The following is a 57,254-nucleotide window of genomic DNA, read 5'->3' on the forward strand; positions in this document are numbered from 1 at the left end:
TGCCTTCCTGCCGGTTCACTTCCGCATTCGCGTAGAAGAACAGCTTGTCCTGGATCAGCGGGCCGCTGACGTAGGCGCCCACGGTAGAGGTCCAGTACTGCGCGCGATTGCGGTTCAGGTACAGCGTGCCGTCGGTGTGGTCCTTGGCCAGCGGGCTGGGATTGGAATTGCCGTAGAAGCCGGTGTTGGCGAAGTCGATGTTGTGCGGGTCGGAACGCAGCGCCTGCGGTGCCCACGTGCTGTAGACGCCGGCCTTCCATTCGTTGCTGCCGCGCTTGGTCACGATGTTGATCACGCCACCGGTGGAGCGGCCGAATTCGGCGCCGTAGCCGCCGGTCAGCACCTGCTCCTGGTCGATGGCGTCGAACGGCAGGACCGAGAGACCGATCGAGGTCAGCGGATTGGTGACCGCGTAGCCGTTGATGTAGTAGGCGTTCTCGGAAGCCGCCGAACCGCCGAAGCTCGGGGCGTTGTAGCTCGAGCCCTGGATGACGCCGGGCGCCAGCAAGGCCGCCGCCAACACATCCCGCGCCAGCGGCAGCTTCTGCATCTGCTCCGCCGTCAGCACGGTGCGGGTATCCACCGACGACACGTCGATGGCCGGCAGCGAGGAGGCCGTGACCGAAACCGCTCCCAGCTCGGTGGTCTGTCCCGGCGAGGCGAACGATACTTCCGAACCGCCCGAGATCACCACCGAGATGTTGTCACGACTGCTGACCGTGGTCCCGTGGTTCTGCAGCGTGACCTTGTACTTGCCGACCGGCAGCGACGAAAAGCGGTAGCGGCCGCTGGTGTCCACCGTGGTCGAGCGGCTGAAGCCGGTGTCCGCGTTCTGGATCAGTACCGTGTCGCCCTGCTTCGCACCAACCTGGCCGAAGATCGAGCCCGTGATGTTGGACTGCGCCAGCGCGGTGCCGGCCAAGGACATGCCCAGCGCTACCGATAGTGCGGAAAGGCGCAGCAAGGGCCGCGCATTACTCTGAGACTGGTTCATCATTTTCCCCCATGAAAAATTGCGAATGGCGATCGTTAACGCGAAAATTTTTGCGAATTACAGGCAAAAAAAGCCCTTGCCGGATGCGGCAAACTTACGGACGAAGCCCGAGAAATGGCCCGCTGCGTCCCCCAAGCAGCTGGACTGGCACAGGAAATCCTCTCCAAGGATCAAATTCTCGACCCTGGAATTTGATAACAAGAAAATACGAATGTGTCAACGATTTCGTAACAAACTGCGCAGCCATGTCCCCTAGGCCGAGGGACTCCGGCACGCCATCCTTCCTTACATCGACCGTCTTTCGGCCACGCCCAAACGAAAAGGCGCCCGCAGGCGCCTTTTCACGATGCCGCGGCGGCGGCGTTCAGCGGTTCAGGAAATTGCTGCTGAAGTTCTGCGAGTCGCGGGTTTCCTCCAGCTCCACGCCGTCCAGCCCCTGCGACAAGGTGTGCGCGTCGCCACCCTGCGCCAGCTTGATGCGCAGGCGCACCTCGTTGGAGCTGTCGGCGTAACGCAGTGCGTCCTCGTAGCTGATCTCGCCGGCGTGGTACAGCTCGACCAGGCTCTGATCGAAGGTCTTCATGCCGAGCAGGGTGGATTCCTTCATCACTTCCTTCAGCTTGTGGATCTCGCCCTGACGGATGTAATCCTGCACCAGCGGCGTGCCCAGCAGGATCTCCACCGCCACCCGGCGCGCCTTGCCGTCGGGGGTGGGGATCAGCATCTGCGCCACGATGCCTTTCAGGTTCAGCGACAGGTCCATCAGCAGCTGCTGGCGACGGTCTTCCGGGAAGAAGTGGAGGATGCGGTCCATCGCCTGGTTCGCGTTGTTCGCGTGCAGCGTGCACAGCACCAGATGGCCGGTTTCGGCGAAGGCGATCGCGTGGTCCATGCCCTCGCGCGTGCGCACCTCGCCGATCATGATCACGTCGGGCGCCTGGCGCAGGGTGTTCTTCAGCGCGTTGTCCCAGCTGTCGGTGTCGATGCCGACCTCGCGCTGGGTGATGATGCAGCCCTCGTGCTTGTGCACGTATTCGATCGGATCCTCGATCGTGATGATGTGACCGGTCGAGTTCTGGTTGCGGTAGCCGATCATCGCCGCCAGCGAGGTCGATTTGCCCGAACCGGTGGCGCCGACGAAAACGATGATGCCGCGCTTGGTCATCGCCAGCTGCTTGAGCACCGGCGGCAGCGTCAACTCCTCGATCGTGGGGATCTTCGACTCGATCCGGCGCAGCACCATGCCGACGCAATTGCGCTGGTAGAAGCACGATACGCGGAAGCGGCCCACGCCTTGCGCGGAGATGGCGAACTGGCACTCGTGGGTCTTCTCGAACTCCTCGCGCTGGCCCGGCGTCATGACGTTGAGCACCATGTCGCGCGCCTGCTGGATGCTGAGCGGGCTCTGCGTGATCGGCACGACCCGGCCCTGCACCTTCATCGACGGCGCCACGCCGGCGGTGATGAACAGGTCGGACGCCTTCTTGTGCACCATCAGTTTCAGGAAGGAGGTGAAATCGAAGTCGCTCATGGCGTTTGTCCCCGGGATTCGAGATTCGGGATTCGGGATCCCTCAAAGTTGCCGACCCGCGCAGTGCGCTCCCGGCCAACCACCTGCCCGTTCGTGCAAGCGTGGGAATATCGAGTCGCGACGCGATCCCGGCTTTCGCCGGTCCCGATTCCCGAATCTCGAATCCCGACACTCATTTGAAGGCGTCCTTGTTCTTGGCGTAGCTGGAAGCCTCCTGCCGGGTCACCAGGCCACGCTTGACCAGGTCCTGCAGGCACTGGTCAAGCGTCTGCATGCCGAACTGCTGGCCAGTCTGGATCGACGAATACATCTGCGCCACCTTGTCCTCGCGGATCAGGTTGCGGATGGCCGGGATGCCGACCATGATTTCGTGCGCCGCAATGCGCCCGCCGCCCACCTTCTTCAGCAGCGACTGCGAAATCACCGCGCGCAACGACTCGGACAGCATCGAGCGGACCATCGGCTTCTCGCCGGCGGGGAACACGTCGATGATGCGGTCGATGGTCTTCGCCGCCGAGCTGGTGTGGACGGTGGCGAAGACCAGGTGGCCGGTTTCCGCGGCGGTCAGCGCCAGGCGGATGGTTTCCAGGTCGCGCAACTCGCCGACCAGGATGAAGTCCGGATCCTCGCGCAACGCCGAGCGCAGCGCCTCGTTGAAGCCGTGCGTGTCGCGGTGCACCTCGCGCTGGTTGACCAGGCACTTCTGCGAGGTGTGCACGAACTCGATCGGATCCTCGATCGTGAGCATGTGCCCGTACTCGCTCTTGTTGATGTGGTCGACCATCGCCGCCAGCGTGGTCGACTTGCCCGAGCCGGTCGGCCCGGTCACCAGGATCAGGCCCTGCGGCTGCTCGATCAGTTCCTTGAACACGCGCGGCGCGCCGAGGTCCTCCAGGGTCAGCACCTCGGAGGGAATGGTGCGGAACACCGCGCCGGCACCGCGGTTCTGGGTGAATGCGTTGACGCGAAAACGCGCCAGGCCGGGAATCTCGAACGAGAAGTCGGTCTCAAGGAACTCCTCGTAGTCGCGCCGCTGCTTGTCCGACATGATGTCGTAGACCAGCGAGTGCACCTGTTTGTGCTCGAGCGCGGGGATGTTGATGCGGCGCACGTCGCCGTCAACACGGATCATCGGCGGCAGTCCGGCGGAGAGGTGCAGGTCCGAGGCCTTGTTCTTCACCGAGAAAGCAAGCAGTTCGGCAATGTCCATCTGTCGTTTCCTTCAATCCGATCGTCTGGATGGCGTGAATTCGCGCACCACACCGGGGTTTCGATAACTTTCGCGGGCGTGGTGTGCCGCAGCGCATGGCGCAGGCACCACCGAACCACCTGGACGAACGGCCCGAATCCCCCTGTAGCCGCGTCGATACTACTCGCGCGAGCGGCCGTGCGACCAGTCTTGACCGGTGCGGTGATGGAAACTGTCGACCCGGTTTGCGGAGCGAGTCGGGAAAACGTCGTCCGGCGGCCTGTCGAAGCGCACCGGCCGGCAAAAACCCTCACCGCGACGCCGGCTCCGGTAAGGTAAGCGACCTGGATGGGACGAGGAGCCCTGCATGACACGACTAGCCTTCATCGGCGGCGGCAACATGGCGCGCAGCCTGATCGGCGGCCTGCTGAAAACCGGCGTGGCGCCGGCCACCCTCAGCGTGGCCGAGCCGCTGGCCGAGGCGCGCCAGGCGCTGGGCCGCGAATTCGGCATCGCCTGCTACGCCGAAAACCGGCTGGCCGTGGCGGACGCCGAGGTCATCCTGCTGGCGGTGAAGCCGCAGGTGATGCCGGCGATCCACGCCGACCTGCGCGACATCCTGCAGCGCAACCGGCCGCTGCTGATCTCGATCGCCGCCGGCGTGCGGCTGGACCAGTTGGAGCGCTGGTTCGGCAACGGCCTGCCCATCGTGCGCTGCATGCCGAACACGCCGGCGCTGATCGGCGCCGGCGCCACCGGCCTGTGCGCGAACAGCCGGGTCAGCCCCGCGCAGAAGGCACAGGCGCAGCACATTCTGGATGCCGCCGGGATCACCCGCTGGATCGACGACGAGGCACTGATGGATACGGTCACCGCGCTGTCCGGCTCCGGCCCGGCGTACTTCTTCGCCCTGGTCGAAGCCCTGGAAGCCGCCGCGGTGGCGCAGGGCCTGCCGCGCGACACCGCCCGCGCACTCGCCGCGCAGACCTGTTTCGGCGCCGGCCGCATGCTGGTCGAAGGCGGCGAGGACCCGGCGGTGTTGCGCCAGCGCGTCACCTCGCCCAACGGCACCACCCAGGCCGCGCTGGAGAGCTTCGGCGCCGACGGCCTGCCGCACATCGTCGCCCGCGCCGTCGCCGCCGCCACCCGGCGCGGTGTGGAACTCGCCGCCGAACTGGACAAACTGCCGTGAGCTACCTGTTGAATGCGCTGTCCATGCTGATCGACCTGGCGTTCGACGCCGTCGTCACCCTGCTGCTGCTGCGCGTGGCCGCCGAAGCCTGCCGCGCCGATTTTCACAACCCGCTGAGCCAGTTCGTCTACCGCACCACCAACCCGGTGCTGGCACCGATCCGTCGCGTGCTGCCGAACTGGCGCCGGATCAACCTGGCCGCCCTGCTGCTGGCATGGCTGGCGATGCTGCTCAAGCGCCTGCTGCTGTTCGCCCTGCTCGGCGCGGTGCCGCACCCGTTCGGCCTGATCGTGCTGGCGCTGGCCGAGCTGCTCGACTTCGTGCTGCTGTTCTACCTGGTGCTGATCTTCGGCTGGTCGCTGCTGAGCATGTTCGCGGTGGACCGCCGCCATCCCCTGCTGCAGCTCGCCGGCAGCATCGTCGCCCCGCTGCTGCGCCCGCTGCACGGCAGGCTGATCGTCGGCCAGATGGACTTCGCTCCGATGGCGGTGATGATCGCACTGCTGCTTGCCCGTTTGCTGGTGGCGGCGCCGTTGCTGGATCTGGGGGCGCGGTTGGCGCTAGGCACTTGAGTTTTCTCTCTCTCGTGGTGGCGCTTGATCGTTCGTGAAGCAAGAGCTCTGAAGCAAAAGCTTTCGTCCTCCTTCGGAGGGCGAGTCACTTTCTCTCGCTTGCCCGAGAGAAAGTAACCAAAGAGAGGGGCACCCCGCTTCCGCGCTTTCCGGGCATCGGGCAACTGCTCCTGCGTGGCCTCAACTCGGGCATCCATGCCCTCGCCTGCCCGGAAAGTCCGCGTGCGGGCTACGGGGTTTGTCGACAGGGCATCCTGCCCTGACGACAAACTGGCCGGCATCCATGCCGTCCACCCTGCGGGCTTTCCTTCGCCCGCCCGCCGCTGCAGAGGGGACCCCGGATAGAGCAGCGCGCATCCTGCGCGCACTTTTCAGAAGAGCCAGATCAAGAGCGAGAGCAGAAGCCGCGGCAAAGCGATGCTTTGCCGCGGCTTCTGCTCTTCAGCTTCATCACCGAGTGCGGGCCAGGAGGGCCCGCAGCTTTACCCGGGGCCCCTGTGCGGCGGTGAGTCGGGGGCGACAGGCCGCGCAGCGGGCGTTGCCAAGGATGGCAACGCCTTTTCGCGCGGGCAGGAGCCCGCTCGAAAAGCCCGGCCCCGACTCACGGACTTGCCGCCCATGGATGGGCGGCAAGCGCCAAGCGGGGTGCTCTTTCTCTTTGGTTACTTTCTCTTTGAGCACGCAAAGAGAAAGTAACTCGCGCGCCGAAGGCGCACGAAAGCTCTTGCCTGCTTTTCGCTCTGAATGCGGCAAGAGCAAGAGCATCGCGCACGACCGAAGGAAGTCCCTTGCGGACAGGGTGCGCTCCTGCCACAACCGGAAAGCGGGAAAGCTCAGCGCAGCGCCCACGCGGCGATGATCCGATGGATCTCGTCCAACCCGTCGAACAGCGCCGCCGGCCCCGGCTGCAGGATGATCGGTGACTTGATCTCGTGCAGCTCGCCGTCGCGCACCGCGGGGATCGCTGCCCAACCGGGGCGGGCCGCCACTTTCTCCGGGCGAAAACGCTTGCCGCACCAGGAGCCGAGGATGATATCCGGCGCGCGCCGCACCACCTCGTCGCCGTTCGGCAGGATGCGCTGCTTCGCCAGCGGCTCGCGCGCGAGTTCGGGGAAGCAGTCGTCGCCGCCGGCGATACCGATGATCTCGGCGACCCAGCGGATGCCGGTGATGATCGGCTCGTCCCATTCCTCGAAGTACACCTTGGGCCGCTGCGGCAACTGCGCGGCGGCGGCGCGCACCGCCGCGAGGTGCCGCTCCGCGCGCTGCGCATACGCCTCGGCCTGCTCATGCGCGCCGACCATCGCGCCGAGCCGGCGGATGTAGGCGAGGATTCCGTCGACGCTGCGGTGGTTGCTGATCCACACCTCGACGCCGGCCTTGACCAGCTCGCGCGCGATGTCGGCCTGGATGTCGGAGAAGCCGATCGCCAGGTCCGGTTCAAGTTTCAGGATCTCGCCGATCTTCGCGCTGGTGAAGGCGGAGACCTTCGGCTTCTCCCTGCGCGCGCGCGGCGGCCGCACGGTGAAGCCGGAGATGCCGACGATGCGCCGCTCCTCGCCGAGCGCATACAGCACCTCGGTCGGCTCCTCGGTGAGGCAGACGATGCGTTGCGGGAAATGGTCAGGCCGGGCGGAGGGAGGCCGGTCGCGATCGGTCACCCGTTCAGCTCCCCAGCACCGTCACCACCACCTTGCGCTGATGCGCGTCGAGGCGGTGTTCCCACAGATAGATGCCCTGCCAGGTGCCCAGCATCGGCTTGCCCCCATGCACCGGCACGGTGAGGCTGACCCCGGTGAGGATCGAGCGGACGTGCGCCGGCATGTCGTCCGGACCTTCCGCATCGTGCTGGAAGATCGCGTCGCCGTCCGGCACGGCACGGCCGAACCAGCGTTCGAGATCGTTGCGCACGGCGGGGTCCGCATTCTCGCTGATCAGCAGCGAGCAACTGGTGTGCGCGGTGAACACCTGCGCGATACCGGTCTGCACGTGGCTGGCCGCCACCGCGTCGCCGACCTGCGCGGTGATCTCGCTGAAACCGCGCCCGCGCGTGTGCACGGTGAAGCCGCCCTGCGCCACATGCTCCGCGGGCAGCGCCCTGGTCACGGGTAGAGCAACCGGCTGGTCCAGGTCTGGCCGTGCCGGTCCCAACGCACGCGCTCGTGCAGGCGGAACTCGGCGCCGTACCAGAATTCGACCATGTCCGGCTCGACCACGTAGCCACCCCAGTGCGGCGGCCGGGTCACCTCGTGGCCCTCGAACTGCTGCTCGTAGCGCGCCACGCGCTGCTCGAAGGTGGTGCGGTCCGGCAGGGTCTGCGACTGCAGCGAGGCCCAGGCGCCGATCTGGCTCGGGCGCGGACGACTGGCGAAGTAGGCATCCGACTCCTCCGCCAGCAGCTTGCGCGCCACGCCCTCGGCACGCACCTGCACGCCCTCGCGCAGCTGCTTCCAGTGGAAGCACAATGCCACCTGCGGATGCGCCTCGAGCTGGCCGCCCTTGTCGCTCTCGTAATTGGTGTAGAAGCGGAAACCGCGCTCGTCGGCTTCCTTCAGCAGCACGATGCGCGAGGCGACCCGGCCGGAACCGTCCACGGTGGCCAGGTTCATCGCCGTTGGCTCGCGGTCACCGCTGGCCCTGGCCTCGTCCAGCAGCTTGAGGAAAGTATCGAGGATCTCGGATTTGAGCATGGCGTCTGAAACTTTCCTTTTGCATCGCGGCTGACACGCGCGATCATGGTGCGGATGAATCCGCCCAATGATAGTGCAATGCACCACCGATCCAGTACCACGAAGGCGCGGACGACGACGCCATCTTCCACCATCACGCGTGAAGGCGGCCGTGACGCCCCGGTTTGCGGGATACTCCCCCGCCACGGTCTGCCGATGGCCGACACCCCTTCCGGAACCATGGTGTCTTGCGGATGACGTCCCACGCCGACATGCAGAACGAGGCCCTCGCCGGCCATCTTCTCGACCAGTACGCCGGGCGCATCGCCCGTTCGCGCCGCCCCTACATCCTCGGATTGTCCGGCCTGCAGGGCAGCGGCAAGAGCACCCTGGCGCGGGTGATGAAGGCCGCGGCCGAGGCCCGCGGCTGGCCCGCCGAAGTGCTTTCGCTGGACGACTTCTACTACGCCCGCAGCGACCGCGAGGCGCTGGCCCGCGACGTGCATCCGCTGCTGCGCAGCCGCGGCGTGCCCGGCACCCACGAGATCGAGCTGCTGATGTCGGTGCTGGCCGCCCTGCCGCACGCCTCGGACAAGCTGCCGGTGTCGCACCCGCGCTTCGACAAGGGCCGCGACACCCGCTTCCCGCCGTCGCGCTGGCCGCGCACCACGCGGCCGCCGAAGCTGGTGATCGTGGAAGGCTGGGCACTGGGCATCCGCCCACAGCTGCAGTCCGCGCTGACGCGGCCGGTGAACGAACTGGAACGTATCGAGGACCCTGACGGCAGCTGGCGGCACTGGGTCAACAAGCAGCTACGCGGCTACCAGCCGCTATGGCGCAAGTTCGACGCGCTGATCGTGCTGCAGGCACCAGGCTGGGAGATCGTGCGCCGCTGGCGCGGCGAGCAGGAACAGGAGCTGCAGGCCCGGCATGCGCCACTGGCGATGGACGAAGCCGCGCTGCAGCGCTTCCTGGCGCACTTCGAACGGCTCAGCCGGCATGCGCTGGCGACCCTGCCGGCGCTGGCCGATACCGTGGTGGAATACGACGACGAACGCCACGTGACCGGGCTCAGCCACGGTTGAATCAGGAGTCGGGGAAGCATGGCGCCGCCCCGACCCGGATTCCGGCATGCGCAGCTCAATCGACCACGAAGTTGACCTTCATGTTGACGCGCCACTCGGCGACCGTGCCGTCGTCCTTCGTCACCACCTTGATCTCGTTGACCCAGGCGCCCTTGATGTTCTTCACCGACTCGGCCGCCTTCTTCAGGCCGTGCTTCACGGCATCCTCCATGCCCTTGCTGGACGAGGCGTTGATTTCGATGACCTTGGCTACCGACATGGCGTCAATCTCCCGTGGAATCGTGCGTGCGGCACGCTGCGCTCCCCCGCCTGAAGCCCGAGTCTGGTCCGTGGCGGCGGCCGCGGACAAGCCGCACTGCAAAATCACCTCACGTTGACGTTTCCACCTGCACCGCCGTGCCATAGGCCAGCACTTCGGTAACGCCCTGGGCCACGTCGTTCGCGTCGTAGCGCATCGCCACCACGCCGTTCGCGCCCATCGCGGCGGCATGCTGCAGCATCAGCTCGAACGCTTCCTCGCGCGCCTTCTCGCACAGCTCGGTGTAGATCGAGATGTTGCCGCCGACGATGGTCTGCAACGCCGCGCCGAGATTGCCGACCACGCTGCGCGAACGCACCGTGATGCCGCGCACGATGCCGAACGAGCGCACGATGCGACAGCCGGGGATGTCGTTGCCGGTGCTCACCTGGTGATGGGGAATGGTGCGGGCCATGGCGGTTCTCCGTGAGGGACGATTCAGTTGTCGAGCAGGGCGGCGTAGCCTTCGCGCGCATCGGGCCACTGCGGTACCCAGCCGCTGGCGCGCAAGCGGGCATTGCTGAGCCTCTTGCTGCCCACGCCGGCTGGCGCGGCGCCTTCCGCAGGCAGCGGCGCGTCGACCAGTCCGGCGAGAAAATCGTACAACTCGTCGAGTGGCATCGGCGTGTCGTCGACGCCGAGGTACAGCGGCTGCGGCGACTTCAGTCCCAGCAGGTGCACGATCGCCGCGGCGGCGTCGTCGACATGGATCCGGTTGGCCCAGTGCGGCGTCTCGCGGGGCACCCGCAGCTGCCCGGCGCGCAGGCGCTCGACCAGCTGCAGCCGGCCCGGGCCGTACAGCCCGGCCAGCCGCAGCACGGTCGACGGCAACGGCTGCTGCGCCAGCCATTGCTCGGCCTCGAGCAGCACCGCACCATTGAACCCCGGCGGGTCGGTCGGGGTGGCCTCGTCGACCCAGTCGCCATCGTGCTCGCCGTGCACGGCGCTGGAGGAGACGAACAGCAGCCGCGCCAACGTGCGGGTATCGAGTGCATCGAGCAGATGGCGCAGGCCATCGACGAAGATCGCGCGGTACGCCGCCTTGTCGCGCGTCGCCGGCGCCGGCAGGTAGACCAGCCGGGTGATGCCCGCCGGCAGTGCCGGCAGGCTGGCCGGATCGGTCAGGTCGCCACGCAACCAGTGGATGCCATGGCTGCCGTGCGCCGGCGGCTGGCGCCGCAGCGCCCACACCTCGTCGCCGCGCGCGCGCAGGCGCTGCGCCACGCGTTCGCCCAGGTCACCGCACCCGGCCAGCAGGATACGTTCGCTCACGACTGCCCTCCCGTTGCCCTGCCCGGGCCGATCCGCCCTGATAGCATTTGCCCATGAACCCGTCGCACAACCTGTTCCTCATCGGCCCCACGGGTGCCGGCAAGACCTCGATCGGGCGACGGCTTGCCGCACATTATGGCCTGAGCTTCGTCGATCTCGACCAGGAGATCGAACACCATTGCGGCGTGGATGTGAACACGGTGTTCGCGATCGAGGGCGAGGCCGGTTTCCGCCAGCGCGAAAGCGCGCTGCTGGACGAATGCAGCCGTCGTCCCGGCGTGCTGCTGGCCACCGGCGCCGGGGCAGTGCTGGCCGAGCCCAACCGTCGGCACCTGGCCGGCCGCGGCTACGTGGTGTGGCTGCAGACTACCATCGAGCAGCAACTGGAACGGCTGGAGCGCGACCACCGCCGTCCGCTGCTGGCCGGAGCCGACCGTCCTGAACGGCTGCAGGCGATGGCGCAGGTGCGCGAACCGATCTACCGCGAACTCGCCGACCTCGCGGTGCCCGGCGAACACGGCGGCGTCGTCGCCGCCAGCGAGCGCTGCATCGCGCTGATCGACCATCATTGGCAGCGCCCCTACGCATGACCCAGGCAGACCGCATGAACGACCCCGCATTCCAGACGATCACCGTTGCCCTCGGCTCACGCAGCTATCCGGTCTGGATCGGCGCCGGCCTGCTCGGCGAGCAGGCACGCTGGCGCGCCATGCTGCGCGGCCGGCACGCGCTGGTGGTCAGCAATACCACGGTGGCGCCGCTGTACCTGCCATGCATCGAGGCAGGCCTGGACGGACTGCGCTGGTCGACGTTCCTTCTCGACGACGGCGAGGCGCACAAGAGCTTCGCCAACGTCGGCCGCGCGCTGGAAGCGCTGGGCGAACTCGGCGCCACCCGCGACGCCTGTGTGATCGCGCTGGGCGGTGGCGTGGTCGGTGACCTGGCCGGCTTCAGCGCGGCCTGCTGGATGCGCGGCATCGACTTCATCCAGATGCCGACCACCCTGCTGGCGATGGTCGATTCCTCGGTCGGCGGCAAGACTGGCGTCAACCTGCCGGTCGGCAAGAACCTCGCCGGCGCGTTCCACCAGCCGCGTGCGGTGGTGGCCGACGTCGACACCCTGGCCACCCTGCCCGGTCGCGAATTCCACGCCGGCCTGGCCGAGGTGATCAAGGGTGCCGCGATTGGCGACGAACCGTTTTTCGCCTGGCTGGAACAGCATGCCGCCGCGCTCGCCGCGCGTGATCCCGCCACCGTGATGGAAGCGATCGCGCGCAAGGTTCGGTACAAGGCCGGCGTAGTCGCCCGCGACGAGACCGAACAGGGCGAACGCGCCCTGCTCAACCTGGGTCACACCTTCGGCCACGCGCTGGAAACCGCCGGCCACTACACCACCCTGCTGCATGGCGAGGGCGTGGCGATCGGCATGCTGCTGGCCGCCCGGCTGTCCGAGCGGCTGGACATGAGCGACGCGGCCGCCACCACCCGCCTGCAGCGCCTGCTGGAAACCCTCGGCCTGCCGGTGGCGATCCCGTCCGGGATGGATCCGCAGCAGCTGCTGGCGCTGATGCGGCTGGACAAGAAGAACATCGCCGGCACGCTGCGGCTGATCCTGTGGCGCGGCATCGGCCGCGCGGAAATCGTCGCCGGCGTGAACGAGGCCGACGTGCTGGCCGTGCTGACCGAAGCCACCTCAGCGCCGTAGGGCGGGCACGGGCCGCCGCACTTGCCGGAACATGGCGGCGAATCGAAACCCGGCGGACAGTGTCCGCTCTACAAAAGCCGTTCATAGCGCGCACCGCCGTGGCGTGTGACGACGTGCCCCGCCCGTGCAACGGGTGCAATCGTGCAAATCCTATAAACTGTGGCGTCCGGCTACGCGCCTGTTCGTGCGGCATCCCTGGAATCCATGCGCCTCTACCTGCAAACCGTGCCCGGCGCCGCCGAAGCACCCCGCTACGTCCAGATCACGCTGGAGCAGGACCTGCTCGGCGGCTGGACGCTGTACCGCGAATCCGGCATCCAGGGCGGCCGCGCCACCATGAAGCGCGAGCAGTTCCTGGAGCGCGACGAGGCGGTCGCCGCCTTCGAGAAAGCCCGCGATGCCCAGCTCAAGCGCGGCTTCCGCCTGATGTTTGCCCAGGGGCTGGAAGGCCCGTACGGACGCTGATCGAAATGACCGATGTGTTGAAGAACGACCGCTTCCTGCGTGCACTTCGCCGCGAACCCACCGACACCACGCCGATCTGGGTGATGCGCCAGGCCGGCCGCTACCTGCCGGAGTACCGTGCCACCCGCGAGCGCGCCGGCAGCTTCATGGGCCTGGCACAGAACCCCGGGTTCGCCTGCGAGGTGACCCTGCAGCCGCTGGAGCGCTTCGATCTCGACGCGGCGATCCTGTTCTCCGACATCCTCACCATCCCCGACGCGATGGGCCTGGGCCTGTCGTTCGCCCACGGCGAGGGCCCGCAGTTCGCCCGCCCGCTACGCACGGCGGCCGACATCGCGAAACTCGCCGTGCCCGACATGGACGGCGAGCTGCGCTACGTGATGGACGCGGTGCGCCTGATCCGCCGGGAACTGCATGGCCGCGTGCCGCTGATCGGCTTCTCCGGCAGCCCGTGGACGCTGGCCTGCTACATGGTCGAGGGCACCGGCTCGCGCGACTTCGCCACGCTGAAGGCGATGTGCTGGAACGAGCCGAAGCTCGCCCACCAGCTGCTCGACACGCTGGCCCGCGCCGTCGCCGCCTACCTGGTCGCCCAGGCCGAAGCCGGCGCGCAGGCGCTGATGATCTTCGACACCTGGGGCGGCCTGCTCGGTCCCGCGCCATTCCGCGAGTTCTCGCTGCGCTACTTGGTGCAGATCGTGGCCGCTCTGAAAGCCAATGCCGCTTCGCGCGAGCTGCCGGTGATCCTGTTCTCCAAGGGCGCCGGCATGCACCTGGCCGAGATGGCCGACAGCGGCTGCGCCGCGCTCGGCGTCGACTGGACGATGGACCTCGCCGACGCCCGCCGCGCCGTCGCCGGCAAGGTTGCCCTGCAGGGCAACCTCGACCCCGCCGTGATGCGCGCCAGCCCGGAAGTGATCCGCCGCGAGGCCCGCGCCGTGCTGGCCAGCTACGGCAACCACCCCGGCCACGTGTTCAACCTCGGCCACGGCATCACGCCGGAAGTGGATCCGGAGCATGTGAAGGTGCTGGTCGACGAGGTGCATGCGTACGGTCGTACCCTGCGCGGCAGTTGAGCAATGCGCGAAGGAGTGAACCGATGGGATGGCTCGTCACCAAATACCTGGTCACCGCGGCCGTCGTCGTGCTCGTCTCCGAAGTCGCCAAGCGCAGTGATCGCCTCGGAGGCCTGATCGCCGCGCTGCCGCTGGTCACCGTGCTTGCGCTGATCTGGCTGTACGTGGAGCGCCAGCCGCAGGTGAAGATCGCCAACCACGCCTGGTACACGTTCTGGTACGTGGTGCCGACGCTGCCCATGTTCCTGGCCTTCCCCGTACTGCTGCCGCGCCTCGGCTTCTGGCCGACCCTGCTCGCCTGCGCGCTGATCACCGTAGCGTGCTTCTGGCTGTTTGCGCTGCTGGTGCGACGGTTCGGGATCGACTTGCTGTAACGCTCTTGTCCATTGCCCTGCCGGGGTGAACGGCGGCCGCTTGGGCCATCCGGCCTGCGCCCGTACAATGGCTGCTTTACACCATATGCGCGCGCCCTGCAGTGCGCCATCGCGAGTCCCCATGGAAAAGAGTTTCGAACCCGCCCAGATCGAGTCGAAGTGGTACGAGCGCTGGGAAGCCAGCGGCGCGTTCCAGCCGTCGGGCAAGGGCGAGCCGTATTGCATCCTGCTGCCGCCGCCGAACGTCACCGGCACGCTGCACATGGGGCATGCGTTCCAGCAAACGGTGATGGACATGCTGGTGCGCTATCACCGCATGCGCGGCTTCAACACGCTGTGGCAGGTCGGTACCGACCATGCCGGCATCGCCACCCAGAAGATCGTCGAGAACCAGCTCGCGGTCGAGGAGAAGACCAGGCACGACCTGGGCCGCGATGCGTTCATCGAACGCGTGTGGACGTGGAAGGAGGAATCCGGCTCCACCATCACCAACCAGATGCGCCGCATCGGCGCCGCGGCGGACTGGTCGCGCGAGCGCTTCACCATGGATGAGGGACTCTCGGCCGCGGTGCGCAAGGTGTTCATCGACTGGTATCGCGCCGGGTTGATCTACCGCGGCAACCGGCTGGTGAACTGGGACCCGCTGCTGGGCACTGCCGTCTCCGATCTCGAGGTGAACAACGTCGAGCGCGACGGCCACATGTGGTCGATCCGCTACCCGGTCGCGGGCAGCGACGAAAGCCTGGTGGTCGCCACCACCCGCCCCGAGACCATGCTGGGCGACGTCGCCGTGGCGGTGCATCCGGAAGACGAGCGCTACGCGCACCTGGTCGGCAAGACGCTGAGGCTGCCCCTGACCGGTCGCGAGATTCCGGTGATCGCCGACGACTACGTCGACAAGGACTTCGGCACCGGTTGCGTGAAGATCACCCCGGCGCACGACTTCAACGACTACGCGATCGGCCAGCGGCACAAATTGCCGCCGATCACCATCTTCACGCTGGGCGCGAAGGTCAACGACAACGCACCGGAGAAATACCGCGGCCTCGACCGCTACGACGCGCGCAAGGCCGTGCTGGTCGATCTCGAAGCACTCGGCCTGCTGGTCGAGACCAAGCCGCACAAGCTGCAGGTGCCGGTGAGCCAGCGTTCGGACGCGGTGATCGAGCCGATGCTGACCGACCAGTGGTTCGTCGACCTGACTTCGGACGTGCAGACGGATGGACGTCCCGGCGGCCGCAAGGCAATCACCGAGCCGGCGCTGGACGCGGTGCGCAGCGGCGAAATCAAGTTCGTGCCGGAGAACTGGAGCACCACCTACACGCAGTGGCTGGACAACATCCAGGACTGGTGCATCAGCCGCCAGCTGTGGTGGGGCCATCGCATCCCGGCCTGGTATGACGAGGCCGGCAACATCTTCGTGGGCGAAGACGAAGCCGACGCACGCGCCAGCGCCAGCGTCGCCCCGGTCGGCACGCTGCGCCAGGACGACGACGTGCTGGACACCTGGTTCAGTTCGGCGCTGTGGCCGTTCTCCACGCTAGGCTGGCCGGCCGACGGCCCGGTGCAGAACGAGCGCGGCGAGGTCGTGGCGAACTGGGAGCAGGACAAGATCTTCCTGCCGAGCGCGGTGCTGGTCACCGGCTTCGACATCATCTTTTTCTGGGTCGCGCGGATGGTAATGGCGACCAAATACTTCACCGGCCAGATTCCGTTCCGCGAGGTCTACATCAACGCCATCGTGCGCGATGCGGAAGGCCAGAAGATGTCCAAGTCCAAGGGCAACACGCTGGACCCGCTGGACCTGATCGACGGCATCGCGCTGGAACCGCTGGTGGAGAAATCCACCAGGTCGCTGCTGATCCCGCAGGTGCGCGCCAAGGTCGAGAAGCGCATCCGCAAGGATTACCCCGACGGCATTCCAGCGATCGGCACCGATGCACTGCGCTTCACCTTCGCCGCGCTGGCCAGCTATAGCCGCACCATCAACTTCGACATCAAGCGCGCCGAGGGCTACAAGGCGTTCTGCAACAAGCTGTGGAACGCGGCGCGGTTCGTGCTGATGAACCTGCCCGAAGGCGAAATTGCAGCACCCGTAGATGGTCCGGTCACCGAAGCCGAACGCTGGATCATCACGCGCCTCAAGTACACGCTCGATTACGTCGAGCAGCACTTCGTCAGCTACCGTTTCGATCAACTGGCGCAGGCGCTGTACGAGTTCGTGTGGAACGAATACTGCGACTGGTTCCTCGAGCTGTCGAAACCGGCACTCAATGGTGATGACGCCGCGGCCGCTGCATCGACACGCCATACGCTGCTGGTCGTGCTAGAAAGCGTGCTGCGCGCGTTGCACCCGGTGATTCCGTTCATCACCGAAGAAATCTGGCGGGAGTTGCCTGTGCGCTCCTCCCTGAGCGCAAAGAACAGACCGGCGTCCATGCCGGACTCTTCGAAAGAGCCGCTCATCCTTGAATGCAACTACCCGCGCCCGAACGATTACGTGGCCGACGACACGGCCACCGCCGAGATCGAGTGGTTCAAGGCCGTGCTATCCGGCATCCGCCGGATCCGCTCGGAAATGAACATCCCACCCGGCAAGGCGATCCCGCTGCTGCTCGCCGACGGCGACAGCGGCGATCGTACGCGGGTGGCGAAGTTCGCCACGCAGATCGCCTTCCTCGCCCGCACCGAAGCGCCGCAGTGGATCGGGGCCGGTGCCGACGAACCCGCCGCGGCCGCCGCCGTGGTCGGCACGCTGCGCGTGCTGATCCCGCTGGCCGGGTTGATCGACCTCGCCGCCGAGAAGGCGCGCCTGGCCAAGGAAATCGGCCGCATCGAAGTCGAGATCAAGAAGTGCGAGGGCAAGCTCGGCAACGCCAGCTTCGTCGCCAACGCACCGGCCGAGGTGGTGGCGCAGGAACGTCAGCGCATCAACGACTGGAACACCACGCTGGGCGCGCTGCGCGAGCAGGCGCAGAAGCTGGGCTGAGCAGGCAACCGGCCGCGTTGCTGCCGCTTGGTAACGCGCAGGCGGTGCAACGGATTGTTTCCAGCCGCCAGCCCGGACCTCAGGTATCGTGGCCGACCTGCCCCGGCGAGAAGTCGCGCGTCTTGCGCACGGCCAGCTGGTTGCTGATGCCCAGCAACTCGTAATAGCCGTCAAGCGTGGTCAGCAATCCGTCCACGCCGAGCTTGGGCGTTTCGGTCTTGACGCTCTCGATCTGCTTCTTCAGTGCCTCGGTCCGCCACTGGCGACCCGACCAGCGCAGCCACTTGCGCGCCAACCAGCCTGGGCGCGGTGGCGGCCCCAGCTTCGGCGGCACCCACAGGTAGTCGTCGAAGATCATCACGCCACCGACCTTCAGCAGCGGCCACGCCATGACGCCGTCAGCGAGTGCGCCGAAGGCAGAGTGCCACCCGTCGATGTAGACGATGTCGTAGGGGCCTTCGACACGCCGCAGTGAATCAAAGCTTGGTCCCGGAAACTCCCGGATCCGCTCGCGCCAAGCCGCCGTGTTGGCACGAAAGCGCGCGTGGTAGTCGCCATAGACCGGATCAACCTGGAAGAAATCCACGCAATCGATCGAGCTGTCCGCGGCAGTCAGTATGTTCTCGCACAGCCAGACGGTCGAACGCCCCTCGAAGCTGCCGATCTCCAGCGCACGCAAGCCGGACTTGCCGCGCAGCGAAGCGAGCCACCGCTCCCAATGCGGAATGTTGTGGTGAAACCAATCGGTCGAAAACTGCCCTTGCACTGGCTGGAACCCTTCGCCTGAACGAGGCGGCATGCTAACACCCGTCGAAGCCTCATCCGCGCGAACGGCGTGACAGCATCCGAGCCATGCCCGGGTCAGCCCACCGGTGGCTCCAGTGCCATGACGATCGCATCCTCGCGACCATGGCGCGCGGGGTAATACCGCGGCCGGCGGCCGATCTCATGGAAACCCACCGACTCGTACAGCGCTTTCGCCAGCGGGTTCGACGGGCGCACCTCGAGGAAGATCCGCTCGGCGCCGTTCCAACGCGCGATATCCAGCAGCCGGCCCAGCAGATGCCGGCCCAGGCCGCGGCCGCGCCAGTCCGGCCCGACGCAGAGGTTCAGCACGTGCGCCTCGCCGGCGCCCATCGAGAGGATGCCATAGCCCGCAACCGCCCCGTCCACGCACAGTACCCAGCATGGATGCCCGGCCTTCACGCAATCGCCGAAGATGCCCGGCGACCATGGAAATTCGTAGGAGGCTTTCTCCAGCGCGCTGACCGTATCGAGGTCTTCCATGCGCATGGCGCGCACCTGGATCACCGGCTTGATCACCGCGACCACGGCTCAGTTCCCCGTTGCGGCCAACGCGCGACGCAGGCTGCGCAACGCGTTCCACAGCCGCCGCTTGGCCTCGGCGCTGGCCAGCACCAGGGCCGGTTCGTCGGCCAGCACGATCTGCGCGTCGCGCATCACCTCCGCCGGCAGCGCGCGCCCCAGCGCATGCGCCTGCGTTTCGCCGAACACCAGGTAGGCACGCGCCATCGGAACCTCGCCGACGAGTTGCCCGCCGCTCACCGTGACCCGCGCGGCGCGCGCCAGAACGGCCCCGCATGCGCCGAGGGCACGGCCGACCAGATCGAGTTCGCGCGTGCCGCAGCCCTGCGGCAACACCACCACGCAGGCTGCGACTCCCGCCGTCGCGACCGGCTCGTCATGCCCGGGGGCGACCGCCAGCGATGGCGCACGCCGCACCCACGGCATCACGCCCAGCGCGCGCAGCACGCGGGCACGGCGGCCGGTGCCAGCATGCCGGGGCGAAGGCGTGCTCATGTCGCGCTGCGCCGCGCCCGGCGCCGGTGCGTGGCCAGGCGCCAGATCGTCCACACCGGGCCGGACAGCAGGTAGATCGTGAACCCGGCGAACAAAACCCGCGGCGTGTCCAGGATCAGCAGCGCCAGCAGCAGCACCGCGGCCACCATCCACACGAACGGCACGCGCTGGCGGTCGCCCAGCGGCAGCGACTTGAAGCTGAAATAGCGGAAGCGGCTGACCATCAGCAGGCCGACCACGATGGCGAGCGCCGGCGTGATGAAGCAGAAGTCGGCACCGGTCAAGCCGAACTTCTCCACGCTCCACACGAACGACATGCACACCGCTGCGGCCGCCGGGCTGGCCAAGCCCTGGAAATAGCGCTTGTCGGCCACGCCGACCTGGGTATTGAAGCGCGCCAGCCGCAAGGCGGCGCAGGCGGTATAGATGAAGGCCGCCGCCCAACCCAGCTTGCCCCACAGCGGGCCGAAGTCGCGCAGCGTCGACAGCGACCAAGTGTACATCACCAGCGACGGCGCCAGCCCGAAGCTGACCAGGTCCGACAGCGAGTCGTACTGCACGCCGAACTCGCTCTGGGTGCCGGTCATCCGCGCCACCCGCCCGTCCATGCCGTCCAGCACCGCGGCAATGAACACCGCCACCGCGGCCTCGGCATAGCGCCCGCCGATGCTGGCGATGATCGCGAAGAAGCCGGCAAACATCGCCCCGGTGGTGAACAGGTTCGGCAACAGGTAGATACCCCGGTGCCGGGGCGGGCGAACGGGCATGGTTTCGCTCATGAATCAGGACCGTGACAGGATGCGCGCAGTGTAAACCATCGGCCGCTTGAGTCCGGGTCGGCGGAGTGTTAACAAGGTAGCCAGAACTTTCCCGCGAAATGGAGAACGCCATGCATCGCTCGCTGATCGTCCTGGCACTGTTGCTGCTGGCCCCGCTGGCCACCGCCCAGGTCTACAAATGGACAGACGCCAGTGGCACCGTGCATTACTCGGAAGCCCCGCCGGCGCCGGGCACGAAGTTCTCTAGGGTGACCACCACGGGTACTGTGGAGCCGCTGGCGGCTGCCGCAACCGGCCAGCCCGCGGATCACCATGAAACCCAGGGCGGCCCGGCCAAGCCGGTGGCCGACACGCCGGAAAACCGCGGCAAACTGTGCGCGTCGCTGAAAACCAACCTCGCCGCGCTGCAGGGCGGCGGCCCGGTGGTGATGCAGCAGGACGGCAAATCCGTGGCGCTGGACGGCGACGAGCGCAAGCAGAAGACCGTTTCGACCCAGGCGCAATACGACCAGTACTGCAGGAACTGATCGCCACCACGCCGTGGCGCGGCGGCGGTCGGACCGGAGCCGGCGACGCCCGTCCGGCAACGGCTGGCCGCTACAATAGGCGTCTTTAATCCGCCGGAACCGCCCGCATGCGCCTCAGCCAATTCCACCTGGCCACCGTCAAGGAAGTCCCCGCCGACGCCGAAATCGCCAGCCACCGGCTGATGCTGCGCGCCGGCATGATCCGCAAGCTCGCCTCCGGCCTTTACACCTGGAGCCCGCTGGGTCTGCGCGTGCTGCGCAAGGTGGAAAACATCGTGCGCGAGGAAATGGACCGCGCCGGCGCAATCGAAATGCTGATGCCGTCGGTGCAGCCGAGGGAATTGTGGGAAGAAACCGGCCGCTGGGAGAAATTCGGCGGTCAGTTGCTGAAAATCAAGGATCGCAAGGGCCAGGAATTCTGCTATGGCCCGACCCACGAGGAAGTGGTTACCGACTTTGCCCGCAACGAGCTGAAAAGCTACAAGCAACTGCCGGTCAACTTCTACCAGATCCAGACCAAGTTCCGCGACGAGATCCGCCCGCGTTTCGGCGTGATGCGCGCGCGCGAATTCCTGATGAAGGATGCTTATTCGTTTCACCTGGGCCAGGATTCGCTGGCCGAAACCTACGCCGCGATGTACCAGGCTTATGTGCGCATTTTCACCCGCCTGGGGTTGACCTTCCGCGCGGTGCAGGCCGATACCGGCGCCATCGGCGGCAATGCCAGCCACGAATTCCAGGTGCTGGCCGATTCCGGCGAGGATGCCATCGCGTTTTCCGACGGCTCCGATTACGCCGCGAATCTCGAAAAGGCCGAGGCGCTGGCGCCGGCCGTCGAACGCCCCGCCCCCGCTGCGGCCCTGCAGCGGGTCGACACGCCCACCCAGAAAACCATCGGCGACGTCGCCGGTTTCCTGAAGGTCAGTCCGCAGCAATGCGTGAAGACCCTGCTGGTGCGCGGCCGCGACGGCCTGGTCGCGCTGTGCCTGCGCGGCGACCACGAGGTCAACGAGGTCAAGGCCGGCAAGCTGGCCGAACTGCCGGGCGAATCGGTGCTCGCCAGCGAGGAGGAAATCCTCGCCGCCACCGGCACGCGCCCCGGTTTCATCGGCCCGGTCGGCCTGCCGGCGTCGATCCCCGTGATCGTCGACCGCGACGCCGCCGTGCTCGCCGACTTCGTCTGCGGCGGCAATGCCGACCGTACGCACTTCACCGGCGCGAACTGGGAACGCGACGCGTGCATCACCCGCGTCGCCGACCTGCGCAACGTGGTCGAGGGCGACCTCTCGCCCGACGGCAGCGGGGTGCTGCACATCGCCCGCGGCATCGAGGTCGGCCACGTGTTCCAGCTGGGCACCAAGTACGCCGAGGCGCTCGGCGCCACCGTGGTGGACGAAACCGGCACGCCTCAGGTGATGACCATGGGCTGCTACGGCATCGGCGTCAGCCGCATCGTCGCCGCCGCGATCGAGCAGCGCCACGACGAGGCCGGCATCGTCTGGCCGGAAGCGATGGCGCCCTGGCGCGTGGCGGTGTGCGTGATCAACCCGAAGAACTCGCCTGCCGTCAGTGCGGCCGGCGAAGCGCTCTACCAGGCGCTGCTCCAGCACGGCGTCGAGACCGTGCTGGACGACCGCGGCCTGCGCGCGGGCAGCATGTTCGCCGACATGGAGCTGATCGGCATACCGCATCGCGTGGTGGTCAGCGAGCGTGGCCTGGCCGCCGGCACGCTGGAATATCGCGCACGCGAGGAAAGCGAAAACCGCCCGCTCAGCCAGGACGAGCTGTTCGCCCTGCTCGGCTGAATCGGCGCCATGGCAATTACCAAAAACGGCCGCCCGGTGCGGCCGTTTTCCCGTTCGGCACGGACCGGCCGGGCCGCCGCCAATTCAAAAGCACGTCACATTATTAATCACCCTTAATGTGAAACGTATTTCACATGATGCGTTCCGCTTTACAAATATTCGGCAAATCAGCGAGAATCCCCGGCACTGCGAGTTTTTGCTCGCCTGGCATTGGCCCACATAATGGCCGGATTTAATGCCGATACTTACCGGGAGTCCATCATGGCCGTCGATATCAAGAACCTCAATCACAACCAGCTCAATGACCTGATCAGCAAGGCCCAGGTCCGCCAGAATGAATTGCGCAAGGAAAAAGTCGCCAAGCTGCGCGAGAAGGTGCACGCCCTGATCAAGGCCGAGGGTTATGCCTTCGAGGACATCTTCGGCAGCGCGCGCGGCAAGGCCAAGCGCAGCACCGGGACGGTTGCGCCGAAGTACCGCAATCCGGCCAATCCCGCACAGACCTGGTCCGGCCGCGGCAAGCGCCCGCACTGGTTCAATGACGCGCTGAAGGCCGGCAAGAAGGAAAAGGACCTGGCGATCTGATCGCTGCCGTCCGAACAAAAAGCGCCGGCCTCGCGCCGGCGTTTTTTTTATTGGTTTGAGGCAAGGCCACATCCGTTTGATGCGGGCCGGTACATACTCGGCTCCTCCCCCTGCAAGGCAGGGGGAGGTCAGGAGGGGGTAGCTTTTGCTCTTCGCCTTAGCCAAGAGCAACCCCTCCCAACCCTCCCCTGCTTTGCAGGGGAGGGGGCGAACGTGCCATGCAGTTTCGTCGTCTGACGGATAGAGTTAACGAGTGGGGACGCGTCTTCGGCCGCTTTTGTTTATAAAGAGCGGCGCGGCGAAACCAGCAAATCGCCGAACATCAGCCCGGCCACCAGCGACACCAGCAGGGTGATCAGCAGCAGGCCGGTGTCCATGCTCAGGGTGGTATCCCGCTCGAGCAGGAACGACACGCTGCGGAAACCAACGCTGCCCGGCACCAGCAGCAGGATGCCGGGTTCCCGGACCACCGCTCCCGGCCGGTGCACGAAGCGCGCGAAGACGTTCGCCAGCGCAGCCAGCAGCAGGCCGCCCAGGAAGACGCCCACCGGCGCGGCGGGCAATGCGCCGGCGATCGCGCCGCCCCAGCGTGTGGCGAGATAGCCCACCACGACCGCCACGATCACCACCGGCCAGTCGCGACGGGCCGCGCGGAACAGGATCGCGAACGCGATCGCGGCCACCAGCAGGGCCGGGTAATCCGTCCAGGCCGGCAGTGCCGGCAGCGCGAAGTCGCGCGCGGTGATGCCCACCGCCGCGCACAGCTGGGTCGCGGCGATCGTGCCGAAGGTGAGCTTGAGCAGCGTCGACATCGCCCCGGCCATGCGCGCCATGCCGGATACCAGGTGCTGGCTGGAAATTTCGCGTACCGCAGTGGTCAGCGACATGCCCGGCACCAGGATGATCAGGCTGGCCAGCACCACCGACTTGATCGCCAGCGGCACCACGAACGCGCTGACCACGATCGCTACCGTGGTGGCGACCAGCGCGCTGATCGCATCGCTGGCCGCCGCCAGTTGCGGCCGGCTGGCCGCCAGCAGGGTGATGCCGCCGATGACCATGCCGATGACGCCTGCCACCAGCAGGTCCACCCAGGAACTATGCAGGAACAACGCCGCGATGCTGGCCGCGGAAAGGCCGTAACTGGCGATCGAGCCGAGCTTGTCGCGCCGCGTGTCGGGCCGGCCCAGTTCGCGCAGCAGATGGAACCCCTCGCGCAGGCCCAGTTCGCCGGCGATCGCGCGGTCGGCGATGTCGTCGGCCTGGCACAACCGCTCCAGGTTCACCTCGCCCGGCGCCAGCCGCATTACCTGGGTGGTCTGCGCCACGCCCTCCTCGCCCTGGGCCAGGTCGGCGAAGGAGATGATGATCGCGGTGGGACTGGACCACACGTCGGCGGTCAGCCCCAGCCGCTGCGCCACGCCGGCAATCGCCATCTCCAGCCGCGGCGCGGACGTACCGTACTGGTGCAGCCGTCGCGCCAGTTCCAGCACGAACGCGATGCGCGTGGTCAGCGCCGTGGTGGCGAACTGCTGCTGGCTGATGGCGTTGCCGGCGCTCATGCCGCGGCGCGTACCTGCAGGGTGGTGCCTTCCACCGCGACCACTTCCACCGTGCTGCCCAGCGGCAGGTCCGGCCCGCTGACCAGCCACTGGCCATCGCCCACGCGGGCCTTGCCGCGACCGTTGACGATCGGTTCGATCAGCTCATAGCGCTGCCCGATCAACTGCTCGGCACGGCGGTTCAGCCGCTCGCCACCTGGCGCGCGCCGCTCCAGCCGCGGCCGCAGCCAGCGCGCATAGCCCACGCAGGAGGCGAACGCGAGCAGGCCGAACAGGATCGCCTGGGCCAGCAGGCCCAGCGCCGGATCGGCCCACAGCACCACGCCCATCGCCGCGGCAGCAACGCCGATCCACAGCAGGAAATAACCGGGCAGCAACAGCTCGCCGGCGATCAGCAGCAGCGCCAGGATCCACCACAGGTAATGCGTCGCAAGCTCGTCCATGGCCATGCCTCAGCGCAGCGGCGGCTGAATGGCCGCGGCCTTCTGCTGCTGGCCGAGCGACTCCTTCGCCAGTTCGCCGATGCCGGCCAGTGCGCCGATCACGCCGGTGGCCTCGATCGGCAGCAGCAGCATCTTCTGGTTCGGCGAAGCGGCCATCGCCTTCAGCGCCTCGACGTAGTTGTTGGCGACGAAGTAGTTCAGCGCGTTGACGTTGCCGCCGGCGATCGCGTCGGAAACCATCGTGGTAGCCTTCGCCTCGGCCTCGGCCGAACGCTCGCGCGCCTCGGCGGCACGGAACGCGGCTTCCTTCTCGCCCTCGGCGGCCAGGATCACCGACTGCTTCTCGCCCTCCGCCTTGAGGATCGCCGCCTGGCGGAAGCCCTCGGCGTCGAGGATGTTGGCTCGCTTCTCGCGCTCGGCCTTCATCTGCCGCGCCATCGCATCGACCAGGTCGCGCGGGGGCGCAATGTCCTTGATCTCGATGCGGTTGACCTTGACGCCCCACGGGTGGGTCGCCTCGTCCACCACCTTGAGCAGCTTCGCGTTGATCGCATCACGCTGGCTCAGCGACTCGTCCAGGTCCATCGAGCCGAGCACGGTGCGGATATTGGTCATGATCAGCGCCAGCGACGCCTGTTCCAGGTTGGACACCTCGTAGGCCGCCTTGGAGGCGTCGAGCACCTGGTAGAACACCACGCCGTCGACGCGCACGACGGCATTGTCCTTGGTGATCACGTCCTGCGACGGCACGTCGAGCACCTGTTCCATCATGTTGATCTTGCGCCCGACCGCCTGATAGATCGGAATCAGGAAATGCAGGCCGGGGCTGAGCGTGCGGGTGTACTTGCCGAAGGTCTCCACCGTCCATTCGAAACCCTGCGGCACGATGCGCACCAGCTTGGCCAGGCCGACCACCACGACGAATACGATTACCAACGCGAGAAGCTGTCCCATTGCCTACCCCCATTCCTTGAAGAAGGCTTGAGTATAGGCGAGTCGATGGTTATCTCGGTGCGGACTGCGGCAGGCGCAGACTCACCCGCAAACCGCCGCCTTCGCGGTTGGCCAGCAGCACGCGGCCGCCATGCGCCTCGGTGATCTCGCGCGCCAGCGCCAGGCCCAGGCCGGTGCCGGAGCGCTTGGTCGAATAGAACGGCAGCAGCGCCTGCGCCAGCACCGTCTCGCTCATGCCGGGGCCGCGATCGGCCACCTCGATGCGCAGCTCGTTGCCGACATCCTGGATCGACAGCGTGACCTCGTCGTCCGGGCCGCCCGATTCGTGCGCGTTCTTGATCAGATTGATCAGCACCTGCTCGATCTGCGCTGCGTCGAAATGCCCGGGCCGCTGCGGCGCCGGCGCCGCCAGGCGGTACTGGCAATGCAGCGCCAGTCCGTCCAGGAACGGCTTCCACTCGATGTCCGCCGGCTGCGGCGTGGGCAGCTTGGCGAAGCTGGCGTAGCCGGCGATGAAGCGATGCAGGTGCATCGCGCGCTCACCGATGGTGGCGAACACACCGGGCAACCGATCCAGCTGCCCGCGCCGGGCCAGTTCGGCGCCGGAATGCGCCAGCGAGGTGATCGGCGCCAGCGAGTTGTTGAGCTCGTGGCTGATCACCCGGATCACCCGCTTCCAGGTCGCCACTTCCTGCCGCGACAGCTCGCGCGTCATGCGCCGGAACAGGTGCAGCCTATGCGGCCGGCCCTGCAGCCGGAACGCGCGCTGCGACAGGTGGAAGGTTTCCTCGCTGCCGTCCATCTCCACGCTGAGCAGGGCGTCCTCGCCGCTCTCCACCGCCTTGCGCAACGCTTCCGGCGCCTCGGCCAGCAGTTCGGCGAAGTCCAGCCCGACCAGGCTGCGGCCTTCATTGAACAGGTGCCGCGAGGCGATGTTCGCGTAGGCCACCTTGCCGATCGCATCGGTCAGCACCAGCGCCACGGGGGTGTTCTGCACCACCGTGTCGAGCAGCAGCTCGCGCTGCACCAGGTGCTGGCGCTGCTCGCGCAGGGTCTGGCCCAGCGCGTTGTGCATGCGGATCAGCTCGCCGAGCTCGTCGCGCCGGTTCACCGCGATCGAGAAGCTGAAATCGCCGTCGCGGTAACTGGCCACCGCGCCTTCCAGCGCACGCAGCAGGCGGCTCACCGGCGCCATCACCCGGCCGGCCAGCCAGAACGCCAGCGGCAGCAGCACCACCACGCTGGCCAGCAGGCCGCCGTAGATGCCCAGCTGCATCGGTGCGCGTATCGACAGCGCAAGGTCCTGGCGCAGCCATAGCAGCAACTGCGGCAGTGGCCACTGGGTGACGCCGGCATAGACCACTGCGCCGGCCACACCGGCCACGGCCAGCAGGAGGGTCAGGCGACCCTGCAGCGAATTCAGGCGACGCCACATCGGCCGCCCTCCTCGAATGGAGAAAGCCGGCTCAACGACACCCGACATCCAGCGAAGCCACCGCGCGTCCCGGCAGTGGCCGTCCGCCCGGCCAGGCCGAAACAGGCATGATCCGGCGACATCGCACGACGCCTCTCCTGATGGATGCGGGCAGCCATCTTTCTACGCCTTGCGGCCAGGGGCAAGCATCGCGGCCAACGGCTACTCAAGCCGGGGTCGCCAGGCCGTAGCGCTCCATCCGCCGGTACAGTGCCTGGCGCGACAGGCCCAGGCTCTGCGCGGCGCGGCTGACCACGCCATCGGCCTTGTGCAATGCGTTCTCCACCGCCTCGCGGCTGGGCTCGTCCAGGTTGCGTGCCGCCGGTGCGGTTGCCGCGTGCTGCGGCAGGTTCAGCAGCTCGGGGCTGATCGGACGACCGCCAGCGAGAAGTGCGGCACGCTCGATCGCGTTCTTCAGCTCTCGCACGTTGCCCGGCCATGGATAAGCCAGCAAGGCGTCGCGAGCGGCATCGCCGAGTTCGGCGCGGCCGTCCAGGAAGAATTCGGCCAGCGGCAGGATGTCGTCGTTGCGCTCGGCCAGCGGCGGCAGGTTGACCTCGATCACGTTGAGCCGGTAGTACAGGTCCTCGCGGAACGTGCCGGCCTGGATCATCGCCTTGAGGTCGGCATTCGTCGCGCTCAATACGCGCACCTTGGCCTGCCGCGTCTTGCCGGAACCGAGCCGCTCGAACTGGCCGGTCTCCAGCACCCGCAGCAGCTTCATCTGGCCCGGCAGCGGCAGGTTGCCGATCTCGTCCAGGAACAGCGTGCCACCGTCGGCCAGCTCGAAACGCCCTTCGCGCGCCTTGTTCGCGCCGGTATACGCGCCGGCCTCGGCGCCGAACAGCTCGGCCTCGATCAGCTCGCCCGGCAGCGCGCCGCAGTTCACCGCGACGAACGGGCCGCGCTTCACCGCCGAATTCGCGTGCACGATCGCCGCGATGCGCTCCTTGCCGGTGCCGTTCGGGCCGGTGATCAGCACCGGCACGTCGGAGCGGGCGATCTGGCAGGCCAGGTCCAGGGTGCGCGCCATCGCCTCGGAGGCGAACACCAGGCCGTCCAGTTCGTACTTGCGCTGCAGTTGTTCGCGCCGCTGACGGCGTTCACGGCGGCTGCGGTTCACTTCGCGGGTGGACTCGGACAGCTCCAGCAGGTTCTCCACCGTGGCCAGCAGCTTGTTGTCGTCCCACGGCTTGGCCAGGTAGTCGGCGGCGCCGGCCTTGACCAGCTCCACCGCGGTTTCCAGGTGCGTCCACGCGGTCAGCAGGATGAGCGGCAAGTCCGGGTGGCGCTCGCGGATCGCCCGGAACAATGCCACGCCCTCCTCGCCCGACGTGGTGTCGGCGGTGAAGTTCATGTCCTGGATCACCACGTCGACCGCCTCGCGCTGCAGCAGCGCCAGGCCCTCGTCCGGGGTCAGCGCGACCAGCGCGCGGATCTCGTGCAGCGAAAGCGCCAGCGACAGCGCCTCGCCCACGGCCGGGTTGTCGTCGATGATCAGGACGGTACGGGTCATCTTCTTTCTGCACATGCGGCAATGGATGCCGCTCCGGTTCGAAAGGTTGCCATGACCAACGGGCCATGGCGAGCTTATTCCGCCACCGGTGCCGCGGTCGCCGGCGCGGTGCCGGCCTTCACCGCCGCGATCCAGGCATCGGTGCGCGCCTCCAGCACGTCCAGCGGCAGCGCGCCGCCGCCGAGGATCTCGTCATGGAACTCGCGGATGTCGAAGCGGTCGCCCAGTTCCTGCTTCGCCCGCTCGCGCAGCGCGAGGATCTTCAACTGGCCCATCTTGTAGGCCAGCGCCTGACCCGGCCAGGTGACGTAGCGGTCGGTCTCGGCCTGGATACTGGGTTCGTCCTCGCTGGAATGGGCCCGGAAGAAATCCACCATCTGCTGGCGCGTCCAGCGCTTGTAGTGCACGCCGGTGTCGAGCACCAGGCGGTCCGCGCGCAGCAGTTCATCGGAAAGGCGGCCGTAGTCGGACAGCGGATCCTTGTAGAAGCCGATGTCCTTGCCCAGCCGTTCGGCGTACAGCGCCCAGCCTTCGATGTAGGCGGTGTAGCCGGCCTGCTGGCGGAACGGCGGCAGCGCCGGCAGCGTCTGCGCGATCGAGATCTGCATGTGATGGCCGGGGATCGCCTCGTGATAGGCGGTCGACTCGATTGACAAGGTGGTGCGATTGGCATAGTCGCCGGTGTTGACGTAGACCTGCCCCGGCCGCGAACCGTCCGGCGTGCCCTGGTGGTACTCCGCGCCCGGCGCCTCCTTCTCCCGATAGGCCTCCACCGGCAGCACCTCGACCTTAGTCTTCGGCAGCAGACCGAACAGTTTCGGCAACTGTGGCTGCATCTGCGCGATGAAGCCGCGATAGCGGTTCAGGATGTCCTCACGCGAGGTCGGATGCACTTTCGGATCTTTCTTCAATGCCGCGCGGAAACTGGCCAGGTCCGGGTAGCCCTGGGCCTTCGCGATCGTGGTCATCTCCGCCTCGATACGCTTGACCTCGGCCAGGCCCAGCTCGTGGATGTGCTGCGGGCTTTCCCGCGTGGTGGTCATCTGCTCGACCTGGTAGCGGTAGATCGCTTCGCCGTTCGGCAGCTGCCACACGCCGGGCTGGCTGCGCCCGTGCGGCGCGTAGTCCTTCGCCACGAACTGGCCGAGCTTGCGGTAGGCCGGGCGCACCTCGTTGTCGATCGCTGCGACGATCGCCTCGCGCAGGCGCTGCCGGTCAGCCTGCGACATGCTGGCCGGAAAATGCTTGAGCGGCTGGCCGAACGCGCTGTCTGTGCCGGCCGGCTTGGCGATGCTGTCGATCTGCGTGACCACCTTCTCGAGCAGGTAGCGCGGCGGCATCATGCCGTCGCGCAGACCCTGACGCGCGACCGCCGTGACCTGGTCAAGCAGCTGCGGGACCGCATGCAGGCGTGCCAGGTAGTCTTCGTATTCCCTGGTGTTGTTGAACGGAATCGAGCTGACGAAACCGGCCAGCTGCAGGTGCACGCCGCTCATCTGCTCCAGCGGCATCTCGTTGAGCTTCAGGTCGTAGGCGCGCAGGCCGTCCTTCAGCTGGCGCACCATCAGTTGCTGGTTGAGCTTGTCGCTGGCGGGGAAGCCGCGGGTGTCGATCGCCTCGAAACGGCGCAGGAAGTCCTGGTTGACCTTGTGTTCGGCCCTGGCATGTTCGAGCGAAGCGTCACTCCAGCGGTCGTTGTAGCGCAGGTCGCCGAGGATGGTGGCGAACTCCGGCGTGTTGCTCAGGGTGTGCTGCCATTGTTCGGCCAGCAGCGCATTCAGCGCCTTCACCCGCGCAGCCACGTCGGCCGTCGCCACCTGCGCCGCCGGCGCTGTCTGCGCAGGCGAAGCGATGGCCACCGGGCCGAGCAGGCTTGCGCAGATCAGCAGCGGCAAGGTCTTCATGGGCGTTCTTCTCCGCAAGGATGGACAGAGTGATTGTGAACGTCGCGCCGGTCTTTCTCCCGTGCCAGACAGCACGCCTCACACCGACCGCGTCGCCACCACCGGCGGCACCGCGGCCGCGCGCAGTGCGGGACCGAGCACAGCGAGCTGGCCCAGCACCCACAGCGCCAGCGCACCCACCGGCAGGTAGTACAGCGGCAATCGCGGCAACTCGTAGTGCTGCATCAGCATCAGGTTCAGGCCGAACGCCAGCACCATGCCCAGCGCAATGCCGCCGCTGACGATCAGGAAGTTCTCGGTCTGGAAGTAGCGCAGGATGTCGCCGCGGGTGGCGCCCAGCGCGCGGCGCACGCCGATCTGCCGGCGGCGCTGCTGCACCCAGAAGCTGGCCAGGCCGACGATGCCGAGCGCGGTGACCAGCAGCAGGGCGGCGATCACGCCGACAAGGATGCCGGCCATGACGCGGTCCTGCCGGAAATAGTTCTCGCGCAGGCTGCCGATGGTCTGGCTTGCCTTGCTGTCGAGCACCGCATCGGGCGCGATGGTGGCCATCGCGGCCCGCGCGTCGCGCAGCACCTGAGGCAATCGAGCGGGATCGGCGCGCAGCAGGTAGACGGCCGCAAGCTGTGCGCCCGGCTGCGCCGGCACGTATACCGACCATTCGATCGTGCTCGGGCCGCCCTCGCCACCGTAGGGACGCGCCAGGTGCGCCAGCACGCCAGCCACCCGGAAGTGGAATTTCCCGGTCCAGAATTCCTTGCCGAGCGGATCGACACCCGGCCACAGGTGCTCGGCCAGCACGCGGGTCACCCACACGGCGGAGTCATCCGGCACGAAAAAGTCGACGGGTTGGTACTCGCCGGGCTGCGGCACGCGACCAGCGACCAGCTGCACGCCGAGGGCCTTGAAGCTGCCCGGGCCACCGACATAGAAATCCACCACGCCGCCGAAGCGTTTGCCCTCGGGATCGGTGGTGATGCCGGCGGTGCCGGCGTGGTCGCCGAACGGCACCTGGTTGATCGCGCTGACCGACTGCACGCCTGGAATCTTGGCAAGGCCGCTGAGCACGCGCGCGTTGAGATCGACACCCCTCGCCGGGTCATAGCCGGTCAGCTTGATGGCAGCCAGAGCGCTCTCGTCGACGCCGCTGATGACCCGGGTCTGCTGCACGCGGTTGACGATCAGGAAGCAGGCATTGCACAGCACCGCACAGGCCAGCGCGATTTCCAGTGCGATCAGCATGGTGGCGAGGCGATGCTTGCGCAGTGCAGTGAGGATGGGCTGGATCTGCATGGCTCTCGGCTCTCTTTGAGGAGCGCGGCCATGGATGGCCGCTTTTCTGTTTATTGCGCTCATGGAGGAGCGCACCAAGCTCTCGTCGTGCGGTCATGGATGGCCGCTTTCACGCGCAGGGATAGCGCACTAAAGCGTCTTCAGTTGCAGGCCGGGCGGCATGCGGCTGGCGCGCAGTGCCGGCAACACGCCGGCCAGCAGGCTGGCGGCGATGGCGAGGGCGAACGTGACCAGGAACATCGCCGTATCCAGATGCACAAGATCGGCGTATTCGACCGGCTGGCGGCGCACCAGCCACAGGCCGAACAAGGTCAGCAGCAGGCCGCCCGCGCCGCCGAGCAGGCCGATCAGGCCGGCTTCGACCAGGCATTGCGCAAACACCGCCGTGCGGCTTGCGCCCAGCGCGCGGCGCACGCCGATCTCACCCGCGCGACGCAGGAACTTCGCCAGCAACAGGCCCACCGTGTTGAACAGACAGATCAGCAGGAAGGCAAATGCCAGCCACGTCTGCAGGCGCACATCGCTGGGCACCACCTGGTTGTAATCGAGCCATTCCATCAGGCTGGGCATCCGGGTGTCATCGGCATGCGCAAAGCGCCCCATGGCTTTCTGCTGGGCCGCATAGTCAGCCACGAAGTGTCGATAACGAACCACCCCGGCTGCATCGTTGAGTTGCACCCATACCGCTACCCAAACGCAAGGCGCAGTTTTCAGGTGCGCCGGATCCGGAAGGCTCCAGCAGGTGAATACATTCATGCCGCCACTATTGACCTCCAGCGAGCTCTCGAACGGCATGAACACATCTTCCGGCCGACCGTAGAAGCTCGCCGTATCGCCGTTGGAATAGCGGCCGCCGGCCACCTCGTAGAACTGCGGCGACGGCCGCCACGGCGCCAACACGCCAATAATGCGCATGTCGGTATCCCTCAGCCGCAGCGTGCGACCCACGCTATTGGCGCCGTTGAACAGCTTGTCGTTGAGATCCGACGAGATCACCGCCACCCGTGCACGGCTGACATCGTCCTGTGCGGTCCAGCCGTTGCCGTAGCGGAACGGTACGTCGAACATCGGAAAGAAATCGCTGGTGGTCGACAGCGCCTTCGCCATCAGCGGCGGCAGGTTCACCTGCGGCGAGGTCAGCCGCAGCTGGCTGCTGGCGATCATTGTCTGCCGGTCGGCACGATGGGCGCTCCACAGATCGAAGGCGGAACGGTAGTCCATCACGTCATAGGGGTGTTTCTGCTTCGGGCCGGGATCGGGATCGACCTGCGGATAGAACAGCGTCCCGCTCTTTCCCGGCAGCGGATCGCCGGACAGCAGGTGCATCACCGTCAGCGTGGTCATGCTGGCGCCGATGCCGACGGCTATCGCGATCACCATCAGCGCGGTGAGCACCTTGTTGCGCTTCAGGCTGCGCAGCGCGAGGTCGAGGTAGTAGCCGAGCATTGCGCACTCCATCCCAGGTCATGCCCCTTCCCTGTTTATCCCGAAGAGGGATTCCCTTCGGTCACAGTGGCGGGAGTAAAAAAGCGTCACACCGATCGTGTCGCCACCACCGGCGGCACCGCCGCCGCGCGCAGCGCCGGCCCCAGTACCGCCGCCTGCCCGACCAGCCACAGCACAATCGCGCCCACCGGGAAATAGACGGCCGGCAATCGCGGCAATTCGTAATGCAGCATCAGGAACAGGTTGATGCCGTAGGCCAGCGCCATGCCAAGCACGATGCCGATCGTGGCGAGCAGGAAGTTCTCGGTCTGGAAGTAGTTGAGGATGTTGCGGCGGGTGGCGCCCAGCGCGCGGCGCACGCCGATGGTGCGGCGCCGCTGCGCCACCCAGAAGCTGGCCAGGCCGACGATGCCCAGCGCGGTGACGATCAACAGCGCCGCGATCACGCCGACCAGCATGCCGGCCATCGCGCGATCGTCCTGGAAGAACTTCCGTCGCACCTCGTCGAAGCTGCGCCGGGTGGTCACCACGCGCTGCGGATCGGCCTTCTTCAGCGCGGCCAGCGCGGCGACCATGACGCTCGCGCGATCTTCCGGCCGGGTGCGGATCAGGTAGTTCTGGTCCTTGTTCGCGCCCATGCGCAGCGGTACCACCATGGTGTACTGCGCCTTGGCTGTGTCGTAGGCATTCGCCCGCGCCAGGCTGTCCAGCACGCCGACCACGCGCAGGCCCACGACGGGCGTGAGATAGATGGTGCGGCCCAGCGGGTTCTGCCCCGGCCACAGCCGCTCGGCCAGGGTCTGGGTGATCAGCGTCACGTGCGGCAGGTTCTTGCTGTCTCCCGTACCGAGCGCCTTCATCGCCGTATCCGCGTCGATGAAGTCATCCGACTGCAGGTCACGCCCGGACACCAGCCGCGTGCCCAGCGTATGCGCCAGGTTCTCGCCGAAGTAGGTACCGGCGTTGAGCGTCCGCTCGGGCTGCGCCGGATCGAGCCGGAGGTTGCCGTTCGACGACGAAGTGCCGAACGGCACCTGGTTGGAGGAAGCCACCGAGATAACGCCGGGCACCTGCCGGAGCACCGCGAGGTCCTCCGCGAGGCGGGCATACGGATTGGACGGTGCCGTCACGTCGGCCACCTGGATCTGCAGCAGCTCGTGCTCGGCCACGCCGCTGGGCATGTCCATGCGCTGCAGGCGTTGACCGATCAGAAAGACCGCGTTGCACACGATGGCGCAGGTCAGCGCGATTTCCAGGATCAGCAGCCAGGAGGTGAGCTTGTGCCGGCGCAAGGTGGAAAGGATCGGAAGAATGTCCATGACCGTCTCAGTTGCTCTTCAGCTGCAGGGCGGGCGCGATCTGGCAGGCGCGCCAGGCGGGTAGCAGGCCGGCCAGCAGCGTGGCGCATACCGCCAGCACGAAGGTGGTGAACAGCATGCTGGGGTCCAGGTGCGCCAGCGCGGCGTAATCCGACGGCCGCTGGCGCACCAGCCACAGTCCGCACAGCGCCAGCAGCAGGCCGCCGCAGCCGCCGACTAGACCGACCACGCCGGATTCGATCAGCAGCTGTGCGAACAGCGCGCGCCGCGAAGCGCCCAACGCACGGCGCACGCCGAGTTCGGCCGCACGGCGCATGAACTTGGCCAGCATCAGCCCCACCGTGTTGACCAGGCACACCAGCAGGAAGCCGAACGCCAGCCCGGTCTGCAGGCGCACGTCGTTGGGCACCACCATCTGATGGTCGAGCCACTGCATCACGTTGCGCAGGCGCACATTGGGGGCGCGCTGGAATCGACCCAGCGCCTGCTGGTCCTGCGAGTAATGGATCAGGAACTCCCGGTACGCCGCCGCCTTGGCCGGGTTGTCCAGTTGCACCCAGAACTGCAGCCACACGCAGGTATCCGAAGGCAGGATGTTGCCGACGCCGCCGCCGCCATTGCCCCAGCAGTCGCTCGATCCGTTGCGGTCCAGCCGCAGCTCCAGCATGGTCTGCAGCGGCAGGAACACCTGCTCGCCGTACGCGTAGGAGCCCGTGTTGAGATCGTAGAAGTGCGGATTCGGCTGCCAGCCGTCCAGCACGCCCACGATGCGAAAGGAGGTTCCGGCCATGCGCAGCGTGCGGCCCACGCTGTCGGCTCCGGCAAACAGCTTGTCGTTGAGCGACCTCGCGATCACCACCTCGCGCGCCTTGGCCTCGCCGTCCGCTGCGGTCCAGCCATGGCCGTACAGGAACGGCGCCTCGAACATCGCGAAGAAATCCGCCGTGGTGTAGCGCGCCTCCACGTAAAACGGGTCGAGCGAGGACTGCTCGGGCTGGACCGGCACCGATCCGCCGGTCATCAGCGCCTGGTGGTCCGCACGACCGGCGCGCAGCAGATTCAAACCGTCGATCAGGGTGACCTGATCCGGCGGCTCCTTGCTCGGCATCATGCCCTTGATGTCCTGCGGATCGATCTGCGGGTAATAAAGCTGCCCGCTCTTGTCAGGCAGCGGATCGCCCGACAGCACATGCAGCACGGTCAGCGTGGTCATCGAGGCGCCGATGCCCAGCGCGATCGCCAGCACCATCAGCGCGGTGAGCGCCTTGTTGCGCTTCAGGCTGCGCAGGGCCAGGTCGAGGTAGTAGGCGAACATTCCGTTCACTCCGTTGATTACCACTCCTCCTGCCTGCCCTAGGGACTTCCCTTGGGGCGGGCAGGAAGAGCAGTCAAAAGCATCACGCCGCTCGCGTCGCCACCACCGGCGGCACGTTGGACGCGCGCCGCGCCGGTACGAACACCGCGGCCTGGCCGATCGCCAGCATCACCAGCACGCCGGTCAGCACGTACAGCAAGGGGATGCGCGCCATCTCGTAGTGGCTCATCAGCCACATGTTCAGGCCTATCGCCAGCAGCACGCCCACCAACACGCCGGCGCCGGCGATCAGCAGGTTCTCGATCTGGAAGTAATGCAGGATGTCCACCTTGCGCGCGCCCAACGCACGGCGCACGCCGATCTGCCGATGCCGCTGGCCGACCCAGAAGCTGGTCAGGCCGACGATGCCGGCGGCGGTGACGCAGAGCAGGATCAGGCAGACCACGCCCATCAGGATCGCCATGCCGACGTCGGCACGGTAGGCACTGGCACGGATATCGGCGAATGACTTGACGCTGTCGTCGTCGAGCACGCGCATCGGGTTCACCGCATACAGCGTCGCGGGCACGGCGTGCATCGCCGCGTCGCGCCGGCCTGGTTTGGCGCGCACCACATAGCGCGCGAAGTTCGCGTCCAGCCGGGTCGGCACCAGGGTCGAGTTCCAGGCGAAATCGTTGCCGAAGCTTCCGCTGGCCGGGGTCTGCAGGCGCGCGACCACACCGATGACGGTGCTCGGTGCACTGCTGCCGTCGGTATAGACCACCTTGCCTACCGCACCGCCTTGCGGGAACAGCTTGTCGGCCAGCGCCTGGGTCACGATCACGATCGGACGATTGCGCTGGTCGCGGGCGCCCTGATGCTGCACGTCGGCGGCAGTGAAGGCACGGCCGGCTACCAGGCGCAGCCCCAGGGTGGCCAGGGCATGTTCGTCGGTGAAGTAGTACGCCGTGCGCGTGATGCCTTTTTCAAATTTCTGATCAGACTTGAGCGACAACGCACCCGTCCACGAGGAATTGAGCAGCGGTATCGAATTGCTCGGCGCCACCGAGGCCACGTCGGGCAGGTTGCGCAGCGCCGTCAGGTCCTCCCGCTGCATCACGTCGAGTTTTTCCACGCCGGCCGGATCGTCACCGCCTGGCGCACCCACCCATTGCTGGGAGACCAGGAACAGATCGTTCTCGTCGAGGCCGGTGGGCCGGTTCACCCGCTCGACACGCTGGCCGATGATAAACACCGCATTGCAGACGATCGCCAGAGTCAGCGCGATCTGCAGCGAAATGAGCACGACGCCGGCCTTGTGTTTGCGCAATGCCGCAAGAATGGGATGCAGGGTCATGATGATTTTCCTTTTACTACCCTATGAAGCCGGCTTTATTGAGGAGTGCGGCCATGGATGGCCGCTTTCGTGCATGGGGACAGCACGCTAATTGGACTTGAGCTGCCACGCCGGCTGCACGCGCGAGGCGCGGAAGGTGGGATAGAGCCCGGCCAGCATGGTCGCGATGACGGCCACCAGCAGGGTGAGCACGAGCAGCGAGAAGTCGACCCGCGCCAGTGCGGCGATGTCCTTCGGCAACACCCAGCCCACGCTGGCCACCCCGACACCGGTCAGTAGCAAGCCAAGCAGGCCTCCGCTCAGTCCGACGATGCCGGCCTCGACCAGGAACTGCGCATAGATCGCCAGGCGCGGCGCACCCAGTGCGCGGCGTACGCCGATCTCGCCGCTGCGACGCAGGAACTTCGCCAGCAGCAGGCCGGTCGTGTTGACCAGGCATGCCAGCAGCAGGCCCAGCGCCACCAGCAGCGATACCTTGGTATCGCTGGGCACGACATGCTGGTTGTCCAGCCATGACGGCAGGTCGCGCAGGCGGTTGTTCGGCGCCCAGCCAAAGCGGCCGGACTGCTGCATGTCGCGCGCATAACCGTCGAGATACTGCTTGTAAGCCGTCACCGCAGCCGCGTCGTCCAGTTCGGCCATGTAGGCAATCCATACGCAAGCGGAATGCTGCAGGCCGACGAATCCCGATTCGGCCGGCACCGCGTTGCAATTGGTGTTGCCGTCGTTCGGCATGCCAACCGCGATGGCGCGCTGGAACGGCACAAACACATCCTCGACGCCGGTGGAGAAGCCGCCGCTGTTGACCACGTCGAAGAAACGCGGCTGCGGATTCCAGTCGTTCAGCACGCCAACCACGCGATAGTCCTTGCCCTCGACGTTGACCGTCCTGCCCACGCTGTTGCTGCCACCGAACAGCTTCTGGTTGAGCTTGCTGCTGATGACCACCACGGCGGCGCGTTGCGCGTCGTCGGCGGCGCTCCAGCCGCTGCCGAACAGGAACGGCACGTCCAGCATCGGGAAAAATTCGCTGTAGACCGCATGGCCGCTGACGTTGATCGGATGCTTGCTGGCATCCGCCGGCACGATCGACGGCGAGATCTGGTACATCGCCGACTGCAGCCTGGCGCGGTGATCGCGCATCAGGGTGATCGCCTCGTTGTAGGACATCGCGTTCGGCGGCTCGCCGTCGCTGCCGCGTCCGTTCGGCCCCCAGTTGTCGATCTGCGGCACGAACAGCTGCGCGGACTTCCACGGGATCGGATCGCCCGACACGGCGCGGAACACCGACCAGGTGGTCATCGACGCGGCCACGCCGAAGCCGATCGCCAGCACCATCAGCGCGGTGAGGCCAGGGCTGCGTTTCAGGCTGCGCAACGCCAGTTCGAGGTAGTAGGCAAGCATTCCATTCACTCCGTTGTTTGTCTCCTCCCCCTGCCTTTGCAGGGGGAGGTCGGGAGGGGGTGGCCCTTTCGCCAGCCAGGAGCACCCCACCCAGTAAGAACTCACACGCTCCGCGTCGCCTCCACCGGCGACACGCGCGAGGCGCGCAACGCCGGCGCGAACGTCGCGCCTTGTCCCAGCAGCAGCAGCACGAGCACACCGGCGCCTACATAGGCCATCGACATGCGGTCCATCTCGAAACGGGTCACCGTCCACAGGTTGAAGGCGATCGCCAGCACGGCGCCCAGCACCACGCCGGTAGCGCTGATCAGGAAGTTCTCGGTGAGAAAATAGGCGAGGATGTCGCGCTGCCGTGCGCCCAGTGCGCGTCGCACACCGATCTGCTTGCGGCGCTGGCCGACCCAGAAACTGGTGAGGCCCACGATGCCCGCCGCGGTGATCGCCAGCAGTACCACGCTGATGATACCCATCAGGATCGCCAGGCCGCGGTCACGGTCGTACACCTTGTGACGGATGGTGGCGTAGTCCTGGATGCCGTCCTTCGGATCGATGATGCGCAGACGGCTTTGTGCATACAACGCCTTGGGCGCCTCGCGCATGGCGTCGGCAAGCTGGCCGGGCTTGGCGCGCACGATGTAGTAGATGCCGCGCGAATCATCCGCCCGCAGCGGCCAGATCAGCGCCTGCCCGGCATAGCCGTTGCTCCATTGATCCACGCCCTGCCGATGTAGCGGATCAACGATGCCGACGATGGTGCTTGGCGTCGTGCCCATCGCGTAGAAGCTCTTGCCCAGCGCATTGCCATCGGGGAACAAACGATCGGCCAACGCCTTGCTCACGATTGCCGTCGATGGAGTGATGGCCTGCTGAGTGCCCATCACCATCACCTCATCAGGATGGAAATTTCGCCCCGCCACGAGCCTCAGGCCCAGCGTGCCGATGAAATGCTCGTCGCCGGTGTACACCGCTGCATCCGTGGTCGGTTTCGTCTGGTCAGGCGTCATGGTGACGAAGTTGTCCCAGCCGCCGCCCCTCAGCGGATAACCGCTGGCTGGCGTGGCATCGAGCGCGGCAGGCAGTTGCCGCAGCGCAAGCAGGTCGGCGCGCACCTGCGCATCGACCTGCGCCGTCGATTGACCGACGTCGCCCCACATGTTGGCGATGACGAACACATTGGCCTCGTCCACGCCGCTGGTTACGGACAGGTTGGTCAGGCGCTGGTGGATGATGAAGAGCGCGTTGCACACGATGGCCAGCGTCAACGCGATCTGCAGCGCGATCAACAAGGTGCCTGCCTTGTGCCGGCGCAGCGCGGTGAGGATGGGCCTGATCTGGATATTCATGGCGTTCTCCTCAGCTCGACTTCAACTGCCAGGCGGGTTGCACGTGCGCCGCGCGCCACGCCGGGTAGAACGCCGCCAGCACGGTAGCGACGATCGCAACGACAAAAGTCAGGCCCACCAGCGAGAAATCGAGCTGCGCCAGCTTGGCGATCTCCGGCTGGAACAGAATGCCCACGCCGGACACGCCCGTCGCGGTGAGCAGCAGACCCAACACCCCACCCGCAAGCCCCACCGTGGCGGCCTCGACCAGGTATTGCGTGTAGATCTCGCCCCGCGTTGCGCCCAGGGCGCGGCGCACGCCGATCTCGCCGGCACGGCGCATGAACTTCGCCAGCAGCAGGCCGATGGTGTTGACCAGGCAGATCAGGAAAAAGCCAAGCGCCACCGCCAGCGAGATGCGGCTTTCCGGCGGCACCACGTGCTCGTAATCGAGCCACTGCATCACGTCACGCAGACGCACGTTGGCTGCCCAGTCGAAGCGGCCCGCGAGCCGCTGGTCAGCGGCGTAGTGGGTGAGGAAGCTGCGGTAGCTGGCGACTTCGGCCGGGCTGTCCAGTTCCACCCAAGGCGTGATCCACACGCAGTTGCTTTGCAGATAGCCTTGCCAGGTAGTGTAGGCGAGCGAACCGCGGCAACTATTGCGGCCGCCCGTGCGCATCTGCAAATCCAGCGCACGGTTGAACACCATGTAGATATCCGGCTCGTCGGCAAAGCCGCTGGTGGTGAACAAATCGTAGAAACGTGGCCGCGGGTTCCAGTGGCTGGCGACGCCCACGACGCGGTAATCATGGCCGCCGAGATTGAGCGCGCGCCCCACGCTGTTGGCGCCAGCGAACAGCTTCTGGTTGAGCTCGCTACTGATGACTACATCGCTGGCTCGCGTGTCATCGTCCTGCGCACCCCAGCCGCTGCCGTAGCGGAACGGCACCTCGAACATGGTGAAGAAATCGGCGGTGACGGCGTAGCCGTTGGCGTTCAAGGGAAGATCGCGATTGCCGCCCGGCATTACCGAGAGTTGCACCGGATACAGCAGGGTCTGGCGCTTCGCCTCGTGCGCACGCATCAGCGCCATCGCATCGATGTAACCCAGCGCTTCCGCCGGCTCGCCCTTCAGGTTCTGCTGCGGCCCCCAGCTGTCGATCTGCGGCGTGAACAGCTGCGCCGACTTGCCGGGAATCGGGTTGCCCGACACCGCCCGGAACACGGAGTACGTAATCATCGACGCGGCCACGCCGAAGCCGATCGCCATCACCATCAGTGCGGTAAGGGCGGGGTTGCGGCGCAGGCTGCGCAGGCCAAGCTGGAAGTAGTAGGCAAGCATCAGGGGTCTCTGCCGAGAAAGGAATGGGGAATGGGGAACCCGAACGGGGGAGTTGTCGCGACGCCAAGGCTGAGCACGCCTTGGCCATCCTTTGTTCGCTGCGCCCTATTCCCGTCCCATCAGCCGTGTGCCTCGTCGGCGACTGCCGCATGCGCCGCGTGGAAACGCGGGTCCTCCGACAGGTCCACCACCTGGCCGTCGATGATGTGCACGTTGCGCTGGGCGCGCGCCGCCAGTTCAGGGTCGTGCGTGACCATCACGATGGTGGCGCCCTCACGGTGGATGTCCTCCAGCAGCTCCAGCACGCCGCGCGCCATCTGGGTGTCCAGGTTGCCGGTCGGCTCGTCCGCCAGCAGCAGGCGCGGCGAGCCGGCCAGGGCGCGGGCGATCGCCACGCGCTGCTGCTGGCCGCCGGAGAGTTCGGCCGGGTAGTGCTTGGCGCGCGAGGCCAGGCCGACGCGTTCGAGCGAATCCATGATGCGCTGCTTGCGTTCCGCCGCCTTCATGCCGCGGTAGCGCAACGGCACCTCGATGTTGTCGAACACGTTGAGGTCGGGGATCAGGTTGAACGCCTGGAAGATGAAGCCGATCTTCTCGTTGCGGATTTTCGAGCGGGCGTTGTCGTTGAGATTGCTCACCTCGATGCCGTCCAGGTGGTACTCGCCGCCCGAGAACGTCTCCAGCAGACCGGCGATGGTCAGGAAAGTGGTCTTGCCGGAGCCGGACGGGCCGGTGACGGCGACGAACTCGCCCTCCTTCACGTCGATGTTGAAATCGCGCAGCGCATAGGTCTCCACCACTTCGGTGCGGTAGACCTTGGACAGGTGGGTCATCTTGAGCATGGTTGCGTCCTTTGGTGGTGGTGATGTTCTTGTCAGTTGCTGATCGCGACCGTGGTCGCGCCCTTGAAGCTGTCGGTACCGGAAATCACGATGCGGTCGCCCGCCTTGAGGCCGTCGAGGATCTCCACCTTGTCGATGCTGGAGGCGCCCACGCGGATCGGCGTCTTCTTGGCGAGGCCGTCGCGCACCAGGTAGGCGTAGCTGCCGCCGGATTCGTCGACGAACGAGCCGCGCTGCACGGTCAGCACGTCGTCGCGCTTGTCCAGCAGCACGCGCACCGACAGGCGCTGGTTCTGCCGCAGCTGCTTCGGCGTGTCGCCGTCGAAGCGCAGCCGCGCGGCGACCTGGCCGTTGACCACTTCCGGCGAGATCGCGCTGACCAGGCCCTTCCAGGTATGGCCGTTGCCGCTGATTTCGCCCGCCATGCCGATGCCGAGATCGCGCGCGAAGCTTTCCGGTACCTGCATCTCCACCTGCAGCGCGGACAGGTCGATCACGCTGAGCAGCTGCGCGTCCTTGGCCACGGTGGCGCGTTCGGCGATGAACAGCTGGCCGACCTGGCCGTCGACCGGCGACTTCACGTTGAGGTCGTCAACCTGGCGCTGCAGGTCCTTCACCAGCAGCAGCTGCCGTTCGTGGGCGAGCTTCTTCGCCTGGATGTCGAAGCTGAGGCTGGCGTTGTCCATGCCCAGGTCGGCCTTGGCGTGCTGCAGCGCGATCTTGGTCTTCTGCAGCTCGTCCCTGGCGCGGTCGACCGCCATGCTGGGCACCGCGCCCTTGTCGAACGCCTTCTGGTTGCGCTCGAGGTCGCGCTCGGCGGCGGTCGCGTCGATCTGCGCGTTGTCGTAGGCCTTCTGCAGCTCGCCGCGCTTCTTGCGCGCGTCGATCTGCGCACGCTGGTATTCCACTTCCATCGCGTCGGCGTTGCTCTGCTCCTGCGCCAGCTTGTTGGTCAGCTCGGGGCTCACGATGGTGGCCAGCACCTGGTCCTTCTTCACCGTGTCGCCGGCATGCACCTTCAGCGTCACCGCGCCGCCGGAAGTGGCGTACAGGGTGGGGCTGACCGCGGCGACCACCTTGCCCTCGGCGGCGATGTCGCGCACGAACGGACCACGCTCCACGGTGGCGAAGGCCAGCCGCGAACTGCTGACCGATTCGGAAGCGGAGAACAGCCGGCTGGCCCGTGGCGCCAGCCATGCCAGCAGGGCCAGCACGAACACGCCGGCGCCGACCAGGATCAGCCGGCGCCTGGGATTGGGTTTCACCTCGACCAGGCGGTCTTGTGCGGAAGTGTCGCGAATCATCGGTGCCGTTCCTGACCGCGGACAGTGCGGTTGCGCAGAGATGTTTGCAATCCGCGTGCCATATGGAAATGGCAAGGTAAAAATTTGTATTTCAATGACTTGCGTGGCACGCATAGGGCCAGTGCAGTGTCCGCGGACACTGCACGGACAACCGGACGAACGCGGTCCGGCCAGTCGCCGCGACGGCCCCGGAAACGCGAAAGGCCCCGGTTTGCACCGGGGCCTTTCTTTCACGCGGACCAGCGTCGCCCGCCTAGAAGTCCTGCTTGAAGCGGATACCGAACGTGCGCGGCTGGCTGAAGCCGGTGTAGACCTGCCCGTTCGGGTACTGCGCGACGACGTTGTGGGCGCCGCATATCGTCACGCCGCACTCGGTGAACTTGTACAGCGCGGCCCGCTTGTCGAACGCGTTGTCGACATACGCGTTGAGCGACCAGCTGCCCTTCTGGATGCCCGCGGAAAAATCGACCGAGTTGTACGCCGGCAGGTCGCCGAGCAGGCTCCGCTCGAGCAGGCGCAGGTCGGTCGTCCGCCGGCCCACGTGCACGAACGCGGCCTGGACGAACGCATCGTTCTCGCCCAGGCTGAAGGTGTAGCGCGCCACCAGGTTGGCCTTGAAGCGGGGCGTGATCGGCAGCTGCGTACCCTTCGGTGCCAGCGGCCCGCTCACCACCGCGCCGGTGGACGGATTGACCGTGCCGGCAGGGCAATAGGTGACCGTGTTGCTGTTGGCGTCGGTGAAGCCGCAGTAGTTCGCGGTCAGCTTGGCGTCGTACAGCGCGATGCCCGTGCTGAGATTCAGGTTGTAGGTGGCCTGCCAGACCAGTTGCGACTCCAGTCCGTCGATGCGGGCCGAGTTGGCGTTCTTGATCTGGGTGAGGCCGTTGGCGCCGAGGATGTTGAATTGGAAGTCGTTCCACTTCTCGCGGAACACCGCGCCGTTGAACGACAGCCGGTTGTCGAACCAGGAGGTCTTCCAGCCCAGCTCCAGGTTGGTCAGGAAGTCCGCCTGGTAGGGCGGCAGCTGGCCGGCACGGTTGACGCCGCCCGGGCGGAAGCCCTCGGAGCGGGTGGCATAGATCATCTTGGTGGGCGAGATGTTCCAGGTGACATTGATCTTGCTGAGCGAGCCGCTTTCCTTCACGTGCTTGTTGAAGTCCAGGCACGGCGCATCGATGAACGGCTGCGGCGAGATGCAGCCGGCCTCGCCGTAGCTCGAATTCGGCGAGAAGCCCTTGCTGAAGCCGTAGAAGCCGTACAGGTCGTTGCTGGTGCGGAAATAGCGCTCGCCCACCGTGGCGGTGAGTACCTCGGGAATGATGTCGTAGGACAGCTCGCCGAACAGGGCCTTGTCGTAGTCGTAGCGCATCTGCCGGGTCAGCCAGATCGTGTTGGGCCAGCCGGCGACCGACAGCGAGGTGGCCAGGTTGTTGATCTGGTAGTCCTGCATGATGTCGTGCTTCTGCTTCTGCCAGAACGCGCCGGCGGTGAGCCGCAGCCGGTCCTCGCTCGGCGAGACGATGCGCAGTTCGTGGCTGCTGTTGGCGTAGTGGTCCCGGTCGCTGATGAACTCCGACGGGTTGATCAGCGCGCCGCTGTTGTCGTGGATGTAGGCACCGTAGGAAAGCAGGGTGTCGTACCAGAACGAGTAGTCGTTGTAGTCGGTCTGCTCTTCCTGGTCGCGCTTGAGGTGCGCATAGGCATAGGTCAGGTCGAAGTTGCCGATCTTGCCCTGCACGGTCAGCGCGCCCTGCCACCAGCGGTCGTTGACGCGCTCGGGGTAGAAGTGGGTGACTGCAAGGTTGCCGATGGCGGGATCGCTGGCAAAGGTGCCGTGCGAGATCGTCTGCTGCCCCATCAGGGTCGGGCTGATCGACCAGTTGTCGTTGAGGTCGACTTTCAGCGCGGCGCGGGCACCGTTGGTGTTGGCGTCGTTGTAGTGCTTGCGGGCATGCCCGAAGCACTCCAGCATCGGGCCCGGCGTGCAGTTGTCGGCGTTGCTGACGGTGATGCCGGAAACCGGGAACGTGCGCGAGCCGGCCTGGTTGTCGATATAGCCGGCGTCGTGCTCGCGCCAGCCGACGATGCGTACCGCCGCACTCTTGCTGATCGGGATGTTGAGCATCCCTTCGGCGGTGAAGCCGACGCCGCCATGCGCCACCTTGTCGACGCCGAGGGAGTAGTTCGCCGCGAAGCCGCGGGTATCGGGCTTGTTGGTGATGATGCGCAGCGCGCCCGCCTCGGCACTGGCGCCGTACAACGTACCCTGCGGCCCGGCCAGCACCTCGATGCGGGCGATGTCGTACATGTGGATGTCGAGCGGGCCCTGGATCGTGGTGACCGGCTGGTCATCGAGGTACACGCCGACGCTCGGCTGCGATCCGGAGTGGTTGGTGTTGCCGCCGCTGGCCACGCCGCGCATGTAGATGCTGGCGAAGCCGGGGCCGGTGGCGATGCCGCCGCCGCCCTGCTGGAAGGTGACGCTGGGCAGGTACTTCACGTAGTCGTTGAAGTTCTGCACGTGCAGCGCCTCGAGCTGGTCGGTCTCCAGCACATTGATGCTGATCGGCACCTTCTGCAGGTTCTCGACGCGCTTCTGTGCGGTCACGTTGACCACGCTCAGCGTCGTCGTCTTCGGTTTCGCCACCGGCGTCGCCGTCGGCGCCTGGGCCTGGGCCTGCCCCGCGTCCTGCGCGAAAGCCGGCGCGGCCATGGCAAGACAGATCGCCGCCGCCAGCGGCAGCCGGGTCAGACCGATCCGTCGCATCCCCGTGATCTGTTTCGATCTTATCGCGTACATACACTCTCCCCTCGCATGTCCAGGACTAATCCGTCGAATTCAGCCATTACTCCAATACCGGTACGTCGGGGTAGTTCTCCAGCACCGGCCCCAACGCCGATGCCAGGGGCCCCAACCATGGTGCGTAGTGGCGCCAGTGATCCACCCCCTCGCGGTAGATCGGCTGGCGCACCTGTTCCGAACTGGCCGTGCGCACCGGCCGCGTGTTCTGGAAGAACCGCAGGCACGACGCCTCGAACGGCAGGCCGCAATGATCGAGCAGACGACGCACCTCTCCCTCGGTGTCCTCGACCATCCGCTCGTACAGGACGCGGTGGATGCGCCCGGGCAGCACGGCGTCGAAATGCGCCATCAGCGCCACGTAGTCGCGATAGTAGCGCCCCACGTCCCCAAGGTCGTAGCTGAAGTTCTGTCCGCGCGCGAAGTGCTGCTTGAAGGCCGAGAAGCAGCACGCCAGCGGATGCCTGCGCGCGTCGATGATCTTCGCGTTCGGCAGCATCAGGTGGATCAGCCCGATGTGCATGAAGTTGTTCGGCATCTTGTCGATGAACAACGGTGCCGCGGTCTTGCGCTGGATCCGGGTATGCGCGAGGTAGCGCTCGCCGAGCGCACGCAGGGCATCGGGATCGAGCGTCGCCAGCGCGCCGTGGTACGGCATCGCACTGTCGGCATCGCCCTGCAGACGCAGCAGACGCGTGATCGAGGTGACTTCGGGCAGCTCCATCGTGCCCTCCACCTGGCTGTGGCTCGACAGGATCTGCTCGATCAGGGTGGAGCCGGCACGCGGCAGGCCGACGACGAAGATCGGATCGTGCGCCGCGCTGCCGGCGCCGGCGCGCTCGGCGAAGAAGTCGCGCGTGTAGTGCTCGCGGATGTAGCGCACCCGCGCACTGGTGTCGTCGGCGCTGTAGTGCAGCTGCGTGCGGCGGATCGCATTGCCCTGCGCGTAATGCCGGAACGACGGTTCGTATTCGCCGGCATCCTCCAGCGCCTTGCCCACGGCGAACTCCAGGTGCAGGCGGTCGTCCCCGGCCAGATCCGTGCGCGCCAGCTGACGGCGCATCGCGGTCAGCTCGTCGGCGCTGAAGCGGAAGGTCTTCAGGTTGGCCAGGCTCCACCAGACCTCGCCGAACGACGGTTCGAGTTCCAGGCTGCGGCGATATGCGGCGATGGCGCGCTCGAAGTGCCCGGCGGTCTTCAGCGCATGGCCGTAGCTCACCCACACCTTCGCGTTGCCCGGGTAGTGCTCCAGCAGGTCGGCATAGATGCGGATGGCCGGTTCGTAGTCGCCGATCCGGCACAGCACCACCGCCTTCAGGTTGCGGCAACCGAGATGGCCCGGATCGGCCGCCAGCAGGTGTTCGATCTGGACCAGCGCCTCCTCCGGCTGGTTGCTGCGATGCAGGACCAGCGCGTAGTTCCGGCGCGCTTCCTGGAAGCTGGGGGCCAGCTCCAGGCAGCGCTCGAGCAGGTGCAGGGCGTCTTCGTTCCGACCCAGGCGGGCGGCGACCTCGGCGAACATGCGGATCGCCGCCACGTCGGTCGGCGCCTGCTTCAGGTGCTCGCGCAGCAGGGCCTCGGCCTCGGGAATGCGGTTTTCGACCAGCGCGACCGCGGCGGCGAGCAGGCGCGGGTCGCGGGTGGAGTAACGCACGTGGCTGCCATACGCCACGTCCGCCTGCGCCTGTTCGCCGGCCGCCATCAGACAGTCGCCGAGCGCACGCCAGGCTTGCGGCAGGTCGGGCTTCATCGCCACCGCCCGACGCAACGCGTCGATCGCCTCCTGCCCGCGCCCGCAGCGATCCAGGGCCAGCCCGAGTTCGAGATGGATCACGGCCCAGTTCGGCTGGGATCGTGCCAGCGGCATGAGGATGTCGAGCGCACCCTGCTCATTCCCCTGCAGCGAGCGTGCCGCCGCCAGCAGTTGCAACGCAGCGGGGTGACCCGGGGCGACCTGGAGGATTTCGTCGAGCTGCTCGACTGCCATGGCCGGATCGCGATCCAGCAGGCGGGCGGCGTGGGCCAGCGCCTGTTCCAGCGTACCGGCGGCTGCCGCCCCCGTCACGACGGCATCCGTCGCGACAATGCGCCTCGCCCGTACGGGTCGAGTCTCGGACGGCACAGCCAAGGCACAACGCGTTGCATGGACGGCAGCAGCTCCCCGATGGGTATCGTCGCAATCTACAACCGAATCCGGCCGGTAGATAGTAGTTGCGGGCAAATGCGCCATGCGTCGGCACCCGGCCCCGCCGGCAGCGGCCGGTTGCCCCCGCTCCGGCGGAGGCGCTAGGCTGGATCGCAGACACTGCTGCGGGCGCAAGACGGTGCGCGGGACATGGAAGCTCCGGAAGACGGCTGCCCGTCGCGCCCATCCATCCGGGGACCGAACCTGCTCATGCCTGACGATACCTTGGTCGAGGAACTCAACCGCGCGCACGCCCTGCCTGCCCGCTACTACGCCGGCAACGCGATGCTGACGATGGAACAGCGTGCGGTGTTCGCGCGCAGCTGGCAGCTGGTGGCCCACCAGGGGCAACTGGCCGAGCCGGGCGACCATGCCGTCGAGCAGATCGCCGGGGTGCCCATCCTGCTGGTGCGCGGAGCGGACCGCGTGCTGCGCGCCTTTCCCAACGTGTGCCGCCACCGCGCCGGGCCGCTGGCTCTGTGCGACGGCAAGGGCGCGCGCGCCCTGCACTGCAAGTACCACGGCTGGACCTACACGCTGGAAGGACAGCTGCGCAGCGCGCCGGAGATGCAGGACGCCTGCGACTTCAAGGTCGAGGACATCCGCCTGCCGCCGCTGCGCGTGCACGAATGGCAGGGCCTGGTGTTCGTGGCGCTCGACCCGGAGGTGCCGGCATTCGACGAGGTCTACGGCGGCATCGCCGAGCGCATCGCGCCGATCGACCTGTCGGCGATGCGCTACCTGCGCCGCGACAACTACGACATCGACTGCAACTGGAAGGTCTACGTCGACAATTTCCTCGAGGGCTACCACCTGCCGCACGTGCACCCGGGCCTGTCCCGGGTACTCGACTACCGCGCCTACGACACCGAGCTGTTCCCGTGGCATTCGCTGCAATCCTCGCCGCTGCGCAACAGCACCGACATCTACGGCGACGGCCAGGCGTTCTACTACTTCATCTACCCCAACGTGATGCTCAACATCATGCCAGGGCGGCTGCAGACCAACCGCATCCTGCCGCTGGGGCCGGACCGCTGCCGCATCGTGTTCGACTACTACTACGCGCAGGACGCCGGCGCCCAGGCCCGCATCGCCGCCGACCAGGCGTTCAGCGACGAAGTGCAGCACGAGGACATCGCGATCTGCGAAGCGGTGCAGCGGGGACTGGCCTCTGGCCACTATGTTCCCGGCCGCCTGTGCCCCAAGCGCGAGGGCGGCGTCTGGCATTTCCAGAACCTGCTGCGCGCGGCATACGCCGGCCCCGCCGGGGAGTCCGCGTGAGCGAGTCCCGATCCGGCCGCTCCCCCGGCGAACCGAAACCCGCGGAAGCCGGCATGCACGAAGGCAACACGATCGGCTTCTGGACCTGCACCGCGCTGGTGGTGGGCAACGTCATCGGCATGGGCATCTTCGTGCTGCCGGCGTCGCTGGCGCCGTTCGGGTTCAACGCACTGATCGGCTGGGTCATCGTGCTGGCCGGCTGCCTGGTGCTGGCCCGCGTGTTCTCGCACCTGGCCCGCGCCCTGCCCGACGCCGAAGGCCCCTACGGCTACATCCGCCGCACCCTGGGCGAGCTGCCGGCATACCTGGCTCTGTGGGCGTACTGGGTGTCGCTGTGGCTCACCAATGCCGCACTCGCCACCGGCGTGGTCGGCTACATGGCGGTGGTGTTCCCGCCGCTGGGCGCGATCCAGCCGGCGCTGTTCGCGTTGTGCCTGCTGTGGGCGGTCGTGGCGATCAACCTGTTCGGCGTGCGCACCGGCGGCGGCGTGCAGATCGTCACCACCGCGCTGAAGCTGCTGCCGATGCTGGCGATCGCCCTGCTCGGCGGCTGGCTGCTGCTGACCTCGCCGGCGAGCTACACCGCGCACCCGCCGGCCACGCCGGTCACCCTGGGCAGCGTGATGGCGGCCTCGACCATCGCCCTGTTCGCGATGCTCGGCATCGAGTCGGCCAGCGTGCCGGCGGCGCGGGTGGACGACCCGGGGCGCACGATCCCGCGCTCGACCATGACCGGCACCGTGCTGGCCGCGGTCATCTACATCATCGTCTCCACCGTGCCGCTGCTGCTGATCCGGCAGCAGGAACTGGCCGACGCGAACGCCCCGTTCGCGCTGCTGATGGACCGCTTTGCCGCCGCCGGCTCCGGGCGCTGGCTGGCGCTGTTCGTGGTGATCAGCGGGCTGGGCGCGCTCAACGGCTGGACCCTGCTGGGTGGCGAACTCACCCGGACGATGGCCGGCAGCGGCGTGCTTCCCGCCGTGCTCGCGCGCAACAACCGCCACGGCGCGCCGGCGGTGGCCTTGCTGGTGACCGGCACACTCGCCTCGGTGATGATCGGGATGAGCTACAGCAAGTCGCTGGTGTCGGCGTTCACCTTCCTCACCCGCGTGGTGACCGCCGCCAACCTGCCGCTCTACCTGTGCTGTGCACTCGCGCTGATCGTGCTGTGGCGGCGGCGCAGCGTGACGTGCGCCTCGCCGCGGGTACTGCTCACTGCCGTCACCTGCGTGGCATTCGTGGTCTTCGCCTTCGTCGGCATCGGCCACGAGCCGTTCCTGTACGCGCTGGGGCTGATCGCGGCGGGCCTGCCGCTGTATGCGTTCATGCGCCTGCGGCGCAGGGCCGCGCCGTCCACCGGGGCCATTGCGGAATGAGAGACCCGCGCTACGACATCCTGTTCACCCCGCTCCAGATCGGCCCGGTCACCGCGAAGAACCGCTTCTTCCAGGTGCCGCACTGCAACGGCATGGGCCACGCGATGCCGCTGGCGCATGCGGCGATGCGCGAGACCAAGGCCGAGGGCGGCTGGGCGGTGGTCTCCACCGAGGAATGCGAAATCCACCCCAGCGGCGACCTCACGCCCTACGTCGAGGCGCGGCTGTGGGACGACCGCGACATCCCCGCGCTGGCGCTGATGTGCGACAAGGTGCACGCGTACGGCACGCTGGCCGCGCTGGAGCTGTCGCACAACGGCCCCACCGCGTCGAACCTGTATTCGCGCGAGGTGCTGCTGGCGCCGTCGCACCAGCCGTCCAAATACGGCTACCCGTCGCAGGCGCGCGCGATGACCCTGCACGACATCCGCGAGTACCGGCGCTGGCACCGCGAGGCGGCGATCCGCGGCAAGCGCGCGGGGATGGACATCATCTACGTCTACGCCGCGCACGACCTGTCGCTGGCGATGCACTTCCTGCAGCGCCGGCGCAACCAGCGCAGCGACGCCTACGGCGGGTCGCTGGAGAACCGCGTGCGCCTGCTGCGCGAAGTCCTGGAGGATACGAAGGAAGCGGTCGGCGACCGCTGCGCGGTCGCGCTGCGTTTCGCCACCGAGGAACTGCTCGGCCCCGGCGGCGTGGAGCTGGCCGAAGCAAAGGACATCGTGGGCATGCTGGCCGAGCTGCCCGACCTGTGGGACGTGAACCTCGCCGCCTGGTACAACGACTCGGTGCCCTCGCGCTTCGCCGCCGAGGGCGCGCAGGAGCCGTTCATCGACTTCGTGAAGAAGACCACCAGCAAGCCGGTGGTGGGCGTGGGTCGCTTCACCTCGCCGGACACCATGGTGTCGCAGCTCAAGCGCGGCGTGCTGGACATGATCGGTTGCGCGCGCCCCTCGATCGCCGACCCGTTCCTGCCGCGCAAGATCGAGGAAGGCCGAGTCGACGACATCCGCGAATGCATCGGTTGCAACATCTGCGTCTCCGGCGACATGACCATCTCGCCGATCCGCTGCACGCAGAACCCGACCATGGGCGAGGAATGGCGCAAGGGCTGGCACCCGGAACGCATCGCGCCGGCACGCTCGGCCAGCCGCGTGCTGGTGGTCGGCGCCGGCCCGGCCGGGCTGGAAGCCGCCCGCGCGCTCGGCCAGCGCGGTTACGACGTGAGCCTCGCCGAAGCACGCAGGGAGCTCGGCGGCCGCGTCACCCGCGAGGCACGCCTGCCCGGCCTCGCCGAATGGGCACGCGTGCGCGACTGGCGCATCGGGCAGATCAACAAGCTTTCCAATATAGCCGTCTATCTCGATTCGGCCCTGACCGCGCAGGACGTGCTCGACTTCGGCGCCGAACACGTGGTGCTGGCCACCGGCTGCCACTGGCGCCGCGACGGCTACGGCCGCAGCAACGGCTTCGCCATCCCCGGCCTCGCCGACAACCCGCGCGTGTTCACCCCCGACGACCTGATGGACGGCCGCTTGCCCGATGCCCGACAGTCCGGGGGCCGCGTGGTGGTGTTCGACGACGACGGCTTCTACTACGCCAGCGTGGCGGCCGAGCTGCTGCGTGCCCACGGCTGCGACGTGACCTATCTGACCCCCGAAGACAGCATCGCGCCGTGGAGCCAGCACACGCTCGACTACCGGCATATCCGCAAGCGGATGGCCCAGTTGGGCATCGAGGCGCTGGTGTCGCACGACATCGACGGCTACGCCGGCAGCACGCTCACCGTCGAGGACGTCTGGACCCACCAGCGCCACGAGTTGGAGTGCGACGCGCTGGTCACGGTGACCGCCCGCCTGCCCGACGATGCGCTGTACCAGGAACTGCAGCAGCGCGAAGCTGAATGGGCCGACGCCGGCATCCGCTCGCTGCGCTGCATCGGCGACGCCGAGGCGCCGGGGCTGATCGCGCACGCGGTGTACGCCGGCCACCGCCACGCCCGCGAACTGGAGGAACCGGCCGGCGGCGAAGTCGCGTTCAAGCGGCACTTCCATACGGCGGACGCCGACGACCTGCGGCGCACGCGCGACCAGGCGCCTGCCGACGACCGCTAGCGGAACTGCCGGTCGCCTTGCCCGGCATGCGCGCGAGCGATCCGTGCGGCCAGTTGTCGGCCCAGCGGCGACAGGCAGATGGCCGTCTCGCCGCGAAGCACGTCGAAGCCGGCCAGCTGGTGTCGACGAAAGCGCAACGGATACGCTTCGAGCGCATGCAGGTGCGGCACATGCAGTGTTGCCAGTGCCGGCTCGCCGCGGGCCAGCAGGCGGTCCCAGCCCAGGTAGTCGGTGTCCGGCAGCAGGTGCAGGCGCATGCACGGGCGGCCGTCGCGGTCGATGCCGTCGATCCATTCGCGTGGCCCGTCCACGGCGACCTCGCTGACCGCCAGCAACCAGTGCACCCGCAGCAGCAGCGCCAGCGGCGGCGTTTCCACCAGCACCTTGCACGGTCGCTGCGGCAAGCCCGATCCGCACGCCGCCAGCGGCATGTACATCACGCTGCCGAGCATCGGCAACGACTCGACCAGATTCGCCGGCGCCATCCGTAACCGGCGCCGGCAGACATCCGCGCCGGTTGCCCGCGGGCAGCCCTCCAGCAGTTGCCTCAACCACGGACTGAACATCGCCTGCCTCCAGCGACACGGACGCGGGCCACCGGCCCGACGAAGACGTACGGGCCATCGCCGGCCGCGCGGAAGACCGGCGTCGCCGCTACTTGGTCAGGATCAGCTTGTCGTTGCGGGTCAGGCGCAGGTGGTACTCGCTGCCCTGATGCTGGATCACCAGTTCGCGTTCACCTTCCAGCAGCGCCTGGCTGGAGACGCGTCGGGCGATCGTCGCGACTGGAGCCGGCAATGCCGGCCGCGGGATGGGGCGTGACGAGGACGGTTGGCGCAGGGACAGGACGGGCATCGGGATTTCCAGCGAAGGCGGCGACGCCTTTGATGATAATGATTCTCATTATACTGTCAACCGCCTTCCTCCATCACCCCGCCTCGACGACCCGCCGGATCCGCTGCGCCACCGCCGCATCCAGTCGCGGCAGCAGTTCCAAGGCCTCCAGGTTCTGCTCCAGCTGTTCGCGCTTGCTGGCCCCCAGCATCACGGTGGAGACGTGCGGATTGAGCAGGCACCAGGCGATGGCTAGCTGCGCCAGGCCGGTGCCCAGTTCGGCAGCGATCGGCTGCAATGCGCGCACCTTGGCCAGGCGCTCGTCGCCGTGGCCCAGCACGCTTTCGCGCAGCCACTCGTAGCCGGGCTGGGCCAGCCGCGAGTCGGCCGGCACGCCGTCGTTGTACTTGCCGCTCAACAGGCCGGACGCCAGCGGAGACCAGATCGTGGTGCCCATGCCATAGGCCTCGTACAGCGGCGCGTACTCCACCTCCACCCGTTCGCGGTGCAGCAGGTTGTACTGCGGCTGCTCCATCACCGGCGCGAAGAGATGGTTCTCGCGGGCGATCCGGTGCGCCTCGTGAATCGCCTCGGCCGGCCATTCGCTGGTGCCCCAGTAGAGCACCTTGCCCTGGCGTACCAGCGTGTCCATCGCCGCGACGGTTTCCGCGATCGGCGTGTCCGGGTCGGGGCGATGGCAGAAGTACAGGTCCAGATAGTCCACGCGCAGGCGCTGCAACGCCTGGTGGCAGGCTTCCATCACGTGCTTGCGCGACAGCCCGCGCTGGGTCGGCAGCGGCTTGTCGTACGCGCCGAAGAACACCTTGCTGGAAACGCACCAGCTGTCGCGCGGGAAGCGCAAGTCGGCCAGCACGTCGCCCATCACCTGCTCGGCCACGCCGTTGTTGTAGGTTTCGGCGTTGTCGAAAAAATTCACCCCGCGCTCGTGCGCCAGCGCCAGCAGCTCGCGCGCCTGCGCGCGCCCCACCTGCCGGCCGAAGGTGACCCAGGCGCCGAACGACAGCGCGGAAAGCTGCAGGCCGGAGGTACCGAGTCGACGGTAAAGCATGGGGATGCTCCTGTGGCGGGAAAGGCCGCCAGCATGTCCAATCCTCGGGCGCGATACAACGGCGTAGTCTTGTGTTCCCGCCACCACCGGAGTTCGCCATGTCCTCGATCACGGGCTGGGCCGCCAGCGCGGCCGGCCAACCGCTGAAGCTGGCCACGTTCGACGTGGGTGACCTGGGCGCCGAGGAAGTCGAGGTGGCGGTCGACTACTGCGGCATCTGCCACTCCGACCTGTCGATGATCGGCAACGAATGGGGCGGCTCGCGCTATCCGTTCATCCCCGGGCACGAGGTGATCGGCCGGGTCGTCGCGCTGGGCGCGCAGGCAAAGGGCTTGTCGATCGGCCAGCGCGTCGGCATCGGCTGGACCGCCGGGAGCTGCATGCATTGCCGCCAGTGCCTGTCCGGCGACCAGAACCTGTGCGCGCAATCGGTGGCGACCATCGGCGGCCACCACGGCGGCTTCGCCGACAGGTTGCGCGCGCACTGGGCGTGGACGATTCCGTTGCCCGAAGGCATCGACCTGGCCAGCGCCGGCCCGCTGCTGTGCGGCGGCATCACCGTGCTGAAGCCGTTCCTCGCCTACGACATCAAGCCCACCGCGCGGGTCGGCGTGGTCGGCATCGGCGGGCTCGGCCACATGGCGGTGAAGTTCGCCGCGGCGTGGGGCTGCGAGGTCACCGCGTTCACCTCCACCATGGCCAAGGCCGACGAGGCGCGCGGCTTCGGCGCGCACCGCGTGGTCGCCAGCCGCGACAGCGCCGCGATCAAGGCGATCGCCGGCTCGCTCGACCTGCTGCTGGTCACCGTCAACGTGGCGATGGACTGGAACGCATTGCTCGGCACGCTCGCCCCGAAGGGCCGCATGCACGTGGTCGGCGCGGTGCTGGAACCGATCCCGGTACCGGCGTTCAGCCTGATCGGCAAGCAGCGCGAGGTCTCCGGCTCGCCCACCGGCTCGCCGGTCGACATCGCCCGCATGCTGGACTTCGCCGCCCGCCACGACATCCGCCCGCAGGTGGAAATGTTCCCGATGGCGAAGGTCAATGACGCCCTTGCCCATCTGGAAGCGGGCAAGGCTCGTTACCGCATCGTGCTGGAAGCGGCCAGTTGAGCGCCTGCTGCACCACCTGGCGCAGGCGCTCGATGCCTGCGCCAGGTGTTCGAACCGCAGGCGCTGGCGCGGCCCCTTCCGGCGCTTCCCGTGCATTACCGCCCGACTATCGCGATCCAACGCGTAGCGCTGCTTTTTACCCTGGGTGCTCCGGATGCAGGCACCCGACACAGCGCAACCGGCTTCGTGTCGAGTCAGGACACGACACAAAACCGGCTCGCTGATGCCGGCATTCCAGGCCCGGGCTTACTCTTCCTTGAAACTTGTTACCGTCTTGCTTGTTTCGAGGCTGGGGTTTTTGGAATGAATGAGGACGGCAACGCCATATTTCTCAAGATAGCCATAACGCGTGATGCCTATCACGACGCCATTGACGTTCAAGGAATGACATTCCACGTCGTGCGCCGGGCCTTGAATCATCGGATTTATCTGCGAGGCCGGATAGGATTTGCCAGCCGAACAGTCGTAGCGGACCTCGATCGTTGCCGAGCCCGGCATGTTGGTGGTCTCGGTCGCCGCATAGGAAAAATGCGAACCCTCGACCGAACCATCAATGTGGTTGACGCTGATCGTGTCAGCAATGGGCGGCATGGTCGTGGCATTCACCGAAATGCCCTGGGCGCGCAGCGCCATGACACCTCTATAGTTCAGCGCGAAGAAATAACTCTGCTCAAAACCATTCAACTTCGTCACGCCCACCTGTCTGACAAAACCATTGCCGGCATTCTCGTAAATGCTCTCCGACTCGGATGAAACCGGCACTGCCACACCCATCT

The 57,254-nt window shown here is 67.1% G+C and carries 51 protein-coding genes (2 of these 51 cut by a window edge); 16 read left to right on the forward strand and 35 right to left on the reverse strand.

What is annotated here, in order from left to right:
* The 3 genes from DEO45_RS13575 to DEO45_RS13585 form a co-directional block, all read right to left on the reverse strand.
* Positions 1–928 carry the start of a TonB-dependent receptor gene (locus DEO45_RS13575; protein ID WP_223250871.1) on the reverse strand. The gene continues 2,078 nt to the left of window position 1, outside the view, so only the first 928 of its 3,006 coding nucleotides appear in the window; its start codon is at positions 926–928; its stop codon lies beyond the left edge, outside the window.
* A gap of 430 nt (positions 929–1,358) precedes the next feature.
* Positions 1,359–2,525 carry a PilT/PilU family type 4a pilus ATPase gene (locus DEO45_RS13580; protein ID WP_114344635.1) on the reverse strand — a complete coding sequence of 389 codons (1,167 nt, stop codon included), beginning with the start codon at positions 2,523–2,525 and terminating at the stop codon, positions 1,359–1,361.
* Positions 2,526–2,697: 172 nt separating this feature from the next.
* On the reverse strand, positions 2,698–3,735 hold the full coding sequence (locus DEO45_RS13585; RefSeq protein WP_114344637.1) for a type IV pilus twitching motility protein PilT: 1,038 nt from the start codon (positions 3,733–3,735) through the stop codon (positions 2,698–2,700).
* A gap of 346 nt (positions 3,736–4,081) precedes the next feature.
* Here DEO45_RS13585 and proC point away from each other — a divergent pair, with 346 nt between their 5' ends.
* Positions 4,082–4,906 (forward strand): pyrroline-5-carboxylate reductase, encoded by an 825-nt coding sequence (proC, locus tag DEO45_RS13590; RefSeq protein ID WP_114344639.1) that lies wholly within the window; start codon positions 4,082–4,084, stop codon positions 4,904–4,906.
* The gene (locus DEO45_RS13595; RefSeq protein ID WP_114344641.1) at positions 4,903–5,478 is read left to right on the forward strand and encodes a YggT family protein; all 576 of its coding nucleotides are present in this window, start codon (positions 4,903–4,905) and stop codon (positions 5,476–5,478) included. Before proC ends, DEO45_RS13595 begins: the two co-directional genes overlap by 4 nt.
* A gap of 833 nt (positions 5,479–6,311) precedes the next feature.
* Here the strand turns inward: DEO45_RS13595 and DEO45_RS13600 are convergent.
* The 3 genes from DEO45_RS13600 to pdxH are packed head-to-tail and all read right to left on the reverse strand — an operon-like array spanning position 6,312 to position 8,168.
* Positions 6,312–7,139 (reverse strand): ABC transporter substrate-binding protein, encoded by an 828-nt coding sequence (locus DEO45_RS13600; RefSeq protein ID WP_114344644.1) that lies wholly within the window; start codon positions 7,137–7,139, stop codon positions 6,312–6,314.
* Positions 7,140–7,143: 4 nt separating this feature from the next.
* Positions 7,144–7,584: a secondary thiamine-phosphate synthase enzyme YjbQ gene (locus DEO45_RS13605; RefSeq protein WP_114344646.1), complete on the reverse strand. Its 441-nt coding sequence runs from the start codon at positions 7,582–7,584 to the stop codon at positions 7,144–7,146.
* Positions 7,581–8,168, reverse strand: a complete 588-nt coding sequence (gene pdxH, locus DEO45_RS13610; protein ID WP_114344648.1) for a pyridoxamine 5'-phosphate oxidase — start codon at positions 8,166–8,168, stop codon at positions 7,581–7,583. Before pdxH ends, DEO45_RS13605 begins: the two co-directional genes overlap by 4 nt.
* 233 nt (positions 8,169–8,401) lie before the next feature.
* Between pdxH and DEO45_RS13615 the strand changes: the two genes are divergently transcribed.
* A complete protein-coding gene (locus DEO45_RS13615; protein WP_114344650.1) occupies positions 8,402–9,232 on the forward strand; it encodes a kinase in 831 nt (276 codons plus the stop codon).
* 55 nt (positions 9,233–9,287) lie between these two features.
* On the opposite strand, the gene DEO45_RS13620 is transcribed toward DEO45_RS13615, so the two are convergent.
* From DEO45_RS13620 to DEO45_RS13630, 3 genes are all read right to left on the reverse strand, one after another.
* Positions 9,288–9,491 carry a dodecin family protein gene (locus tag DEO45_RS13620; protein WP_114344652.1) on the reverse strand — a complete coding sequence of 68 codons (204 nt, stop codon included), beginning with the start codon at positions 9,489–9,491 and terminating at the stop codon, positions 9,288–9,290.
* Positions 9,492–9,600: 109 nt separating this feature from the next.
* Complete coding sequence (locus DEO45_RS13625) at positions 9,601–9,945, reverse strand: YbjQ family protein (RefSeq protein ID WP_114344655.1); 345 nt, start codon at positions 9,943–9,945, stop codon at positions 9,601–9,603.
* A gap of 23 nt (positions 9,946–9,968) precedes the next feature.
* Entirely contained in the window at positions 9,969–10,802 is an 834-nt protein-coding gene (locus tag DEO45_RS13630) for an NAD-dependent epimerase/dehydratase family protein (RefSeq protein WP_114344657.1), read from the reverse strand.
* A gap of 53 nt (positions 10,803–10,855) precedes the next feature.
* On the opposite strand from DEO45_RS13630, the gene DEO45_RS13635 reads away from it, so the two are divergent.
* The 6 genes from DEO45_RS13635 (at position 10,856) to DEO45_RS13660 (ending at position 17,411) form a co-directional block, all read left to right on the forward strand.
* Positions 10,856–11,392 (forward strand): shikimate kinase, encoded by a 537-nt coding sequence (locus DEO45_RS13635; protein WP_114344659.1) that lies wholly within the window; start codon positions 10,856–10,858, stop codon positions 11,390–11,392.
* A 14-nt stretch (positions 11,393–11,406) separates the two neighbouring features.
* Positions 11,407–12,507, forward strand: a complete 1,101-nt coding sequence (gene aroB / locus DEO45_RS13640) for a 3-dehydroquinate synthase (protein ID WP_114344843.1) — start codon at positions 11,407–11,409, stop codon at positions 12,505–12,507.
* Positions 12,508–12,711: 204 nt separating this feature from the next.
* Positions 12,712–12,972, forward strand: coding sequence for a WGR domain-containing protein (locus DEO45_RS13645; RefSeq protein WP_114344661.1), 261 nt, complete (start codon positions 12,712–12,714; stop codon positions 12,970–12,972).
* A gap of 5 nt (positions 12,973–12,977) precedes the next feature.
* Positions 12,978–14,048 (forward strand): uroporphyrinogen decarboxylase, encoded by a 1,071-nt coding sequence (gene hemE / locus DEO45_RS13650; protein WP_114344663.1) that lies wholly within the window; start codon positions 12,978–12,980, stop codon positions 14,046–14,048.
* Positions 14,049–14,071: 23 nt separating this feature from the next.
* The gene (locus DEO45_RS13655) at positions 14,072–14,422 is read left to right on the forward strand and encodes a DUF3147 family protein (protein ID WP_008435834.1); all 351 of its coding nucleotides are present in this window, start codon (positions 14,072–14,074) and stop codon (positions 14,420–14,422) included.
* 121 nt (positions 14,423–14,543) lie between these two features.
* Positions 14,544–17,411 carry a valine--tRNA ligase gene (locus DEO45_RS13660; protein WP_114344665.1) on the forward strand — a complete coding sequence of 956 codons (2,868 nt, stop codon included), beginning with the start codon at positions 14,544–14,546 and terminating at the stop codon, positions 17,409–17,411.
* A gap of 79 nt (positions 17,412–17,490) precedes the next feature.
* Here DEO45_RS13660 and DEO45_RS13665 read toward each other — a convergent pair whose 3' ends face one another.
* The 4 genes from DEO45_RS13665 to DEO45_RS13680 form a co-directional block, all read right to left on the reverse strand.
* Positions 17,491–18,210, reverse strand: coding sequence for a class I SAM-dependent methyltransferase (locus DEO45_RS13665; protein WP_223250872.1), 720 nt, complete (start codon positions 18,208–18,210; stop codon positions 17,491–17,493).
* A gap of 62 nt (positions 18,211–18,272) precedes the next feature.
* Positions 18,273–18,743 (reverse strand): ribosomal protein S18-alanine N-acetyltransferase, encoded by a 471-nt coding sequence (gene rimI, locus DEO45_RS13670; protein ID WP_114344669.1) that lies wholly within the window; start codon positions 18,741–18,743, stop codon positions 18,273–18,275.
* A gap of 3 nt (positions 18,744–18,746) precedes the next feature.
* A complete protein-coding gene (locus DEO45_RS13675) occupies positions 18,747–19,232 on the reverse strand; it encodes a hypothetical protein (protein ID WP_114344845.1) in 486 nt (161 codons plus the stop codon).
* Positions 19,229–20,011 (reverse strand): CDP-alcohol phosphatidyltransferase family protein, encoded by a 783-nt coding sequence (locus DEO45_RS13680; protein ID WP_114344671.1) that lies wholly within the window; start codon positions 20,009–20,011, stop codon positions 19,229–19,231. The genes DEO45_RS13675 and DEO45_RS13680 overlap by 4 nt, the downstream gene beginning before the upstream one ends.
* A gap of 110 nt (positions 20,012–20,121) precedes the next feature.
* Between DEO45_RS13680 and DEO45_RS13685 the strand changes: the two genes are divergently transcribed.
* The 3 genes from DEO45_RS13685 to DEO45_RS13695 all read left to right on the forward strand — a co-directional run bounded on the left by DEO45_RS13685 (position 20,122) and on the right by DEO45_RS13695 (position 22,928).
* Positions 20,122–20,538: a DUF4124 domain-containing protein gene (locus DEO45_RS13685; protein ID WP_223250873.1), complete on the forward strand. Its 417-nt coding sequence runs from the start codon at positions 20,122–20,124 to the stop codon at positions 20,536–20,538.
* 107 nt (positions 20,539–20,645) lie between these two features.
* Positions 20,646–22,343 carry a proline--tRNA ligase gene (locus DEO45_RS13690; protein WP_114344676.1) on the forward strand — a complete coding sequence of 566 codons (1,698 nt, stop codon included), beginning with the start codon at positions 20,646–20,648 and terminating at the stop codon, positions 22,341–22,343.
* A 261-nt stretch (positions 22,344–22,604) separates the two neighbouring features.
* Positions 22,605–22,928, forward strand: a complete 324-nt coding sequence (locus DEO45_RS13695) for an H-NS family nucleoid-associated regulatory protein (RefSeq protein ID WP_114344678.1) — start codon at positions 22,605–22,607, stop codon at positions 22,926–22,928.
* A gap of 281 nt (positions 22,929–23,209) precedes the next feature.
* On the opposite strand, the gene DEO45_RS13700 is transcribed toward DEO45_RS13695, so the two are convergent.
* From DEO45_RS13700 to DEO45_RS13785, 18 genes are all read right to left on the reverse strand, one after another.
* Entirely contained in the window at positions 23,210–24,490 is a 1,281-nt protein-coding gene (locus tag DEO45_RS13700) for a threonine/serine ThrE exporter family protein (RefSeq protein ID WP_114344680.1), read from the reverse strand.
* Positions 24,487–24,933, reverse strand: coding sequence for an NfeD family protein (locus DEO45_RS13705; RefSeq protein WP_114344847.1), 447 nt, complete (start codon positions 24,931–24,933; stop codon positions 24,487–24,489). Before DEO45_RS13705 ends, DEO45_RS13700 begins: the two co-directional genes overlap by 4 nt.
* A gap of 9 nt (positions 24,934–24,942) precedes the next feature.
* Positions 24,943–25,887, reverse strand: a complete 945-nt coding sequence (locus DEO45_RS13710; protein WP_114344683.1) for an SPFH domain-containing protein — start codon at positions 25,885–25,887, stop codon at positions 24,943–24,945.
* Positions 25,888–25,936: 49 nt separating this feature from the next.
* On the reverse strand, positions 25,937–27,322 hold the full coding sequence (locus tag DEO45_RS13715) for a sensor histidine kinase (RefSeq protein ID WP_114344685.1): 1,386 nt from the start codon (positions 27,320–27,322) through the stop codon (positions 25,937–25,939).
* Positions 27,323–27,527: 205 nt separating this feature from the next.
* Positions 27,528–28,877, reverse strand: a complete 1,350-nt coding sequence (locus DEO45_RS13720; protein ID WP_114344688.1) for a sigma-54-dependent transcriptional regulator — start codon at positions 28,875–28,877, stop codon at positions 27,528–27,530.
* 74 nt (positions 28,878–28,951) lie between these two features.
* Positions 28,952–30,781 (reverse strand): DUF885 domain-containing protein, encoded by a 1,830-nt coding sequence (locus tag DEO45_RS13725; RefSeq protein WP_114344691.1) that lies wholly within the window; start codon positions 30,779–30,781, stop codon positions 28,952–28,954.
* Between the two features lie 78 nt (positions 30,782–30,859).
* Entirely contained in the window at positions 30,860–32,074 is a 1,215-nt protein-coding gene (locus DEO45_RS13730) for an ABC transporter permease (RefSeq protein ID WP_114344693.1), read from the reverse strand.
* Positions 32,075–32,203: 129 nt separating this feature from the next.
* The gene (locus tag DEO45_RS13735) at positions 32,204–33,520 is read right to left on the reverse strand and encodes an ABC transporter permease (protein ID WP_114344696.1); all 1,317 of its coding nucleotides are present in this window, start codon (positions 33,518–33,520) and stop codon (positions 32,204–32,206) included.
* Between the two features lie 86 nt (positions 33,521–33,606).
* On the reverse strand, positions 33,607–34,839 hold the full coding sequence (locus tag DEO45_RS13740) for an ABC transporter permease (RefSeq protein ID WP_114344698.1): 1,233 nt from the start codon (positions 34,837–34,839) through the stop codon (positions 33,607–33,609).
* A 7-nt stretch (positions 34,840–34,846) separates the two neighbouring features.
* Positions 34,847–36,154, reverse strand: a complete 1,308-nt coding sequence (locus tag DEO45_RS13745; RefSeq protein WP_114344700.1) for an ABC transporter permease — start codon at positions 36,152–36,154, stop codon at positions 34,847–34,849.
* 82 nt (positions 36,155–36,236) lie between these two features.
* Positions 36,237–37,490 (reverse strand): ABC transporter permease, encoded by a 1,254-nt coding sequence (locus DEO45_RS13750; RefSeq protein WP_114344703.1) that lies wholly within the window; start codon positions 37,488–37,490, stop codon positions 36,237–36,239.
* An 87-nt stretch (positions 37,491–37,577) separates the two neighbouring features.
* Complete coding sequence (locus DEO45_RS13755; protein WP_114344706.1) at positions 37,578–38,894, reverse strand: ABC transporter permease; 1,317 nt, start codon at positions 38,892–38,894, stop codon at positions 37,578–37,580.
* Positions 38,895–38,995: 101 nt separating this feature from the next.
* Positions 38,996–40,237 (reverse strand): ABC transporter permease, encoded by a 1,242-nt coding sequence (locus tag DEO45_RS13760; protein ID WP_114344708.1) that lies wholly within the window; start codon positions 40,235–40,237, stop codon positions 38,996–38,998.
* A gap of 10 nt (positions 40,238–40,247) precedes the next feature.
* Positions 40,248–41,558: an ABC transporter permease gene (locus tag DEO45_RS13765; protein ID WP_114344710.1), complete on the reverse strand. Its 1,311-nt coding sequence runs from the start codon at positions 41,556–41,558 to the stop codon at positions 40,248–40,250.
* 119 nt (positions 41,559–41,677) lie between these two features.
* Positions 41,678–42,400, reverse strand: a complete 723-nt coding sequence (locus DEO45_RS13770; protein WP_114344712.1) for an ABC transporter ATP-binding protein — start codon at positions 42,398–42,400, stop codon at positions 41,678–41,680.
* 32 nt (positions 42,401–42,432) lie between these two features.
* The gene (locus tag DEO45_RS13775) at positions 42,433–43,704 is read right to left on the reverse strand and encodes an efflux RND transporter periplasmic adaptor subunit (RefSeq protein WP_114344715.1); all 1,272 of its coding nucleotides are present in this window, start codon (positions 43,702–43,704) and stop codon (positions 42,433–42,435) included.
* 253 nt (positions 43,705–43,957) lie between these two features.
* Entirely contained in the window at positions 43,958–46,471 is a 2,514-nt protein-coding gene (locus tag DEO45_RS13780; RefSeq protein ID WP_223250874.1) for a TonB-dependent receptor, read from the reverse strand.
* A 79-nt stretch (positions 46,472–46,550) separates the two neighbouring features.
* On the reverse strand, positions 46,551–48,569 hold the full coding sequence (locus tag DEO45_RS13785) for a tetratricopeptide repeat-containing sulfotransferase family protein (protein ID WP_114344717.1): 2,019 nt from the start codon (positions 48,567–48,569) through the stop codon (positions 46,551–46,553).
* 330 nt (positions 48,570–48,899) lie between these two features.
* On the opposite strand from DEO45_RS13785, the gene DEO45_RS13790 reads away from it, so the two are divergent.
* Genes DEO45_RS13790 through DEO45_RS13800 form a run of 3 tightly spaced genes read left to right on the forward strand, consistent with a single transcriptional unit; the run spans position 48,900 to position 53,463 of the window.
* Positions 48,900–49,970, forward strand: a complete 1,071-nt coding sequence (locus DEO45_RS13790) for an aromatic ring-hydroxylating oxygenase subunit alpha (RefSeq protein WP_114344720.1) — start codon at positions 48,900–48,902, stop codon at positions 49,968–49,970.
* The gene (locus DEO45_RS13795) at positions 49,967–51,346 is read left to right on the forward strand and encodes an APC family permease (protein WP_223250875.1); all 1,380 of its coding nucleotides are present in this window, start codon (positions 49,967–49,969) and stop codon (positions 51,344–51,346) included. The genes DEO45_RS13790 and DEO45_RS13795 overlap by 4 nt, the downstream gene beginning before the upstream one ends.
* Positions 51,343–53,463, forward strand: coding sequence for an FAD-dependent oxidoreductase (locus DEO45_RS13800; RefSeq protein WP_114344725.1), 2,121 nt, complete (start codon positions 51,343–51,345; stop codon positions 53,461–53,463). The genes DEO45_RS13795 and DEO45_RS13800 overlap by 4 nt, the downstream gene beginning before the upstream one ends.
* On the opposite strand, the gene DEO45_RS13805 is transcribed toward DEO45_RS13800, so the two are convergent.
* From DEO45_RS13805 to DEO45_RS13815, 3 genes are all read right to left on the reverse strand, one after another.
* Positions 53,460–54,029, reverse strand: coding sequence for a hypothetical protein (locus DEO45_RS13805; RefSeq protein WP_114344727.1), 570 nt, complete (start codon positions 54,027–54,029; stop codon positions 53,460–53,462). The genes DEO45_RS13800 and DEO45_RS13805 overlap by 4 nt on opposite strands.
* Positions 54,030–54,117: 88 nt before the next feature.
* Positions 54,118–54,318 (reverse strand): hemin uptake protein HemP, encoded by a 201-nt coding sequence (gene hemP, locus DEO45_RS13810; protein WP_114344729.1) that lies wholly within the window; start codon positions 54,316–54,318, stop codon positions 54,118–54,120.
* Between the two features lie 73 nt (positions 54,319–54,391).
* Positions 54,392–55,366 (reverse strand): potassium channel beta subunit family protein, encoded by a 975-nt coding sequence (locus DEO45_RS13815; protein ID WP_114344739.1) that lies wholly within the window; start codon positions 55,364–55,366, stop codon positions 54,392–54,394.
* Positions 55,367–55,464: 98 nt separating this feature from the next.
* Here DEO45_RS13815 and ahr point away from each other — a divergent pair, with 98 nt between their 5' ends.
* Positions 55,465–56,478: an NADPH-dependent aldehyde reductase Ahr gene (ahr, locus tag DEO45_RS13820; RefSeq protein WP_114344741.1), complete on the forward strand. Its 1,014-nt coding sequence runs from the start codon at positions 55,465–55,467 to the stop codon at positions 56,476–56,478.
* 246 nt (positions 56,479–56,724) lie between these two features.
* Here ahr and DEO45_RS13825 read toward each other — a convergent pair whose 3' ends face one another.
* A protein-coding gene (locus DEO45_RS13825) for a hypothetical protein (RefSeq protein WP_147269699.1) crosses the window boundary here: on the reverse strand, positions 56,725–57,254 show its 3' portion. Its footprint extends 289 nt past the window's final position; only the last 530 of its 819 coding nucleotides appear in the window; its start codon lies beyond the right edge, outside the window — the gene reads right to left on this strand; its stop codon occupies positions 56,725–56,727.

Origin of the sequence: Rhodanobacter denitrificans (genome assembly GCF_003335105.1) — a bacterium.
In the GTDB taxonomy this organism is placed as follows: Bacteria; Pseudomonadota; Gammaproteobacteria; order Xanthomonadales; family Rhodanobacteraceae; genus Rhodanobacter; species Rhodanobacter denitrificans_A.

Coding starts and splice junctions, on each gene's coding strand:
- DEO45_RS13720 (WP_114344688.1), bottom strand. CDS start 28,877: ATGACCCGTACCGTCCTGATCATCGACGACAACCCGGCCGTGGGCGAG.
- DEO45_RS13625 (WP_114344655.1), bottom strand. CDS start 9,945: ATGGCCCGCACCATTCCCCATCACCAGGTGAGCACCGGCAACGACATC.
- DEO45_RS13755 (WP_114344706.1), bottom strand. CDS start 38,894: ATGCTTGCCTACTACCTCGAACTGGCGTTGCGCAGCCTGAAACGCAGC.
- DEO45_RS13740 (WP_114344698.1), bottom strand. CDS start 34,839: ATGGACATTCTTCCGATCCTTTCCACCTTGCGCCGGCACAAGCTCACC.
- DEO45_RS13680 (WP_114344671.1), bottom strand. CDS start 20,011: ATGAGCGAAACCATGCCCGTTCGCCCGCCCCGGCACCGGGGTATCTAC.
- DEO45_RS13675 (WP_114344845.1), bottom strand. CDS start 19,232: ATGAGCACGCCTTCGCCCCGGCATGCTGGCACCGGCCGCCGTGCCCGC.
- DEO45_RS13730 (WP_114344693.1), bottom strand. CDS start 32,074: ATGCAGATCCAGCCCATCCTCACTGCACTGCGCAAGCATCGCCTCGCC.
- ahr (WP_114344741.1), top strand. CDS start 55,465: ATGTCCTCGATCACGGGCTGGGCCGCCAGCGCGGCCGGCCAACCGCTG.
- aroB (WP_114344843.1), top strand. CDS start 11,407: ATGAACGACCCCGCATTCCAGACGATCACCGTTGCCCTCGGCTCACGC.
- hemP (WP_114344729.1), bottom strand. CDS start 54,318: ATGCCCGTCCTGTCCCTGCGCCAACCGTCCTCGTCACGCCCCATCCCG.
- DEO45_RS13780 (WP_223250874.1), bottom strand. CDS start 46,471: ATGCGACGGATCGGTCTGACCCGGCTGCCGCTGGCGGCGGCGATCTGT.
- pdxH (WP_114344648.1), bottom strand. CDS start 8,168: ATGCTCAAATCCGAGATCCTCGATACTTTCCTCAAGCTGCTGGACGAG.
- DEO45_RS13775 (WP_114344715.1), bottom strand. CDS start 43,704: ATGATTCGCGACACTTCCGCACAAGACCGCCTGGTCGAGGTGAAACCC.
- DEO45_RS13645 (WP_114344661.1), top strand. CDS start 12,712: ATGCGCCTCTACCTGCAAACCGTGCCCGGCGCCGCCGAAGCACCCCGC.
- DEO45_RS13585 (WP_114344637.1), bottom strand. CDS start 3,735: ATGGACATTGCCGAACTGCTTGCTTTCTCGGTGAAGAACAAGGCCTCG.
- hemE (WP_114344663.1), top strand. CDS start 12,978: ATGACCGATGTGTTGAAGAACGACCGCTTCCTGCGTGCACTTCGCCGC.
- DEO45_RS13620 (WP_114344652.1), bottom strand. CDS start 9,491: ATGTCGGTAGCCAAGGTCATCGAAATCAACGCCTCGTCCAGCAAGGGC.
- DEO45_RS13635 (WP_114344659.1), top strand. CDS start 10,856: ATGAACCCGTCGCACAACCTGTTCCTCATCGGCCCCACGGGTGCCGGC.
- DEO45_RS13725 (WP_114344691.1), bottom strand. CDS start 30,781: ATGAAGACCTTGCCGCTGCTGATCTGCGCAAGCCTGCTCGGCCCGGTG.
- DEO45_RS13695 (WP_114344678.1), top strand. CDS start 22,605: ATGGCCGTCGATATCAAGAACCTCAATCACAACCAGCTCAATGACCTG.
- DEO45_RS13745 (WP_114344700.1), bottom strand. CDS start 36,154: ATGTTCGCCTACTACCTCGACCTGGCCCTGCGCAGCCTGAAGCGCAAC.
- DEO45_RS13735 (WP_114344696.1), bottom strand. CDS start 33,520: ATGCTCGGCTACTACCTCGACCTCGCGCTGCGCAGCCTGAAGCGCAAC.
- DEO45_RS13705 (WP_114344847.1), bottom strand. CDS start 24,933: ATGGACGAGCTTGCGACGCATTACCTGTGGTGGATCCTGGCGCTGCTG.
- DEO45_RS13700 (WP_114344680.1), bottom strand. CDS start 24,490: ATGAGCGCCGGCAACGCCATCAGCCAGCAGCAGTTCGCCACCACGGCG.
- DEO45_RS13760 (WP_114344708.1), bottom strand. CDS start 40,237: ATGAATATCCAGATCAGGCCCATCCTCACCGCGCTGCGCCGGCACAAG.
- DEO45_RS13770 (WP_114344712.1), bottom strand. CDS start 42,400: ATGCTCAAGATGACCCACCTGTCCAAGGTCTACCGCACCGAAGTGGTG.
- DEO45_RS13685 (WP_223250873.1), top strand. CDS start 20,122: ATGCATCGCTCGCTGATCGTCCTGGCACTGTTGCTGCTGGCCCCGCTG.
- DEO45_RS13815 (WP_114344739.1), bottom strand. CDS start 55,366: ATGCTTTACCGTCGACTCGGTACCTCCGGCCTGCAGCTTTCCGCGCTG.
- DEO45_RS13790 (WP_114344720.1), top strand. CDS start 48,900: ATGCCTGACGATACCTTGGTCGAGGAACTCAACCGCGCGCACGCCCTG.
- DEO45_RS13580 (WP_114344635.1), bottom strand. CDS start 2,525: ATGAGCGACTTCGATTTCACCTCCTTCCTGAAACTGATGGTGCACAAG.
- proC (WP_114344639.1), top strand. CDS start 4,082: ATGACACGACTAGCCTTCATCGGCGGCGGCAACATGGCGCGCAGCCTG.
- DEO45_RS13690 (WP_114344676.1), top strand. CDS start 20,646: ATGCGCCTCAGCCAATTCCACCTGGCCACCGTCAAGGAAGTCCCCGCC.
- DEO45_RS13800 (WP_114344725.1), top strand. CDS start 51,343: ATGAGAGACCCGCGCTACGACATCCTGTTCACCCCGCTCCAGATCGGC.
- DEO45_RS13765 (WP_114344710.1), bottom strand. CDS start 41,558: ATGCTTGCCTACTACTTCCAGCTTGGCCTGCGCAGCCTGCGCCGCAAC.
- DEO45_RS13805 (WP_114344727.1), bottom strand. CDS start 54,029: ATGTTCAGTCCGTGGTTGAGGCAACTGCTGGAGGGCTGCCCGCGGGCA.
- DEO45_RS13665 (WP_223250872.1), bottom strand. CDS start 18,210: ATGCCGCCTCGTTCAGGCGAAGGGTTCCAGCCAGTGCAAGGGCAGTTT.
- DEO45_RS13660 (WP_114344665.1), top strand. CDS start 14,544: ATGGAAAAGAGTTTCGAACCCGCCCAGATCGAGTCGAAGTGGTACGAG.
- DEO45_RS13710 (WP_114344683.1), bottom strand. CDS start 25,887: ATGGGACAGCTTCTCGCGTTGGTAATCGTATTCGTCGTGGTGGTCGGC.
- DEO45_RS13655 (WP_008435834.1), top strand. CDS start 14,072: ATGGGATGGCTCGTCACCAAATACCTGGTCACCGCGGCCGTCGTCGTG.
- DEO45_RS13715 (WP_114344685.1), bottom strand. CDS start 27,322: ATGTGGCGTCGCCTGAATTCGCTGCAGGGTCGCCTGACCCTCCTGCTG.
- DEO45_RS13615 (WP_114344650.1), top strand. CDS start 8,402: ATGACGTCCCACGCCGACATGCAGAACGAGGCCCTCGCCGGCCATCTT.
- DEO45_RS13750 (WP_114344703.1), bottom strand. CDS start 37,490: ATGACCCTGCATCCCATTCTTGCGGCATTGCGCAAACACAAGGCCGGC.